Source organism: Promicromonospora sp. MEB111, from assembly GCF_030209445.1.
In the GTDB taxonomy this organism is placed as follows: Bacteria; Actinomycetota; Actinomycetes; order Actinomycetales; family Cellulomonadaceae; genus Promicromonospora.
In genome coordinates, this window is sequence record NZ_JARVSD010000016.1 from 226,536 (window position 1) to 282,745 (window position 56,210).

At 74.5% G+C, this 56,210-nt stretch carries 48 protein-coding genes and 1 pseudogene (2 of these 49 cut by a window edge); 25 read left to right on the plus strand and 24 right to left on the minus strand.

Going from position 1 to position 56,210, the window contains the following annotated elements; translation table 11 throughout:
* The 6 genes from QRN56_RS20240 to QRN56_RS20265 all read right to left on the minus strand — a co-directional run.
* On the minus strand, positions 1-1,108 hold the 5' portion of the coding sequence (locus QRN56_RS20240) for a lyase family protein (RefSeq protein ID WP_285106249.1). Its footprint begins 170 nt before the window's first position; the window shows 1,108 of its 1,278 coding nt (coding positions 1-1,108); it begins with the start codon at positions 1,106-1,108; its stop codon lies beyond the left edge, outside the window.
* Positions 1,101-1,847 carry a protocatechuate 3,4-dioxygenase subunit alpha gene (gene pcaG / locus QRN56_RS20245; RefSeq protein ID WP_285106251.1) on the minus strand — a complete coding sequence of 249 codons (747 nt, stop codon included), beginning with the start codon at positions 1,845-1,847 and terminating at the stop codon, positions 1,101-1,103. Before pcaG ends, QRN56_RS20240 begins: the two co-directional genes overlap by 8 nt.
* Positions 1,840-2,718, minus strand: coding sequence for a protocatechuate 3,4-dioxygenase subunit beta (gene pcaH / locus QRN56_RS20250; protein WP_285106252.1), 879 nt, complete (start codon positions 2,716-2,718; stop codon positions 1,840-1,842). The genes pcaG and pcaH overlap by 8 nt, the downstream gene beginning before the upstream one ends.
* A 119-nt stretch (positions 2,719-2,837) precedes the next feature.
* Positions 2,838-4,124 (minus strand): 4-hydroxybenzoate 3-monooxygenase, encoded by a 1,287-nt coding sequence (locus QRN56_RS20255; protein ID WP_285106254.1) that lies wholly within the window; start codon positions 4,122-4,124, stop codon positions 2,838-2,840.
* A gap of 59 nt (positions 4,125-4,183) precedes the next feature.
* Entirely contained in the window at positions 4,184-4,942 is a 759-nt protein-coding gene (locus tag QRN56_RS20260; protein WP_285106475.1) for an IclR family transcriptional regulator domain-containing protein, read from the minus strand.
* Positions 4,943-5,048: 106 nt separating this feature from the next.
* Positions 5,049-5,171 carry a hypothetical protein gene (locus tag QRN56_RS20265; protein ID WP_285106255.1) on the minus strand — a complete coding sequence of 41 codons (123 nt, stop codon included), beginning with the start codon at positions 5,169-5,171 and terminating at the stop codon, positions 5,049-5,051.
* 256 nt (positions 5,172-5,427) lie between these two features.
* On the opposite strand from QRN56_RS20265, the gene QRN56_RS20270 reads away from it, so the two are divergent.
* Positions 5,428-6,279, plus strand: a complete 852-nt coding sequence (locus tag QRN56_RS20270) for an NPP1 family protein (protein ID WP_285106257.1) — start codon at positions 5,428-5,430, stop codon at positions 6,277-6,279.
* 29 nt (positions 6,280-6,308) lie between these two features.
* Here the strand turns inward: QRN56_RS20270 and QRN56_RS20275 are convergent, their stop codons facing one another.
* Positions 6,309-7,232 (minus strand): sigma-70 family RNA polymerase sigma factor, encoded by a 924-nt coding sequence (locus QRN56_RS20275; protein WP_350224591.1) that lies wholly within the window; start codon positions 7,230-7,232, stop codon positions 6,309-6,311.
* On the opposite strand from QRN56_RS20275, the gene QRN56_RS20280 reads away from it, so the two are divergent.
* Together QRN56_RS20280 and QRN56_RS20285 are read left to right on the plus strand one after the other, a co-directional pair.
* Positions 7,231-8,271, plus strand: coding sequence for an alpha/beta hydrolase (locus QRN56_RS20280; RefSeq protein ID WP_285106260.1), 1,041 nt, complete (start codon positions 7,231-7,233; stop codon positions 8,269-8,271). The two genes, QRN56_RS20275 and QRN56_RS20280, sit on opposite strands and share 2 nt — an antisense overlap.
* On the plus strand, positions 8,268-8,984 hold the full coding sequence (locus QRN56_RS20285) for an alpha/beta fold hydrolase (RefSeq protein ID WP_285106261.1): 717 nt from the start codon (positions 8,268-8,270) through the stop codon (positions 8,982-8,984). Before QRN56_RS20280 ends, QRN56_RS20285 begins: the two co-directional genes overlap by 4 nt.
* Positions 8,985-9,145: 161 nt before the next feature.
* Here QRN56_RS20285 and QRN56_RS20290 read toward each other — a convergent pair whose 3' ends face one another.
* The gene (locus QRN56_RS20290) at positions 9,146-9,973 is read right to left on the minus strand and encodes a helix-turn-helix transcriptional regulator (protein WP_285106262.1); all 828 of its coding nucleotides are present in this window, start codon (positions 9,971-9,973) and stop codon (positions 9,146-9,148) included.
* A gap of 29 nt (positions 9,974-10,002) precedes the next feature.
* The gene (locus tag QRN56_RS20295; RefSeq protein WP_285106477.1) at positions 10,003-10,995 is read right to left on the minus strand and encodes an SDR family oxidoreductase; all 993 of its coding nucleotides are present in this window, start codon (positions 10,993-10,995) and stop codon (positions 10,003-10,005) included.
* Between the two features lie 237 nt (positions 10,996-11,232).
* On the opposite strand from QRN56_RS20295, the gene QRN56_RS20300 reads away from it, so the two are divergent.
* Positions 11,233-12,699 carry an NAD(P)/FAD-dependent oxidoreductase gene (locus QRN56_RS20300; protein ID WP_285106264.1) on the plus strand — a complete coding sequence of 489 codons (1,467 nt, stop codon included), beginning with the start codon at positions 11,233-11,235 and terminating at the stop codon, positions 12,697-12,699.
* Entirely contained in the window at positions 12,689-14,335 is a 1,647-nt protein-coding gene (locus QRN56_RS20305; protein ID WP_285106265.1) for a cytochrome b, read from the plus strand. The genes QRN56_RS20300 and QRN56_RS20305 overlap by 11 nt, the downstream gene beginning before the upstream one ends.
* On the opposite strand, the gene QRN56_RS20310 is transcribed toward QRN56_RS20305, so the two are convergent.
* A complete protein-coding gene (locus QRN56_RS20310; protein ID WP_285106267.1) occupies positions 14,298-14,480 on the minus strand; it encodes a hypothetical protein in 183 nt (60 codons plus the stop codon). The two genes, QRN56_RS20305 and QRN56_RS20310, sit on opposite strands and share 38 nt — an antisense overlap.
* Before the next feature lie 58 nt (positions 14,481-14,538).
* A complete protein-coding gene (locus tag QRN56_RS20315) occupies positions 14,539-15,396 on the minus strand; it encodes a phosphotransferase family protein (RefSeq protein ID WP_285106268.1) in 858 nt (285 codons plus the stop codon).
* A 335-nt stretch (positions 15,397-15,731) separates the two neighbouring features.
* Here QRN56_RS20315 and QRN56_RS20320 point away from each other — a divergent pair, with 335 nt between their 5' ends.
* The 9 genes from QRN56_RS20320 (at position 15,732) to QRN56_RS20360 (ending at position 25,234) form a co-directional block, all read left to right on the plus strand.
* Positions 15,732-16,922 carry a heme/hemin ABC transporter substrate-binding protein gene (locus QRN56_RS20320; protein ID WP_285106269.1) on the plus strand — a complete coding sequence of 397 codons (1,191 nt, stop codon included), beginning with the start codon at positions 15,732-15,734 and terminating at the stop codon, positions 16,920-16,922.
* Between the two features lie 197 nt (positions 16,923-17,119).
* A complete protein-coding gene (locus QRN56_RS20325) occupies positions 17,120-18,118 on the plus strand; it encodes a FecCD family ABC transporter permease (protein WP_285106479.1) in 999 nt (332 codons plus the stop codon).
* Positions 18,115-19,005, plus strand: a complete 891-nt coding sequence (locus tag QRN56_RS20330; RefSeq protein ID WP_285106271.1) for a heme ABC transporter ATP-binding protein — start codon at positions 18,115-18,117, stop codon at positions 19,003-19,005. Before QRN56_RS20325 ends, QRN56_RS20330 begins: the two co-directional genes overlap by 4 nt.
* A complete protein-coding gene (locus QRN56_RS20335) occupies positions 19,002-20,216 on the plus strand; it encodes a hypothetical protein (protein ID WP_285106272.1) in 1,215 nt (404 codons plus the stop codon). The genes QRN56_RS20330 and QRN56_RS20335 overlap by 4 nt, the downstream gene beginning before the upstream one ends.
* Positions 20,213-21,592, plus strand: a complete 1,380-nt coding sequence (locus tag QRN56_RS20340; protein ID WP_285106274.1) for a hypothetical protein — start codon at positions 20,213-20,215, stop codon at positions 21,590-21,592. The genes QRN56_RS20335 and QRN56_RS20340 overlap by 4 nt, the downstream gene beginning before the upstream one ends.
* A 43-nt stretch (positions 21,593-21,635) precedes the next feature.
* Positions 21,636-23,348, plus strand: a complete 1,713-nt coding sequence (locus tag QRN56_RS20345) for an HtaA domain-containing protein (protein WP_285106275.1) — start codon at positions 21,636-21,638, stop codon at positions 23,346-23,348.
* Positions 23,349-23,421: 73 nt separating this feature from the next.
* Complete coding sequence (locus QRN56_RS20350) at positions 23,422-24,480, plus strand: WxL protein peptidoglycan domain-containing protein (protein ID WP_285106278.1); 1,059 nt, start codon at positions 23,422-23,424, stop codon at positions 24,478-24,480.
* The gene (locus QRN56_RS20355) at positions 24,480-24,851 is read left to right on the plus strand and encodes a YidH family protein (protein ID WP_285106280.1); all 372 of its coding nucleotides are present in this window, start codon (positions 24,480-24,482) and stop codon (positions 24,849-24,851) included. Before QRN56_RS20350 ends, QRN56_RS20355 begins: the two co-directional genes overlap by 1 nt.
* Positions 24,848-25,234 (plus strand): DUF202 domain-containing protein, encoded by a 387-nt coding sequence (locus QRN56_RS20360; RefSeq protein WP_285106281.1) that lies wholly within the window; start codon positions 24,848-24,850, stop codon positions 25,232-25,234. The genes QRN56_RS20355 and QRN56_RS20360 overlap by 4 nt, the downstream gene beginning before the upstream one ends.
* 143 nt (positions 25,235-25,377) lie before the next feature.
* On the opposite strand, the gene QRN56_RS20365 is transcribed toward QRN56_RS20360, so the two are convergent.
* A complete protein-coding gene (locus QRN56_RS20365) occupies positions 25,378-26,601 on the minus strand; it encodes a family 16 glycosylhydrolase (protein ID WP_285106283.1) in 1,224 nt (407 codons plus the stop codon).
* A gap of 383 nt (positions 26,602-26,984) precedes the next feature.
* Here QRN56_RS20365 and QRN56_RS20370 point away from each other — a divergent pair, with 383 nt between their 5' ends.
* On the plus strand, positions 26,985-28,157 hold the full coding sequence (locus QRN56_RS20370) for a MarP family serine protease (protein ID WP_285106285.1): 1,173 nt from the start codon (positions 26,985-26,987) through the stop codon (positions 28,155-28,157).
* 28 nt (positions 28,158-28,185) lie between these two features.
* Here the strand turns inward: QRN56_RS20370 and QRN56_RS20375 are convergent, their stop codons facing one another.
* Positions 28,186-29,142: a DNA-3-methyladenine glycosylase family protein gene (locus tag QRN56_RS20375; protein ID WP_285106286.1), complete on the minus strand. Its 957-nt coding sequence runs from the start codon at positions 29,140-29,142 to the stop codon at positions 28,186-28,188.
* Between the two features lie 11 nt (positions 29,143-29,153).
* The gene (locus tag QRN56_RS20380) at positions 29,154-29,858 is read right to left on the minus strand and encodes an esterase/lipase family protein (RefSeq protein ID WP_285106287.1); all 705 of its coding nucleotides are present in this window, start codon (positions 29,856-29,858) and stop codon (positions 29,154-29,156) included.
* A gap of 55 nt (positions 29,859-29,913) precedes the next feature.
* On the opposite strand from QRN56_RS20380, the gene QRN56_RS20385 reads away from it, so the two are divergent.
* Positions 29,914-31,485 (plus strand): NAD-dependent epimerase/dehydratase family protein, encoded by a 1,572-nt coding sequence (locus QRN56_RS20385; protein WP_285106289.1) that lies wholly within the window; start codon positions 29,914-29,916, stop codon positions 31,483-31,485.
* Here the strand turns inward: QRN56_RS20385 and QRN56_RS20390 are convergent.
* The gene (locus QRN56_RS20390; RefSeq protein WP_285106291.1) at positions 31,482-32,576 is read right to left on the minus strand and encodes a YihY/virulence factor BrkB family protein; all 1,095 of its coding nucleotides are present in this window, start codon (positions 32,574-32,576) and stop codon (positions 31,482-31,484) included. The genes QRN56_RS20385 and QRN56_RS20390 overlap by 4 nt on opposite strands.
* Positions 32,577-32,747: 171 nt before the next feature.
* On the opposite strand from QRN56_RS20390, the gene QRN56_RS20395 reads away from it, so the two are divergent.
* Positions 32,748-33,539 carry a PAS and ANTAR domain-containing protein gene (locus QRN56_RS20395; protein ID WP_285106293.1) on the plus strand — a complete coding sequence of 264 codons (792 nt, stop codon included), beginning with the start codon at positions 32,748-32,750 and terminating at the stop codon, positions 33,537-33,539.
* 19 nt (positions 33,540-33,558) lie between these two features.
* Here QRN56_RS20395 and QRN56_RS20400 read toward each other — a convergent pair whose 3' ends face one another.
* Complete coding sequence (locus tag QRN56_RS20400; protein WP_285106295.1) at positions 33,559-35,313, minus strand: CocE/NonD family hydrolase; 1,755 nt, start codon at positions 35,311-35,313, stop codon at positions 33,559-33,561.
* A 289-nt stretch (positions 35,314-35,602) separates the two neighbouring features.
* On the opposite strand from QRN56_RS20400, the gene QRN56_RS20405 reads away from it, so the two are divergent.
* The 4 genes from QRN56_RS20405 (at position 35,603) to QRN56_RS20420 (ending at position 42,797) form a co-directional block, all read left to right on the plus strand.
* Complete coding sequence (locus tag QRN56_RS20405; RefSeq protein WP_285106297.1) at positions 35,603-36,760, plus strand: sensor histidine kinase; 1,158 nt, start codon at positions 35,603-35,605, stop codon at positions 36,758-36,760.
* Positions 36,757-37,359 carry a response regulator transcription factor gene (locus tag QRN56_RS20410; RefSeq protein WP_285106298.1) on the plus strand — a complete coding sequence of 201 codons (603 nt, stop codon included), beginning with the start codon at positions 36,757-36,759 and terminating at the stop codon, positions 37,357-37,359. The genes QRN56_RS20405 and QRN56_RS20410 overlap by 4 nt, the downstream gene beginning before the upstream one ends.
* A 1,051-nt stretch (positions 37,360-38,410) precedes the next feature.
* A complete protein-coding gene (locus QRN56_RS20415) occupies positions 38,411-40,015 on the plus strand; it encodes an HNH endonuclease (RefSeq protein WP_285106482.1) in 1,605 nt (534 codons plus the stop codon).
* 70 nt (positions 40,016-40,085) lie between these two features.
* Positions 40,086-42,797: an AfsR/SARP family transcriptional regulator gene (locus QRN56_RS20420; RefSeq protein ID WP_285106300.1), complete on the plus strand. Its 2,712-nt coding sequence runs from the start codon at positions 40,086-40,088 to the stop codon at positions 42,795-42,797.
* A 59-nt stretch (positions 42,798-42,856) separates the two neighbouring features.
* On the opposite strand, the pseudogene QRN56_RS20425 reads toward QRN56_RS20420, so the two are convergent.
* Positions 42,857-43,738: pseudogene (locus tag QRN56_RS20425) on the minus strand (hypothetical protein); the annotation flags it as partial.
* A gap of 103 nt (positions 43,739-43,841) precedes the next feature.
* Here QRN56_RS20425 and QRN56_RS20430 point away from each other — a divergent pair.
* Complete coding sequence (locus tag QRN56_RS20430; protein ID WP_285106302.1) at positions 43,842-46,649, plus strand: AfsR/SARP family transcriptional regulator; 2,808 nt, start codon at positions 43,842-43,844, stop codon at positions 46,647-46,649.
* Here QRN56_RS20430 and QRN56_RS20435 read toward each other — a convergent pair.
* Genes QRN56_RS20435 through QRN56_RS20450 form a run of 4 tightly spaced genes read right to left on the minus strand, consistent with a single transcriptional unit; the run spans position 46,630 to position 50,511 of the window.
* On the minus strand, positions 46,630-47,382 hold the full coding sequence (locus tag QRN56_RS20435) for a succinate dehydrogenase/fumarate reductase iron-sulfur subunit (RefSeq protein WP_285106304.1): 753 nt from the start codon (positions 47,380-47,382) through the stop codon (positions 46,630-46,632). The genes QRN56_RS20430 and QRN56_RS20435 overlap by 20 nt on opposite strands.
* Entirely contained in the window at positions 47,379-49,370 is a 1,992-nt protein-coding gene (locus QRN56_RS20440) for a fumarate reductase/succinate dehydrogenase flavoprotein subunit (protein ID WP_285106305.1), read from the minus strand. The genes QRN56_RS20435 and QRN56_RS20440 overlap by 4 nt, the downstream gene beginning before the upstream one ends.
* A gap of 53 nt (positions 49,371-49,423) precedes the next feature.
* Positions 49,424-50,227, minus strand: a complete 804-nt coding sequence (gene sdhC, locus QRN56_RS20445; protein ID WP_285106307.1) for a succinate dehydrogenase subunit SdhC — start codon at positions 50,225-50,227, stop codon at positions 49,424-49,426.
* Positions 50,224-50,511, minus strand: a complete 288-nt coding sequence (locus QRN56_RS20450; RefSeq protein WP_285106309.1) for an Rv0250c family protein — start codon at positions 50,509-50,511, stop codon at positions 50,224-50,226. The genes sdhC and QRN56_RS20450 overlap by 4 nt, the downstream gene beginning before the upstream one ends.
* 222 nt (positions 50,512-50,733) lie before the next feature.
* Here QRN56_RS20450 and QRN56_RS20455 point away from each other — a divergent pair, with 222 nt between their 5' ends.
* Positions 50,734-51,279: a ferritin gene (locus tag QRN56_RS20455; RefSeq protein WP_285106311.1), complete on the plus strand. Its 546-nt coding sequence runs from the start codon at positions 50,734-50,736 to the stop codon at positions 51,277-51,279.
* 2 nt (positions 51,280-51,281) lie between these two features.
* Here QRN56_RS20455 and QRN56_RS20460 read toward each other — a convergent pair whose 3' ends face one another.
* Both QRN56_RS20460 and QRN56_RS20465 read right to left on the minus strand, forming a co-directional pair.
* Positions 51,282-51,668 carry a hypothetical protein gene (locus QRN56_RS20460; RefSeq protein ID WP_285106313.1) on the minus strand — a complete coding sequence of 129 codons (387 nt, stop codon included), beginning with the start codon at positions 51,666-51,668 and terminating at the stop codon, positions 51,282-51,284.
* Between the two features lie 116 nt (positions 51,669-51,784).
* Positions 51,785-53,116 (minus strand): FAD-binding oxidoreductase, encoded by a 1,332-nt coding sequence (locus QRN56_RS20465; RefSeq protein WP_285106315.1) that lies wholly within the window; start codon positions 53,114-53,116, stop codon positions 51,785-51,787.
* Positions 53,117-53,277: 161 nt separating this feature from the next.
* On the opposite strand from QRN56_RS20465, the gene QRN56_RS20470 reads away from it, so the two are divergent.
* Both QRN56_RS20470 and QRN56_RS20475 read left to right on the plus strand, forming a co-directional pair.
* A complete protein-coding gene (locus QRN56_RS20470) occupies positions 53,278-53,799 on the plus strand; it encodes a PH domain-containing protein (RefSeq protein ID WP_285106317.1) in 522 nt (173 codons plus the stop codon).
* Positions 53,800-53,891: 92 nt separating this feature from the next.
* On the plus strand, positions 53,892-55,385 hold the full coding sequence (locus QRN56_RS20475; protein WP_285106319.1) for a PH domain-containing protein: 1,494 nt from the start codon (positions 53,892-53,894) through the stop codon (positions 55,383-55,385).
* Here QRN56_RS20475 and QRN56_RS20480 read toward each other — a convergent pair.
* On the minus strand, positions 55,351-56,210 hold the 3' portion of the coding sequence (locus tag QRN56_RS20480; RefSeq protein ID WP_285106321.1) for a diacylglycerol/lipid kinase family protein. 100 nt of this gene lie beyond the right edge of the window; only the last 860 of its 960 coding nucleotides appear in the window; the start codon falls outside the window, past its right edge — the gene reads right to left on this strand; its stop codon occupies positions 55,351-55,353. The two genes, QRN56_RS20475 and QRN56_RS20480, sit on opposite strands and share 35 nt — an antisense overlap.

The window sequence follows — 56,210 nt, forward strand, 5'->3', positions numbered from 1 at the left end:
GCGCCGACGCGATCGCGTGGCGGGCGAGCAGCTGCAGGGCGGGCCACTCGGCGTGCCAGGCGCCGTCGGACCGCTCGTCCACGGCGAGCCCCGCGGCCCCGAGCACCTGCGCGGCCAGGTGCGGCGCGGCGATCGCCGAGCGACGCACGAGCACCGACAGCACGGGGTTGCGCTTGTGCGCCATGGCGGACGATGTCCCGCGTCCCGGCGCAGCCGGCTCACGCAGCTCACCCACACCGGGCCGGACCGCCTGCAGCACGTCGTTCGCAACCTTGCCGAGCGCCGTGCAGGTCTCGGCGAGCGCCGAGGCGATCCGGACGACCGGCGTGCGCGTGGCGTGCCACGGCGCCGGACCGACCGGCAGGCCGAGCTCCGTGCCCCAGGCCTCGACGAGGTCGAACTCGGGGCGCGCGGCCCCAACGCCGCCGGCCGGCGTCGGCGCAGTCACCCCCGACCGCCTAGTCCCGGAAGCCCCGGACGGTCCCACCAGCTCGGTCAGCCCGGACAGCTCGCCCGCCGCGCCACCGTAGGCCAGCGGCAGCGCGTCGGACACGGCGGCCAGGAAGGCCCGCGCGGCAAGGACGCCCTGCAACCACCCGGCGAACCGCGCTCCGAGCGTGGTCGGCACCGCCGCCTGGGCGAGTGTGCGCGCGAGGGCGGGCCGCGCGCGGTGCTCGGCCGCGAGGCGGGCAGCCGCCGCGGCCGCTCGGTCGAGGTCGGCCACGGCAGCACGCGCGGCGTCGCGCAGCACGAGGACCAGCGCCGTGTCGAGCACGTCCTGCGACGTGAGGCCCGCGTGGACCGCGGGCGCCAGCCGTGGCCCCGCCGCCTCCCGCAACGTGGCGACCAGCGGGATCACCGGGTTTCCCCCGGCGGCCCCGGCGCGGGCCAGCCGCGTGGCGAGGGCCAGCGCGTCGTCGTCCGCCCCGGCGAGGCGTTCGACGACGCCGTCGATGTCGCCCTCCGTCGCCCGACCCCCGAGGACGACCCGGACCCAGGCCGCCTCGACGCGGAGCATCGCCCGCAGCACCGCCACGTCGTCGGTGACCGCGGCGGGGGACCCCGGGCCGAGGTCGGCGCCGGGGGTCAGCAGGCCGACGTCAGGCATCAGCGCCGCCCTGCAGATCACCGTGCACCCTGCTTCCGTGCGCAGCCGTGTCGTACGTGAGGAACACGGTCTCCTCCTCCCCGTCCGGGCCGCCCTGGAGACGGATGTCGAACCGCAGCGACCCGTCGGGCTCGCGCGATGTGACCAGCGTGGCGCGCGGACCGGGTTCGAGCGAGGCGAGCAGGGGCTCCGCGCCCAACGGGCCGGGGGCGTGCGGTTCGCCGTCGTCCGGTTCGCCGTCGTCCGGTTCGCCGTCGTCCGGTTCGCCGTCGTCCGGGGCACCGGCGTCCGGCAGGTAGGCGCGGGTGTGCAGGCGGTCCTGCAGGCCGCGCGCGAAGACTGTCACCGCGAAGAACGGGGCGCGGCCCGGCTCCGTGGCGCCCGGCGTCACGGTCCGGAACCAGTAACCGCCCTCGCGGTCCGTCTCGGCGCGGCCCCAGCCGGTGAACGTCCCGTCGCGCAGGAGGGAGCCGGACCGGCCGACGACGGCGCCCGCCGGGTCGGCCTGCCAGATCTCGATCAGGGCGTCGGGGACGGGGGCTCCCGCGCCGTCGTACACGGTCCCGTGCAGGCGCACGGCACCCGGCGTGCCCGCCTCGACCAGCTCGTTGCCGCGCGCGTAGGGCAAGGCGTAGCCGAAGAACGGCCCGACGGTCTGCCCCGGCGTCGGCGGGAGCAAGGCGCCCGGCACGGCCCCGGGCGCCCCCGCGGACGCCGACGCAGCTGTCCGCTCACTCATCGCCGTCCTCCGGCTCGGTCCACGTGCGGTGCGAACCGGACAGCACGATGTCCCACCGGTACCCGGTCGCCCACTCGTGCTGCGACAGGTCGTGGTCGTACGCCGCGACGAGCCGGTCGCGCGCCCGGGGATCCTGGATGGACTGGTAGATCGGGTCGAGGGCGAACAGCGGGTCCCCCGGGAAGTACATCTGCGTGACGACCCGCTGGGTGAGCTCGGTCCCGAACAGGGAGAAGTGGATGTGCGCCGGACGCCATGCGTTGAAGTGGTTCTTCCACGGGTACGGGCCGGGCTTGATGGTCTGGAACCGGTACCAGCCGTCGTCGTCGGTCAGCGCGCGCCCGACACCGGTGAAGTTCGGGTCGATCGGCGCCGGATGCTGGTCGCGCTTGTGCACGTACCGCCCGGCGGCGTTGGCCTGCCACACCTCCACGAGCTGACGTCGGACGGGCCGGCCCTGGCCGTCGACCACCCGGCCGCGCACCACGATCCGCTCCCCGATCGGCTCGCCGCCCCGCTGCACCGTCAGGTCGGACTCCAGGGCGCCGATGTCCCGCTCGCCGAAGACGGGGGCGAACAGCTCGATCGTCTCCGGGTCGGCGTGGTGCAGGTCCTTGGTCGGATGCCGCAGGAGCGAGCTGCGGTACGGCGGCCAGTCGCGCCGCGGACCGAGCTCCTGCGGCGCGCCCTGCGCCAGACCCTCCTCGTACGCCCGGTGGGCGGCCTCGATCTCGGCGCTGAGCTGCGCCTGCGTGTCTGCCGCCGAGTCAGGCGCCGGGTCAGGCGCCCCCTCTGGTGCCGCTCCAGGTGCCGAGTCAGGTGCCGCGTCGGTTGCTGGGTCGACTGCTGGGTCGGGCGCTGGTTCCGTCATCTCGTCTCCCTCTCGACGTCGTCGTCGGTCGCCGTGCTCCATGTCGTGACGCGCGCCTCGCTCCATGCCGTGACGTGCGCCTCGCTCCGTGCCGTCGCGCACCCGCTGGTCTGCCGCGCTCACAGCGCCCCCTCGCCGAGCACCGGGCCCCATCCGGTGTACCCCTCCGCCAGGAAGCGCCGGCCGGACTCCGAGGCGGTGAGCGTGCGCAGCTCGGCCAGGCGTCGTCGGGCGGCGAAGCCCGTCTCGCCCGGGTGGGAGTGCAGCATGCCGCTCATCCACGCGGAGAAGTGCTGCGCGCGCCACACCCGTTCGGCGACGCGGCGGCCGTACTCGTCGAGCACCGCGTCGTCCCGGCGTCCGCCGCGACCTCCCGGAGCTCCAGGTCCGCCCGAGCCCGCCCCTCCCGTACCCGCGAGCCAGGTCTCCAGGACGTCGTGCAGCACGACGACGTCCGCGAGCGCCAGGTTGAGGCCCTTGGCTCCCGTGGGCGGGACGGTGTGGGCGGCGTCGCCGGCCAGGAGCATGCGGCCGTGCCGCACGGGTTCGACGACGGACGAGCGGAAGCGCAGCACCGACCGCTCCTCGACGGGGCCCTCGACGAGGCGGAAGCCGTCGGGCCCGGCGACGCGGCGCTGCAGCTCGGCCCAGATCTGGTCGTCGCTCCAGCCGGCGGGGTCCTCGTCGGGGTCGCACTGGAAGTAGAGGCGCTGGTGGGTGTCGGTGCGCTGGCTGATCAGGGCGAACCCGTGCTCGGACGCCGTGTAGACGAGCTCGGGCGCGCTGCGCGGCGTCTCGACGATCACGCCGAACCACGCGTAGGGGTACTCGTGGACGTACGTGCGCCGCTGTGCCTCGGGCAGGGTGTGCCGCAGGGTCGAGTGGGAGCCGTCGGCGCCGACCAGCACGTCGCAGCGCAGCTCGTGGGTCGCGCCGTCCGGGTCGGTCCAGAGCACGCCGGGCCGGTCGGTGTCGCCGTCGAGCACGTGCGTGACGGTCGCGCCCCACCGGACCTGGGCGCCGTCGCGGCCGACGCCGTCCGCGCCGTCGGCCGCCCGCCGGGTCGCGAGGTCGACGAAAACGTCGGTCTGCGGGTAGAGCCACACGCTGCGTCCCGTGAGGCCCGTCAGGTCGATGCGGTGGTCGGCGCCGTCGAACCGCAGCACGATGCCGTCGTGCCGGGACCCGTCGCGCAGCACCCGGTCCAGGCCGGCGTCCACCAGGACCTGCACCGCGCCCGCCTCCAGGATCCCGGCACGGTGCGTGTGCTCGATCTCCTCGCGGGAGCGCGCCTCCAGCACCATGTGGTCGATGCCGGACCGGTGCAGCAGGTGCGAGAGCAGCAGCCCGGCGGGTCCGCCGCCCACGATGCCGACGACGGTGCGCTCCGGTGCTGGTGCGGGCAAGAGGTCCTCCCGAGGTTCGACAGTCAGATGCGGAAGTTCAGAGGCTCAGCAGGCCCGCCCTAGCGGATCCGGGCCAGGTCGGCCTCGATCGCGGCAGCCGCTTTGAGCAGCGGGGGCAGCGCGTGCCGCAGGATCTCCGCGATCTCGCCGCGGCGGACCGGCGCCGAGACGTTGACGGCCGCGACCACCCGGCCCGTCCCGTCGCGCAGCGGCGCCGCGACCGACCGCAGGCCGTCCTCCAGCTCCTGGTCCACGAGCGCCCAGCCCTGCTCGCGCACGTCGGCGAGCGCGGCCCGCAGGTCCTGGGGGTCGGTGATCGTGCGCGGGGTCAGCGCCGCGAGCGTGCCCGACGGCGTGGCCTGGGCCAGGTAGGCGTCGAGCGCGGCGGGCTCCGCGTGGGCCAGGATCGCCCGGCCCATCGACGTCGCGTAGGCCGGGAACCGCGTGCCCACCCGGATCGTCGCGCTCATGATGCGCCGCGTGGCGACGCGGGCGACGTAGACGATGTCCGCGCCGTCGAGCACCGCCACGGAGGAGGACTCGCTCACCCGCTCGGACAGCTTCTCGAGGTGCGGCGTCGCGATGTCCGGCAGGGTGAGACTCGACAGGTACGCGTAGCCGAGCTCGAGCAGGGCGGGCCGCAGCGTGAACTCGCGGCCGTCGGTCGCCACGTACCCGAGCTCGACGAGCGTGTGCAGGAACCTCCGCGCCGACGCGCGGCTGAGCCTCGTCTCGCGCGCGACGTCGCTCAGGGTGAGGGACCGCCGGTCGCCGTCGAACGCCCGGATCACCGCGAGGCCGCGTCCGAGGGACTGCACGAACTCGGGCGAGCGGCCGGGTTCGGTCTCGGCTTCGATCCCGGCGTCGATCCCGGCGTCGTCCACGGCATCGCCCGCGCCGCCGTCCGGACCAGGCTCGGGCAGGTCAGGCATCCGCTCCCCCGCCCGCATGGGTGAGCCGCGCCGCCGCGAGGCTGCGCGCGCCCCTCTCGGCCTGCTGCACCAGCTCGGACACGTGCGTGCGCAGGCGGGCGACCGGCTCGTCCATGAGGTTCTCCCTTAAACGCGGTGCTGAACGCGGTACTGAACGTGGTGCTGAACGTGATGCTCGCGCAGGCGTTCGGTATCCGAACGATTGTGCCCACAAAGAACATAGCGACCCCGGCGGTGCGCGGTCAACGCCGTCCGCCCGCATAAGCAATCACCCTCATTGCCCGGTCCGGCCGGCGGCAATACCATCCGTCTGCCCGGCTTTTCACCCGCTCCGCACGACCCCGAAGCGCAGGACTCACGAGAGGCCCGTCATGGAACGCACGGACCGTCCGACCTCCCCCGCACCCCGGCCCCCGTCACAGCCCGAGTCACAGCCGACGCCCCGGCGCACGCTCCCGAAGGCTCGTCGCACCGTCGCGGCCGCCGCCGTCACGCTGCTCGCGCTCGTCGCCCCGGCCACGGCCGCGCAGGCCGACCCGCCGCCGAACCTCCCGCAGAACGCCGGCGGGTACGAGCAGTCCTTCTCCCCCGCCTACGACTACGACACCGACGGCTGCTATGCGACGTCCGCGATCGGCCCCGACGGGACGCTGGCGACCGGCCTCGCGATCGGCGGCGCCGTCAACGGGAGCTGTCGCGACCAGTGGGACCTGGACGCGTCGCAGACCTACTCGCGCGACAGGTGCAACAACGGCTGGTGCGCCGTCATGTACGCGAGCTACTTCGAGAAGGACCAGACCATGGACGGCCCGGTGGCCATCGGCAGCCACCGGCACGACTGGGAGCACGTCGTGGTGTGGGTCGATCAGTCGACCAACCAGGTGGAGCACGTCTCGATCACCGAGCACAGCGGTTCGGCGACCTACCCCCGCTCACAGGTCCGGTTCGAGGGTTCGCACCCCAAGATCGTCTACCACAAGGACGGGCCGAGCACGCACCTGTTCCGCCTGGCCAACGGCAACGACGACCCGCCGGAGAACCACTACGGCACCTGGCGGTACCCGCCGATCGTCGGCTGGAACGGCTGGCCGAGCACGTCGCTGCGCGACCGCCTGATGACCGCCGACTTCGGTGGTGCGAGCATCAAGATCGACGACGGCGACTTCACCTACTGGCTGGAGCGCATGAAGCCGGCCGGCATCCCGTTCGACCCCTCGGCCTAGACGCGGCCTAGGCGCGGACCGGTTCCGGCCTAGACACGGACCGGTCTAGGCGCCGGGCCGACCCAGAAGGTGTCGGCCCGGCAGCCGACGTCGGCGACGAACAGCCGCTCCAGCCCCGTGAGGTCGCCGAGCCGCGCCGCCGCGACGAACGCGTCCAGCAGCGCGCGCTGCTTGCTCGCGAGCACCGTGCTGCGCCGCCCGGACACGATGTGCTTGCGCGCTCGGCTCACGAGCTGGCGCGCCGCCGCCTGCGAGAGCTGGACGATCTCGGCGATGTCCGCGTACGCGTAGTCGAACGCCTCGCGGAGCACGTACGCGGCGCGCTCGGTCGGCGTGAGGCGTTCGAGCAGGACCAGCACCGCGACGTCCAGGGCCTCCGCCTGCTCCGCGCCGAGCGCCGGGTCGTCGCTCGTGTCCACCGGTTCGGGCAGCCACGGCCCGACGTACGTCTCGCGCCGTGACCGCGCGCTCTGCAGCACGTTGACGGCGAGCCGCGTGGTGGTCGTCGTCAGGAAGGCGTGCGGGTTCCGGACGACGGTCCGGTCGGTGGTGTGCCAGCGGATCCAGGTGTCCTGCAGCACGTCCTCCGCCTCGGCGGCCGACCCGAGCATGCGGTACACGATGCGGAAGAGCTGCGGCCGAACCTCCGTGAAGACGGCGGCCGCGACGTCGAGCCCCGGCGCTGAACTACCCGGCTCTGAACTACCCGGCTCTGAACTTCCCGGCTTTGAACTACCCGGCTCTGGGGCGCCTGATGCGGTCATGAACTCACCTCGGGGACGGACGGCCGTCACAGCCGGCGCCCCCGACCGGTCGTACGTGTGAGGCCGATAAAAGCACGGCCCGGATCCCCTGTCCTGCGCTGCCCGAGCCGCCACCCGGCTCAGCAGACCCATCGAGATGCATCCACAGGCTCGGTAGCAGGCACGATGAAGCGAGCAAGGAGAAAACATGAGCGAGCACGTGCTCGAACCGGCGGCCCAGGCGTTCGCCGACGCGACCGCAAAGCCCCCGTTGCTCTACGAGCTGGGCGTCGAGGGAGCCCGCAAGCTGCTCGACGACGTCCAGGCGGCGCCGATCGAGAAGCCGGACGTCGACGAGAAGTGGATCACCGTCCCGGCCGACGTCGGCGACGTGCAGGTGCGCATCGTCAAGCCCGTCGGCGCCGGCTCGACCAGCCCGTCCGGCCGGCCGGACCTGCTGCCCACCCCGCTGCCGACCATCCTCTACGTGCACGGCGGCGGGTGGATCCTCGGCAACGCGGGCACCCACGACCGGCTCGTGCGCGAGCTGGCCGTCGGTGTGGGCGCCGCCGTGGTCTTCGTGGAGTACACCCGGTCGCCGGAGGCGCAGTACCCCGTGGCGATCGAGCAGGCGTACGCCACCGCGCAGTGGATCACCCGGCACGGCGCCGCCGAAGGGCTGGACGCCGCGCGGCTGGCCGTCGTCGGCGACTCGGTGGGCGGGAACATGACCGCCGCCCTGGCGATCCTGGCCAAGCAGCGCGGGGACGTGACCTTCGTGCACCAGTCGATGTACTACCCGGTGACCGACGCCGGGCAGGACACCGGCAGCTACCGCGAGTTCGCCGACGGCCCGCACCTGACGGCCAAGGCGATGGCGTGGTTCTGGGACGCCTACCTGCCCGACCTGGAGCGGCGCGACGAGATCACCGCGTCCCCGCTGCGGGCCACCGCCGAAGACCTCGCCGGACTGCCCGAGGCGTTCCTGGTCGTGGACGAGAACGACGTGCTGCGGGACGAGGGCGAGGCGTACGCGCGCCACCTGATCGCCGCCGGCGTCCCGACGACGACCGTCCGCTACAACGGCACGATCCACGACTTCCTGATGCTGAACCCGCTGCGCGGCACGGCCGCGACGACCGCCGCCCTGGAGCAGGCCGTCCACGTGCTGCGCAAGGCACTGGGCACCAGCACGACGTACAGCACCACCACGAACACAGCAGTACCGAGCAAGGGAGAGCAGTCATGACCACCCCCACCGTCGTCCTCGTCCACGGGGCGTTCGCCGAGTCGTCGAGCTGGAACGCCGTCGTCGGACACCTGCAGCAGCAGCTGATCCCGGTGGTCGCCGTCGGCAACCCGCTGCGGTCCGTCGCGGGTGACGCCCAGTACGTGCGCGACGTCGTCGCGTCCATCCCCGGCCCGGTGGTGCTGGCCGGTCACTCCTACGGCGGCATGGTCATCACGGAGGCCGCCGCCGGCAACCCGAAGGTCGTGGGCCTCGTCTACGTCGCGGCCTTCACGCCGGACACCGGGGAGAACGCGTTCGACCTGTCCGCCAAGTTCCCCGGCAGCACCCTCGGTGCGGCGCTCAAGGCCTACCCGGTCTCCACGGGCGGCAACGAGCTCGCGATCCGCCCGGAGGTGTTCGGCGAGCAGTTCGCCGCCGACGTCGACGAAGACCTCACGGCCCTCATGGCCGCCACCCAGCGGCCGGTCACCGAGGCCGCGCTGACCGACCACCTGCCGGCGGCCGAGCCGGCCTGGCGCACCATCCCGTCGTGGGTCGTGTACGGCGAGGCCGACCGCAACATCCCGGCCGAGCTGGTCCGGTTCATGGCCGAGCGCGCCGGCGCCCGCGCGGTGACCGGGGTGCCTGGGGCGTCGCACGCGATCAGCGTGTCGCACCCGGTCACGGTGGCCGAGACGATCGCGGCCGCGGTCCAGGCCACCTCGGACTGAACGCGCCACACCGAGCGCGAACGCTGAGCTCGGACGCTGAGCTCAAGCACTGAGCTCAAGCACTGAGCTCACGCACTGAGCTCGAACATGACGCCGGCCGGGAGCCCGCCAGCATCCCGGCCGGCGTCGTTCGTGCGCCGACGGCTCTCGCCGCGAGCGCCTCAGAGGGAGCCCACGACCGAGAGGAGCTGGAGCCGGTCGTAGCTCTCGGTGCCGGGCACCGCGGTGAAGACCGTCAGGGCCTGGTTCTGGTCCGGGTCGAGCAGGGTCTGCCCGTGCAGCTCCACGAGGCCCACCTCGGGGTGGTTCAGGCGCTTGGGCTCGCAGTAGGGCCCGACGACGGGGTGCTCGTCCCACAGCCGCGCGAACTCCGGGCTGTCGCCGCGCAGCCGGGCGGCGAGCTCGCCCGCCGGGGACCGCGGACCGGTCTGCGCCTGCAGGGCCGCGAGCCGGGCCGTGAGCGTGCGCCCGTGGTGCTCGTGGTCCTCCTCGGGGACCCGGTCCCGCGCCTGCGGGTCGGTGAACCACCGGTAGGCGCGCACGCGCTCCGGCCCGGTGTACGACGTCTCGTCGCCCAGGAGCGCCACCGCGAGCCGGGTCTGCCGGAGGGTCTCGCCCAGCACGTTCTCGACCTGGGCGGGCGCGTCGGTCAGACCGTCGAGGATCCGCATCATGCCGACGTTGATGTGGTCCCCGCGCTGGACCCGGCGCGGCAGGGCGTGGCCCGCGAGCTCGATGAGGCGGTCCCGCTCCTCCAGGCTCAGGTGCATGCCGTGCGCGATCGCCGCGAGCACCTGCTCCGACGGCACGGGTCCGCGCTGCTGCTCGATGCGGCTGTAGTAGTCGGCGGAGACGCCGCTCAGCGCCGCCACCTCCTCCCGCCGGAGCCCGCTCGTGCGCCGGCGCGGACCGCGCGGCAGGCCCACGTCCTCCGGCTGGAGTGCCTCCCGGCGCGTCCTCAGGAAGTCGGCCAGCTGCTGGCGGTCCATCACCGTCGCCTCACTCTCGTCGTGCGGAATCAAGCAGGGAACCGGACGCCCGTCAGGTCCTCCGAGACGTCCCAGAGCCGGCTCGCGGCCGCCTCGTCGGTCGCGGCGTCGTAGACGCGCTGCGGTGCCGAGCTGCCCGTGAAGTGGCCAACGCCGTCGGGCCCGTAGAACGTCCCGCCGCCGGCCGTGACGTCCGTGACTGCCTGCAGCGCGGGCAGGATGCCCATCTCGACCGGCTGCACGAACACCCCGAGGGCGAGCAGGCGTCGCATGACGGCGTCCATCCGCGGCGGCTCGCCGGTACCCGAGCCGGTGCCCATCGCGGGGCCGGCCGCGTACAGGCCCGTGTAGGTGGTGCCGGGGTGGGCCGCGTTGCTCACGATGCCCCAGCCGTGCGCCCGGCTGCGCCGGTCGAGCTCCAGGGCGAACATGAGCTGGGCGAGCTTGGAGAAGTTGTAGGCCCGCACCGGCGAGTAGTCGCGCTCGCTGTTGAGGTCGGTCCAGTCGATCTTGCCGAACCGCGCCGCGGCGCTCGACATCGTGGTCACCCGCGCACCGGCCGGGCGGCCGTCGGCTGTGCGGGCGTCGCTCGCACGCAGCAGCGGCAGCAGCCGTCCGACCAGCGCCATGTGTCCCAGGTGGTTGGTGCCGAGCTGGAGCTCGAACCCGTCGGCGGTCGTGTGCCGGCCGGGCGGCGTCATCACCCCGGCGTTCGCCACCAGCAGGTCGATCGGGCGGCCCTCCGCCAGGAGGTCGTCGGCCAGTGCCGCCACGGACTCCAGCGAGGCGAGGTCGAGCGGGCGGGTTCCGACGACGGCGTCCGGCACCGCCGCGCGAAGCCGCTCGACGGCCGCCTGGCCCTTGGCCGGGTTCCGCACCGGCAGCACGAGCTCGGCCCCGGCCCGCGCGAAACGCTCGGCGAGCCCCAGCCCGATCCCGTCGCTCGCGCCGGTCACGACGGCGCGCCGGCCGGTGAGGTCCGGCACGACGACGTCGGTGTACTTCCGGGGACGGTGCTTCACGGGCTTGCTGGTCACCAGGCCGCCGGCCACGGGGCTGCTGGTCACGGAGTTCTTGCTCACGACGATCTTCCTCACGACGGGTTCTCCACCGGTCGGCCGACCGGTCCCGACCAGAGTGCGCGCGGCCCGGGGCCGGATCCAGGTTCGAGTTGTCCGTGGCTAGAGGCCTGTGACCAGCGCCACGTCACGTCCGGGCCCGCTGTGTTGTCGAACTGGTAAGACCACCAGGAGGGTGTCATGGAGAAGATTCTGATCGTCGGCGGCGGCTACGCGGGCTTCTACGCAGCGTGGGGCCTGGAGAAGAAGCTCCGCCGGGGTGAGGCCGAGGTCACGCTCGTCGATCCGCACGGCTACATGACCTACCAGCCGTTCCTGCCCGAGGTCACGGCCGGCTCCATCGAGGCGCGGCACGTCATGGTGTCGCTGCGGCGCCACCTGCACCACACCACGATCATCGCCGGCCACACCACCAGGATCGACCACGCGCACCGCACCGCGACCGTCCGCACCAACGACGGCGCCCTGCGGGAGATCGCGTACGACACGATCGTCGTCACCGCCGGCGCCGTGACCCGGACGTTCCCCGTGCCGGGCATCGAGCAGGAGGCGATCGGCCTCAAGCACGTGGAGGAGGCCGTCGCGATCCGCGACGCGCTCCTGACGGCGTTCGACCGCGCCGCCCTGCTCCCGCCGGGCATCGAGCGCCGCCGGCTCCTGACGGTCACCGTCGTGGGCGGCGGGTTCACCGGCGTCGAGGTCTTCGGCGAGCTGCTCTCCCTGGCCACCGCCCTGCTGCGCTCCTACCCGGAGCTCGGTCGCGACGACCTGGCCTTCCACCTCGTGGACGCGAACAAGCGCATCCTGCCCGAGGTCACGGACGAGCCCGGCCGCTGGGTCGTGCGGCACCTGCAGGAGCGCGGCGGGCGCATCCACCTCGGCACGCAGGTCGTCTCGGCGGCCGACGGCCGGATCATGCTGTCGACCGGCGAGTCGTACGGCAACGGCCTGCTGATCTGGGCCGCCGGCAACGGCAGCAACCCCGTCGTCGCGAGGAACACCGACCTGCCGGTCGACGAGCGCGGCCTGGTCCGCGTCCGCGCGGACCTCCGCGTCGGCACCGACGACGAGCTCGTCCCCGACGCCTGGGCCGCCGGCGACAACGCCGCCGTGCCCGACCTGGCCTCGACCGTCCCCGGCGCGCGGACCGTGCCGAACGCCCAGCACGCCGTCCGGCAGGGCAAGCTGCTGGCGAAGAACCTGGTCGCCGTCCTGCGCGGCAGGAAGCCGAGGCCGTACCTGCACCACAGCCTCGGCGTGGTCGCCACCCTCGGCATCGGGCGCGGCATCTTCCAGTACAAGCGCCTGGTCATCAAGGGCTTCCCGGCCTGGATCATGCACCGCGGCTACCACGTCCTGGCGGTCCCGACCTGGGAGCGCAAGGTGCGCGTGCTGCTCGTGTGGGCCTCCGCGGTGCTGTTCGGCCGCGACATCATCCCGCTCTCGACGGTGCAGTCGCCCCGGGCGGCGTTCCTCGCGGGCGGCGACCCGTTCGCGGGCTCGGGCGAGAAGGCCTCGGGCGAGAAGGCGGCGGCAGCCGCCGGCACCCCCGCACCGGCCACCCCGGCGCCGGCGGCACCGGCGGTACCGACCCCCGCCGACCCCGCCGTCCGCCCCGAGCTGAGCGTGGTGCGCGATGCGGGCTGACCTCCGCCGTCGGGCCGCCGGCCTCCGCGCCCGCGCCGCCGCGCTCGGCGAGCGGCGCGTGCAGCTGCACTGGTCCAACCTGTTCGGGGTCGTGACCTTCACGTGCCTGGTCGTCCTGACGATCACCGGCATCCTGCTGGCGTTCACCTACACGCCGTCGAACGAGCTGGTCACCTACACCGGGCCCTACGGGCCGCTGCAGGGCGCGACGGTCACCGAGGCGTTCGCCTCGACCATGCGCATCTCGTTCGAGCAGACGGGCGGCCTCCTGCTGCGCCAGACGCACCACTGGGCGGCGCTCGTCATGCCCGCCTCGGTCATCATGCAGCTGCTCATCACGTTCTTCACCGGCGGGTTCCGCCGGCCGCGGCGGCTGAGCTGGGTGCTGCTGGTGGCGGCGTTCGTGCTGGTGCTGGCCGCCGGCTGGAGCGGTTACGCCCTTCCCGACGACATGCTGTCGGGCACCGGCCTGCGGATCGTGGAGGGTGTGGTCCTCAGCATCCCGTTCCTGGGGACCTGGATCGCCGGGCTGATGTTCGGCGGGCCGTTCCCGGGCCAGATCATCGAGAACCTGTACCCGCTGCACGTGGCGATCGCGCCGGGGCTGCTCGTCGTCGTCCTGATCGCGCGGGCGGCGCTCACCCTGCGGGACGGGCAGGCCAAGCAGTTCCGGCCGGAGCCGGTCGCGTCGCTCGGGCTGCGCCTGTGGCCCGACGCCGCCTTCCGTGCCCTCGGCATGATGGGCATCACCGGCTCGGTGCTCGTGCTGCTCGGCGCGACCGCGACGATCAGCCCCGTCTGGACCTACGGGCCGGCGGCGGTGGGCGAGGTCGGCGCCGGGAGCCAGCCCGACTGGTACATGGGGTTCCTCGACGGGGCGTTGCGCCTGGTCCCGATGGGCTGGGAGACCGAGTGGTTCGGCTGGACGTGGACGTTCGCCACGCTGGTCCCGCTCGCCGTCGTCGCCGTGTACTTCGGCCTGCTGGTCGTCTACCCGTACGTCGAGGCCTGGGTCACCCAGGACCGCGAGCAGCACCACGTGCTGGACCGCCCCCGCCACTTCCCGGTCCGCACCGGCATCGGCGTGGCGGGCGCGCTGCTCTACGGCATCCTGTGGGGCGCCGCGAGCGCCGACATCGTCTCGACCCAGTTCAGCGTGAGCTTCGAGTCGGTCATCACCACGCTGCAGGTGCTGCTGGTCGTCGGGCCCGCGCTGGCGTTCGAGATCACGCGGCGGGTCTGCATCGGGCTGCAGCGCAAGGACCTGGAGATCGCGCTGCACGGTCACGAGACGGGCCGGGTGGTGCGGATGCCGAACGGCGGGTACGCCGAGATCCACCAGCCGGTCGACGACGCCGAGCGGGCGCGGCTGACCGTCGTCCCCGTCCCGGCGGCGCCGGGCCGCACGGACGGCAAGGGGCGGCTGCGCGGGAGCGAGCGGCTGCGCGGTGCGCTGGCGCGCGGGTTCGGCACGGGGCACGTGGTGCCGGCGGCGGAGCGCGATGCGGCCCGGGCCGGGGCGCCGGCCGCGGGCCGGCTGCTCGAGGGTGCGGGAGGCCGAGCCGGCGTCGCCGTCAGCAAGAGCCGGACCCGCGGGGCTATCCGCCCAGCGCCGCGAACGCCTCGTACACCATGAACGCCGGCCAGAACAGGCCCTGGACGACGGCCCAGACGAACTCCCAGAACCCGTCGGCCTGCTGCCAGAAGTAGACCCATGCACCGATGACGCCGAGCCCGTAGATCGCGCCACCGCCCGCGGCGCCCGTCCGTGAGTCGCTCATGACCCCACCTCCGGGACCCACGCTACGCCGGGCGCCGGGTGTCCGGCCTGGTGAGCGCTCAGGCCTCGAAGGCGTGCATCGCCCGCACGAGCCAGTCGACGAGCCGGGCGCGCTCGGCGACGACGCCCTCGGACAGCCGCGCCGCGGCATGCACCACGAGCCACGACTCGAGGTCGCGCAGGGGGCGCGGAGATCCGTCGGCGTAGGCCAGGGCGTACCCGCGGGTGAGCATCGACCGGCCGGCCGCCACCAGCCCACGAGCCGCCAGTCCGGGCAGACCGCGCGGGGCGGCGGGCGACGCGTCAGCCCACTGCAGCAGCAGGATCGCCCGGGTGTGGTCCGCCTCGGGCACGCCGCGCGCGGCGTTGGGCCAGTCGATGACGCTCACCCGCTCGCCGGACACCATGACGTTGCCGGGGTGGTAGTCGCCGTGGCACAGCCGGTCCCCCGACGGGAGCCCGTCGAGCAGGCGCAGCGCGAACCCGCGCAGCTCCCGGGACAGGGTCGCGCCCTCGATGCGGGCAGCCAGCACCTGGCGGACGTCGGGCAGGTCCGCCGGCGCGGGCACCGCGTGGACGGCGAGGTGGGTCTCCGCCAGGGCCCGGGCGAGCGCCCGCACCCGCCACGGCCTGTGCCGGAGCGTCTCCAGCATGTCCGCGCCGGCGACCCGTTCCAGCACCAGGCCCGGGCGCCCGTCCCACGTCATGACATCGACCAGGCCGGGAGCGACGTGGTGCCCGGCCAGGCCGGCCAGCGCCGCCGCCTCGGCCCGGTGCCCGGCGAACCCGGAGCGGTAGAGCTTCACGACGGCGTCGCCGCCCCAGGCGTACACCTCGGCCTCGCGACCCACGCCGATCCTGGGCCCGAGCCTGGCTCCGCCGGCAGGGACCGGTCCGGCGGCGGTCGAGTCAGTCATCCGGACAGTGTGCTGGGCGCGGGGCTACGTCACCACCTCCGTTTCGGGTGGTTCCGCCAGACACCCCGATCGAGTCACCCGAACAGCCCCAGCGCGTTGACCACAGCAGTTGCTGCCAGATTCGACCCCGGCCTGGCAGCAACTGCTGTGGTCAACGCCGCCGAGCCCTGACGGCGGCGTCGCGCTCCGGCGAGGGGGTTCCAACCTCCGGGCCGCTCGGGTGATTTATCCCCTCAAGTGCCGACCTGACTTGACTTTTTGAGGCTCGCCTCGCCTAAGTTAGGCACACCTAATTCCATACCGGGCACCGTCCCGGCGTACGAGGGAGCTGTCCGATGTTGCGCCTGCCCGGAGCCGGCCCCGATCGCGCCGCGACGCGAACCACGAGCAGGCCAGTCCTCAGCAGACCGGCACGTCCGGCCCGCCGACGCCCCGCGCTCGCCGCCGCCGGGCTGCTCGCGGTCGCCGCGCTCGTCGCCGGGTGCGGGCTGCAGCTCCCCCTGGCGGGGCACGCGGACGACGGCGGCGCCGTCGTCGGCACGGAGCCGCTCAGCGAGCTGGAGCCGATCGCCGACCCGCGCGCGTGGACCGGCGAGATCACGGTGGGCACGCCCGAGCGCCCCGTCGACCCGGTCGCCGAGAACCCGCAGCCGGCCCTGCCCGCGACCGTCACCGACGCGCAGGGCACCGAGGTGACCGTCGCCGACACGAGCCGGATCCTGGCGCTCGACCTGTACGGCTCGCTCTCGCGGATCGTGTTCGAGCTCGGGCTGGGCGACAGCGTCGTGGGCCGCGACGTCTCGTCGGGCTTCCCGGAGATCGCCGGCCGGCCGCTCGTCACGTCCAACGGCCACGAGCTCACGGGCGAGGCGATCCTCGACCTGGCGCCCACCGTCATCCTCACGGACACCACGCTCGGCCCCTGGGACGTGGTGCTGCAGATGCGCGACGCCGGCATCCCCGTCGTCGTGCTCGACAGCCACCGCAGCCTGGAGACCTCCGCCGACCTGGCCCGCGCCACGGGCGAGGCGCTGGGCCTGCCCGCCGAGGGCGCGGCCCTGGCCGAGCGCACCGAGACCGCCGTCGACGACACGCTGGCGCAGGTCGCGGAGCTGGCGCCCGCCGACCCGGCCGTCCGGCCGCGCGTGATCTTCCTCTACGTGCGCGGGCAGTCAGGCGTCTACTACCTGTTCGGCGACGAGTCCGGGGCGGACTCTCTCATCGAGGGCCTGGGCGCCGTCGACGCCGCCGCCGAGGTGGGCTGGAAGGGCATGCGCCCGCTGAACGACGAGGGTCTGATCTCCATGCAGCCCGACCTCGTGCTGCTGATGACCGGCGGGCTGGAGTCCGTGGGCGGCGTGGACGGGCTGCTGGAGCAGGTGCCGGCCCTCGCGCAGACGCCGGCGGGCGAGAACCGGCGGTTCGTCGCCATGGACGACACGGAGATCCTGTCGTTCGGGCCCAGGTCGGCGGACGTGCTCGACGCGCTGGCCCGCGCGTTCTACGCGCCGGAGAGCGTCTCGTGACCCCGACGACCCGCGCGTCCGGGAGCCCCGCCGTCAGCCCGACCGCGCGCCCACCCGTGCGGCCCGACGGCGACTCGGTCGCGAGCACCCTCACCCCCGGCCCCGACCCGGACGGCGCGAGCCGGCCAGGGCGCACCTCTGACACCCCGCTCCCGCCCGTCCGCCCCGCCCGCACCGCCGCCGTCACCGCCGGACTCGTGGTCGCGCTCAGCGTGCTGGCGGTCGTGTCCGCGGGGTCCGGGCAGCTCCACGTCCCGCCCGCCGAGGTGGTGGGGTCCCTGCTGCACCACGCGGGTCTCGACGTCGGCCCGACGCCCGCCCACCCGAACGGCGACGCCGCGCTCTGGACCATCCGGTTCCCGCGCGTCGCCATGGCGGCACTGGTGGGGGCCGCGCTCGCGACGGCCGGGGCCGTGATGCAGGGCGTCTTCGGCAACCCGCTGGCGGAGCCCGGCGTCGTCGGCGTCTCCTCCGGATCGGCCGTGGCGGCGTCCGTGACCATCGTGCTCGGGCTGACGGCGCTCGGCCCCTGGACCACTGCCGCCGCCGCGTTCGCGGGCGGGCTCGCCGCGACGTTCCTCGTCTACGGGCTGGCCCGGTCGGCGGGCCGCACCGAGGTGGTCACGCTGGTGCTCACCGGCGTGGCCGTGAACGCCGTGTGCGGCGCCGGCCTGGCGCTGACCACCTTCCTCGGCGACACGCAGGCCCGGGAGCAGATCGTGTTCTGGCAGCTCGGCTCGTTCAACGGGACCCGCTGGGCGTACGTCGCCGTGGTCGCGCCGCTCGTGGCGGTCGGCGTGATCGGCGCGCTGCTGCTGGCGCGCCGGCTGGACCTGCTGTCCCTGGGTGAGCGGTCGGCGCGGCACCTCGGCGTCGACGTCGAGCGCCTGCGCGTGCTCAGCATCGTCGTGGTCGCCGTGCTCACCGCCGCGGGCGTCGCGTTCTGCGGCATCATCGCGTTCGTCGGCCTCGTCGTGCCGCACCTGATCCGCATGGCCGTGGGCCCCGCGCACCGCGTGCTCGTGCCGCTCAGCGCGCTCGGCGGCGCCGTGCTGCTGCTGGCCGCCGACCTCGTCGCGCGCACCGCCGTCGGCTACGCCGACCTGCCGATCGGCATGCTCACCGCCCTGGTCGGCGGGCCGTTCTTCTTCTGGCTCATCCGCCGCACGCGCCGCACCGCGGGAGGCTGGGCATGAGCGCACGGCCGACTGCCCAGCCGACGACGACAACCCGGCCGGCGCTGCTCACCCTGACCGGCGTCCGGGTCACCGCCGGGGACGCCGTGCTGCTAGACGGCGTCGACCTGGAGGTCCGCCCGGGCGAGGTGCTCGTCGTCGTCGGGCCGAACGGGGCCGGCAAGTCCACGCTCGTCTCGGTCCTGGCGGGCGACCGCGCCCCCGACGGCGGCGAGGCCGCCTGGACCGGCACGCCCCTGGGCGCCGTCCGGCCCGCCGAGCTGGCCCGGCTGCGCGCCGTCCTGCTCCAGGAGAACCAGGTCAGCTTCCCGTTCCGGGTGATCGACGTGGTCCGCATGGGCCGGGCGCCCTGGCAAGCCTCCGGCACACCCGCCGACGACGACGCCGTGGTCGCCCGGGCCCTGGCGGCCGCGGACGTCGTCGGGCTGGCCGAGCGGCGCTTCCCCACGCTGTCGGGCGGCGAGAAGGCCCGCACCTCGTTCGCGCGGCTGCTCGCGCAGGACACCACGCTGCTGCTGCTCGACGAGCCGACCGCCGCGCTCGACGTGCGGCACACCGAGCACGTGCTGCGCCACGCCCGGCGGCGCGCGTCGGACGGCGGCGCCGTCGTCGTGGTGCTGCACGACCTGGCGCTCGCCGCCGCCTGGGCGGACCGCGTGCTGGTGCTCGACGGCGGCCGGGTCGCCGCCGTCGGCCCGCCCGCCGAGGTGCTGACCGCCGACCTGCTGTCCCGGGTCTACGAGCACCCCGTCGACGTGGTGCGGCACCCCGTCACGGGCGGGCTGCTGGTGCTCCCCCGCTACGCCGCCGACGCATGGATCGATGCATCGGCCGCCGCGACCCACGCCCACACCCGAACCGACGCCCTCAGCGAGGACCCCGCATGACATCCCGCCACCTACCCCGCCCGGCGATCTCGCTGGTCGCCCTCGTCGTCGTGGTCGCCCTCGCGCTGCTCGGCCCGGTGCTGACGGCGCACGCCGCCGCCCGCGTCGCGGTGTCGGGGCAGCCCGACCCGGGCACGGCCTCGACGGTGCGTGTCTCGGGCAGCGGCTTCCAGTCGGTGCCCAAGGCGTTCGGCGGGCTCTACGTGTTCTTCGGGTGGGTCTCTGACCCGTCGGGCGGGTCGTGGGCGCCGAGCCGCGGCGGCGTGTCCGGCGACACCTACCGCTACGTGCCCGACGCCGAGACCGCGCAGAACGCGGGCTACCAGCGGTTCGTCGCCTTCCCGGGGTCGAGCACGGAGGCGGAGGCGAACGGCGGCACCATCGCCGCGGACGGCACCTGGTCCACCGACCTCGTGATCCCCGGCGCCCGCTTCAAGGCGGCCGACGGCAGCACCGTGGACTGCACGGCCGTGCGGTGCGGCATCATCACGATCGGCGCGCACGGGGTGCGCAACGCGAACAACGAGACGTTCACGCCCGTGACGTTCGCCGGCTCGGGCGGCGGCGCAGGGTCGGGTACGGCGGACGGCGGCTCCGACGCGGACGACGGCGCGGCCGGGTCGGGCACGGGCGGCGCCGGCGGGACCGGGTCCGACGGCGTGAACGACACCGGTTCCGGCGACGACGACACGGAGCCGGACGCCACGAGCCGCCCGGCCAAGGCCAGCCTCGGCGTGGACCAGGCCACGGCCGTCGTGGGGCGCGTGCTGAGCTTCGGCGCACAGGGGCTGGAGCCCGGCGAGCAGGTGAGCGTCACGCTCGACGACGGCGTGGTCGCCGTCGGGCCGCTGGTCGCGGGCAACCACGGCGAGGTCGCGGGCCTCCTGGAGCTGCCCTCGGACCTGCGCACGGGCACGCACGTGCTGCGGCTGTCCGGCGCCTCCTCCGGCACGGCGATCGAGACCGAGGTGACGGTCACCCGCGACCCGGCCGAGGTGTCGGCCGCGGAGGCAGCCGCCGAGGCCGCGGGAACGGGAGCCGCAGGGGTCGGCGGCAACACGGGGGCGAACGCCGACGGCACCTGGCGCCCCGAGGAGATCGCGGTGGGGATCGCGGCCCTGATGCTGCTCGTCGTCGTGCTCTCGTCGCTGGTCACGGCGCTGAAGCGCCGCGCGGACCGTCGCCGGGCGGACCAGGAGGCCCGCGCATGAGCCGCACTCCTCGCCGTCGGCGCAGCGCCACGACGGCCGCCGCCCTCGTGCTCACGCTGCTCCTGTCCGCGGCGACCACGGCGTCGGCCACGGCGTCCGACGACCAGGGCCCCCTCCTGCTCACGGTCACCGTGCCCGGGGACGAGCAGGCCCCGCCCGGCGAGGCCGAGGACGGCAGGCTCACCGACGCCGAGCTGCGCTGGGCCGTGAGCGTGCAGGCCGGCTCGGAGAGCCACCTCGCGGGGCAGTGCAACTTTCTGGTCGCGGGCCGCCCCGGTGCCGACGGCGACACGCGCGGCGGGCGCATCTGGACCGACGCCGACCGCACCCTCTACCACGGCACCGCCGGCGACGTTCGCGTGGTGCGCACCGTCGGCCGGGGCGCGGACGCCACGCAGCGCACCGCCACGTTCGGCACACGCTGCACGGCGCCCGACGGCCGCCCGGTGTCGTACGCCGCGGGCCGCACCACGGGCGCCGAGGTCGTGCTGACGGGCGGCACCGGCACGCGCGAGGCCGACGGCTCGGTGCGCATCCGCTGGAAGGGCAGCTTCACCGTGGTGTTCTACGGCGGCCTGGTCTACTGGTGGGTCACCGACCCGGAGGTGCGCCTGGACGCCGCCGGGAACGGCGCGCTGACCGGCACGCTCGGCGGCTACGGCACCGACCAGCAGGACATGACCCGCTGGGAGCCGCTGCCGTCGACCCGGGCACAGCTCGTCACCTTCACCGGACGCCGCCTCGACCCGGCCTCCCGCGGCGGGCACCTGGTGCCCGACTACTGCGGCGTGCGCACGAGCACCGGCGACCGCGTACCGCAGCTCCGCGAGGACCCGGCCGGGAGCTGCTGGGGCTCGTTCCCGCAGGCGTTCGTGAACTTCCACCAGCTCGTGGGCGAGCCCGAGTTCTGGTACTCCACCGGCACCCGGGACGAGATCAAGACGCCCGCGAACGTGAGCGTCAGCTTCGACGCCGCCGAGTCCGTCGGCAGCGCCGGCCCCGGCGACGGCGGCACGGGCGGCGGAGGCGACGGGGGCAACGGCACAGCCGCACCGCCGGCCGCCGTCCCGCCCGCAACCACCGGCCCCGAGGGCAGCGGCGGCGGTTCTCGCGCCGGCACGGGCGGCGGTGCCACCCGCGGCGGCACGGGCACCACGCCCGACGCCGACGCGGGCGCCGCCTCGTTCCTCCCCGTCGCCGCCGCGACCCTCGACGCCGCCGGCGCCGCCCTGATCCCCGACGGCCTGATCCCGGGCGGCACCACCGGCCGCCGGCTCGCCGTCCTGACCGCCGTGCTGCTGGTCGCCGCGTCCGTGGCGATCCTCGGCCTCCGGCAGGGCTGGCTCGTGCTGCCCTTCCGGCGGCGCGACCCCTGAGACCCCCAGTCCGCAGTCCATCCCCAGAGAGAGGCACGAACTCATGACACGCAGCAGACCGGCGGGCCGTACGCGGCACCGCGGGCACGCTCTGATCGCCACCGGACTGGCCGCGACGCTCGGCACGGCGCTCGCCGCCGCACCGCTCGTCGCACTGACCGCGACCGCGGCGGAGCCGAGCGAGGTCACCGCCGACAGCGGTGACCTGGCCTGGGGCTTCCGTGAGAGCTTCCGCAACTACGTGGGGCGCCAGACGGCGGCCCTGCCGCCCATCGGGGCGGTCCCGGTCGGCGAGCGCATCACGCTCGTCGCACCCGGCGAGTTCGACGAGAACGGCACGCCCGCCGCCAACCTCGACACCACCCCGCCGAACGAGACCCTGCCCTACCTGCTGCCCGTCACGGGCGGGACGGTCACCGACGCGGACAACCTGACGATCGCCAGCGCCGGCGGCGCCGTCTTCCACTTCCCGTCGCACGCCTTCACGGTGACGGTCAAGGACGTAGCCGTGGTGGTCGACGGCGGCGTGGGCACCCTCGTGGGCGACCTCGCCGTCGAGATCCCGGAGAACAACCTGGGCTACGAGCCCGGCACCTACGGCGGCGACGACGTGGTGCTCGGCGAGGTGGCGACCACCACGGTGGACGTCGCGGCCGACGCCGTGACCGTCTCCGGGACCGGTGTGACCCTGACGGCTGAGGGCGCCGCGGCGCTCCAGGGCTTCCTCGCCGAGGGCGCCGCGCTCGACGGCTTCACCGTGAGCGCGCAGACCAGCGCGCCCACGGAGGAGCCCGAGGAGTGGAACCCGACCGTGACGCTGTCGAAGGCGTCGGGGCTGGACCCCGACGGCGAGACCGTCACGGCCACCGGTTCGGGCTTCGACCCGGCGGCCAACGTGAACACGTCGGGCCGCCCGCCGGTCGCCGCGGGCGCGCCCACGGGCGTGTACGTGGTGTTCGGATCCTTCGGCGACCCCTGGCGGCCGTCGGAGGGCGCCGGCTCGGGCGCCCGGACCGTGCTCGCCCAGAGGTGGGCGCTGCCGGAACCGTCGTACTCGCAGGTGAAGGCGGACTTCCCGAACGTGGCCGAGCAGCTCGTGCTGCTCAACCCGGACGGCACGTTCACGGCCGAGCTCGCGGCGGCGCCGTCGGACACCGCTACCGGCACCTACGGCGTCTACACCTACGCCGCGGGCGGGGCGGCGGCCAACGCCGCCCAGGAGCTGGGCATCCCGGTGACGTTCGCGACGCCGGGCGGCGAGGGCGAGGGCGACATCGACCTGGAGGTCACCGTGCCCGAGGGCGAGGACCCGGGCGAGCCCGGCGCGTTCACCTGGACCGTCGTGGGCGGCGCCGGGGCCGTGAGCCTCGGCACCGCCGAGGCCGGGGCGGGCGCCCTGACCGCCACGGGCGACCTCAAGCGGGTCACGGTCAGCGACACCCGCGCGGGCGGTCCCGCGTGGAGCATCAACGGCACGGCCACCGACTTCTTCGCCACCGGTGGTTCGGCGTCCTTCCCGGGCAGCAGCCTGGGCTGGTCGCCGTCGGTCTCGGAGAACACCGGAGGCGCCGTCGCCGGCGCACTGGTGCGGCCCGGCGCGGGTTCCGGCCTGACCGCGAGCGCCACCCTGGTGTCCGCACCGGCGGGGCACGCGGCCGGTTCGGTGACGGCGGACGCCGCGCTCGACCTGCGCATCCCGCTGGAGACCCCGGCCGGCGACTACGCGAGCGTGCTCACGCTCACCGCGGTGGGCTGACGGTCCCGTGTTCTCCCTGCCTCATCGTGCAAGCCCGCTGCCGCGACGTGCCTCCGGGCACGCCGCGGCTGCGGTGCAGGCCACCTACCGCCCCACGCTCGTGCTCACCGCACTGCTGACCGTCCTGCTCGGCGGGCTGCCGCTCGTGGGCCCGGCCGCGGCGCACGCCATGCCGGCCGTCGCCGACACCAGCACCGACACCAGCACCGACGGCATCTCCTGGTCCGTCACCCCTGCCGACAACCGGCAGGGCACCGGCCGCGCCAACTACGCCTACGCCGTCGAGCCCGGGGACCGCGTCCGCGACGCCCTGGTGGTGACCAACCGGTCGGCCGCTCCCCTGCAGCTCGCCGTGTACGGCACCGACGCCTTCACGACCCCGGGTGGCCACATCGACCTGCTGACCGCCGAGGAGCACGCGACCGGGCTCGGCACCTGGATCACCTTCCGCCAGGGCACGCTGGACCTCGACCCGGGCGAGTCTGCCGAGGTCCCGTTCACGCTCCGCGTGCCCGACGACGCCACACCCGGCGACCACTCGGGCGGCGTCGTCACCGCGCTGACGCAGCAGGTGGGCGACTCCGCCCTGACCGTGGACCGGCGTCTCGCGCTGCGCGTGCACGCGCGGGTGGCTGGCGACCTCGCGCCGGGGCTCGGGATCAGCGACCTGAGCGTCACCACGGACGTGTCCGCCAACCCGTTCGGGACCGTCACCTCGACGGTCCGCTACCGGCTCACCAACACGGGCACCGCCCGGCTGGTGCCCACGGAGTCGGTCACCGTGACGGGTCCCTCGGGCGCGTCCTGGCCCGGCGGCACAGCGACGGCGTCGGAGTCGGCGTCGGGCGAGCTGACCGAGATCCTGCCCGGCTCGACGGTGGAGCGCGTGGTCGAGGTCCGGGGCGTCCGTCCGCTCGTGCGGGCCGAGGCGACGGTCCGGGTGGACGGCCTCGTGGTCGGCATCGGCGGGGGCGGCGTCACCTCGGCGCACGACGCCGCGAGCGGCTGGGCCGTGCCGTGGGCCCTGCTGGGTCTCGTGCTGCTGGCCGTGGCGGCCGCCGTGGTGATCCCGCTGGTGCGGGCGAGACGTGGCAGGCTCTGGGGCAGACCCCACGAGACAGGGAGGGCCTGATGAACCGGCCGGACGCGCAGCGGTTCCCGGCGTCGGTGTTCGGCGTCGGCTCGGAGCCCGACGCGCGCTTCACCCTCGCCAACGAGCGGACCTTCCTCGCCTGGATCCGGACCGCCCTCGCCCTGGTGGCCGGCGGCGTCGCCCTCGAGACGCTCGGCCTCGACCTGCACCCCGGCCTGCGGCTCGCGGCGTCGCTCGTGCTCATCGTCGCCGGCACGACGCTGCCGCTGATCGCCTGGGCCGGGTGGATGCGCGTCGAGCGGGCGCTGCGCAACGGCGCGCCGCTGCCGTCGTCGATCGTGGGCGTGGTGCTCGCCGTCGTCGTCGCGGTGGTCGGCGTGCTCGTGCTGCTGGGCGTGCTGCTGCGATGACCGCCGCGGGGACTCCCCCGGGGGCGGGGTCTCCTCCGGGCTCCGGGCAGGCGCCCGTCCCCGGGCTGCAGCCGGAGCGCACGGAGCTGGCCTGGCGCCGCACGGCGCTGTCGGTCGCCGCCGTCTCGCTGGTGGGGGCGCGGCTGCTGCCCGCGCTCTTCGGCAGCGCGGTCTGGCTCCTGCCCGGCCTGGCCGGGCTGATGCTGGCCGGGTACCTCCTGATCGCGTCCCGACGGCGGCACGGCCGACGAGTGCCGGTGCCGGCCCGGGGCCCGGGGCACGACTCGCCGGGCGCCGGGCTGCTCGCAGTGGCGGGCGCCGTCGTGGTGACGATCGGCCTGGGCGGGCTGGTGGTCGTCCTGGCCATCCATCTCTGGGCCTGACCGCCTGACGCACCCAAGGTGCGCTTCTACCCAGTCATCGGGCCCGGAATCAGGCGTGGTGCGGGCCGAATGACTGGGTAGAAGCGCACCTTGCGGGTGGCGGGTCAGCGGGTGTGCGGGGTGGGCGGTTGGGCGGGTGCGCGTCAGGGCAGCGTCCAGCGCTGGACCGTGCTCCCGTCGCAGTCGGCGATCTGGGTCCGGGTCCCGTCGTTCTGCACCCGGCCGACCGGCTGCAGGCAGCGACCGGACTGCGGGTTGCGCAGCGCGAGGGTGCCGCTGGTCGAGGCCCACTGCTGGGCGCCGGTGCCGTTGCAGTCCCAGAGCTGGACGGCGGTACCCGGCGCCGTCGCTCCCCCGGCGACGTCGAGGCACTTGCCGAGCGCGCGGACCGTGCCGTCCGTGCCGACGGTCCACTGCTGGGCGGCGTTGCCGTTGCAGTTGGCGAGCTGGATGGGCGTGCCGTTGGCCGTGCTGGCCCCGGCGACGTCGAGGCAGATGCCGTTGCTCGCCCGGACCGTGCCCGTGCGCCCGCCTCCGCCGCCGGTGGAGTCGTAGACCCGGACGTAGTCGACGACCATCTGCTGCGGGAACTGCGTGGTCCCGTCGGGGTAGCCGGGCCAGTTGCCGCCCACGGCGACGTTCAGGATGAAGAAGAACGGCTGGTTGAACACCCACGGGTTGCCGCCGGTGTTGGCGGGCGTGAACGTCTGGTACGCGTTGCCGTCCACCAGCCAGGTGATCGAGTTGGGGCTCCAGTCGATCGCGAAGGTGTGGAAGTCGTCGGCGAACGACCAGCCCTGCGGGTGCTGGTACTGCCCCGTGATGGGGTTGCCGCCCGAGTAGCCGGGGCCGTGCAGCGTGCCGTGCACCAGGTGGGGCTCGCGGCCGATGTTCTCCATGATGTCGATCTCGCCCGAGCTGGGCCACGGCGTGCCCGGGAACTGCCCGCCGAGCATCCAGAACGCCGGCCAGATGCCCTGGCCGCGCGGGATCTTGATGCGCGCCTCCAGCCGGCCGTACTGCGGCTGCACCTTGCCCTTGGTCGTCAGCCGGGCCGAGGTGTAGCCGCTCCCTTCCTGCCGGGCCGTGATGACGAGGTTGCCGTTGCCGTCCAGGGCGGAGTTCTGGCGGGAGTTGACGTAGTTCTGCAGCTCGTTGTTGCCCCAGCCGCCCGCGCCGGTCTCGTGGTTCCAGTTCGCGGCGTTGGGGGCGCTGCCCGCCGCGCCGTCGAACTCGTCGGACCAGGTCAGGGCGGCGGCAGCCGGTGCGGTCGCCGCCTGCGCCTGCGCTTCCGGTGCGGCCCCGGCGTCGGGCACCTTCGGCGGCGCTGCCGAGGCGACGAGCGAGGCGGACAGGACGAGCGTCACGGCGGCGACTGCCGTGACCAGGGTCCTGGGTGCGGTGGTTCGGGGGGTGCTGGACCTGCTGGATCTGTGTGCACGACGCATCGGGGTGCTCCCTCGACGTGAGCCATCCCGCCGGGCGGGACTGCCCGGCGGTCATCGCAGTGACCTTCGCGCTCAGAGCTGTTGCTGACGGACCGTACATTCGGCCGTCGGAGCCGCACAACGAGTGGTCGCACAGTTACGGGTTTTCCCATACCTGCAGGGCAGGGCCCGAAGGCAGGGCCGAGCACGCGGCGCGCAGCACCGGGCACGCGCTGTGAATGTTCTGCCCGCACATCTGAGGATCGGGTGACGGAGGTGCGTGGCGACGCCCGGCGCGCGGACGCAGCGCTTACCGTCTACCCGTGACGCTCGTCGACCTCGTGCTCCTCGTGGTGCTGCTCATCGCCCTCGGCGCCGGGCTGAGCCGCGGCCTGCTGGCCACGCTCGGTGGCCTCGTCGGCCTGATCCTGGGCGGGCTGGCAGCCTTCTGGGCGGTCCCCGCGGTCAACGACGTGCTGCCGTCGTCGCAGTGGCGCGGGCCGGTGTCGATCGCCCTCGCGGTGCTGCTGCCCGTGTTCGGGGCCTCACTCGGCGCCGGGCTGGGCCGCGACCTGCGCCGCGGCGTGGACCGCACCGCGCTGCGCCCGCTGGAGCGGCTGCTGGGCGGCGCGGCGAACGTGATCGTGGTCGCCCTGGCGCTGTCGTTCGTGGGCAACGCGGTCTCGGCGACCGGAACGCCCGGCGTCTCGTCGGCCGTGTCCTCGTCGGCGGTCCTGCGCACCATCGACGACCTGACGCCCGCCGCGGTGGGCCGGCCCCTGGCCCAGATGCGCGCGATGGTGCTCGACGACGGCCTGCCGCGGCTCAACATCCTGATGGTCCCCCGGCAGGACCCGGTCACTCCCGTCGTCGACCTCGACAACCCGCAGCTCGAGGCCGCCGCCCAGTCGGTGGCCCGGATCTCCGGCATCGCCTACGCGTGCGGCAAGAGCTCGACCGGCTCGGGGTTCGTCGTGGCCCCGGACCGGCTGGTCACCAACGCGCACGTCGTGGCGGGCGTGGACCGGCCGGTCGTCGAGCTGCCCGACCGACCGGCCCGCGAGGGGCGCGTCGTGTACTACGACCCGGTCGACGACCTCGCCGTCGTCGCCGTCGAGGACCTGGCCGCCGAGCCGCTGGAGATCGCGCGGACCCTCTCGGTCGGCGACCGCGCCGCCGTCCAGGGCTACCCCTGGGGCGGACCGTTCACCTCCGTCGGCGCGGGCGTGCTGAGCGTCAGCACCGCCCCCGTGCCGGACGTCTACAACGAGGGGGCCAGCCCCCGCGAGGTCTACTCGGTGGCCGCCGAGGTGCGCCCCGGCAACTCGGGCGGGCCGCTGCTGACCACCGACGGGCGCGTGGCGGGCGTCGTCTTCGCGCGCGCCGAGGCCGACGTCGAGGTCGGCTTCGCCATGACGGACGCCGAGCTGCGCCCCGTCGCGGCCCAGGCCACCGCCCTGGACACCCCGGTGTCGTCGGGACGCTGCGCGGCCTGAGCCCGCCCGAACCGCCCGGCCGCGAACCCTAGAACGCCCGGTGGTCCGCGATCGGCAGCTTGGGCCCGCGTCGTGGCGCGCGCGGGTGCCCGGACAACGACAGCAGTCGGACCACCCGGTGCCGGTGCGGCGCGTAGGGCGCCAGCAGCCGCAGCATCCCGGCGTCGTCGGTGCGCTCGCCGGCCAGGGCCCAGCCGACCGCGGCCGGGAGGTGGAAGTCGCCCACGGACACCGCGTCGGCGTCGCCGAACGCGCGCTGCGCCACCTCCGCCGACGTCCACACGCCCACGCCCTGCACCTTCTCCAGCCGCGCCCGGGCCTCCGCCGGCGCCATCGTGGCCGCCTCCTCCAGCCGCGGGGCCACCAGGGCGCACCGCGCCACGGTCCGCGCGCGTCCGGGATCGACGCCGGCGCGGTGCCAGTCCCACACGGGGACGCGGGCCCAGACCTGCGCGTCGGGCACCACGCGCAGCCCGCCGCGCTGCACACCTCGCTGCCCACCGCCCAGCCCGTCGGGCGCCGGTCCGGGGGCCGGGGTGCCGTACCGCAGGAGCAGCCAGCGCCAGGCCCGGTGCGCCGTGACGGTCTGCACGCGCTGCTCCAGCACGGCGGGCACCAGGGACTCCAGCACCCGCCCGGAGCGGAGCATCCGCATGCCGGCGGCCCGACGGTGGGCGGCGCGGACCTGCGGCGGCGGCGCGAAGCCCGCCGCGTCGTCGTCCTCGCCGAGCAGGACCGGCAGCGCCTCGGCGGCCTCGCGGGCGCCGTCGCCCCACAGGTGCACCACCACCTCGTGCGGCCCGGCCGGGACGAACCGCTGCGTCACCGGCCCGGTCCGGAGCAGCGACGTGCGCCAGACGGAGCCGTCGGCGGCCCGGTGGAACGTGGGGTCGCCCGGGCCGTGCGCGAGCGGTCCGAGCGTCAGGCCGACGTCGAGGCGCCGCGGCGAGGTGTGGCGGACGGTGAGCACATCCCAGTGGACCATGCCGGGACCGGTCATCCCGAAACCCGGGCCACCTCGTGCGCCACGGTCTCCACGAGCAGGCGCTGGCCGAGCGGCCGGAAGTGGCCCGCCAGCGGCAGCTCGATGTTCCGCGCGCCGGGCAGCCGGCCGGTCTCGGGGATGTGCGGGTCGAACCGCGGGTAGACGGCGGTGATGCGCTCGTTGACCAGGAGCTCGCCCGCGAGCGCCAGCAGAACCGGGTCGCGCGGGTCGAACGACCGCAGGGGGCGCGCGAGCATGTACCGCGCCCAGCGGGAGCCGGAGAAGGGCGTGGCGACCGCGACCATGCCCAGTACGCGGTCGCTCGCGGGCGAGAGCATGACGCGCTTGCCGATGAGGCCGCCCTTGCTGTGCGCCACGAGCACGACGCCGGACAGGTCGGCGCGCTCCAGGTGCTCCACGACGACGTCGGCGGACTCGGGGACGGGACGGGCGTTGTGCCGCAGCGCGGGGACGGCGTGCACGGGGTGGCCCGCGCGGGCGAGCGCGGTCGCCACCGGGCGGAGGAACTCCCAGGTCTCGTAGATGCCGGGCAGCAGCACGACGGGGGCGGCGTCGCCGGTTCCGGTGGGCAGGGCGGCGCGGCCCAGCAGGGAGCGCAGCTGCCGGTCGACGGCCCAGGCGTAGTCGACGGCCCGGGTGCCGAGCCGGGCCCGCGCCCAGGAAGCGGACCTGCCGGGGCCGCGGGACCGGTTCATCAGCTGCAGGCTACCGCGGGATGCGGGTGCCCGGGCCGGGTGCGACGGTTGCCTCATGCGCGTCGTCGTCGTGGGTGCCACCGGGAACGTCGGGACGGCGCTGCTGCGCGCCCTGCACGCCGAGCCGCGGGTCACGTCGCTGCTGGGGATCGCCCGGCGGCTGCCGGACCGGGCCGCGGAGCCGTACCGGCACGCGGGGTGGGCCGCGGTCGACGTCGGCTCCGAGGACACCGACGAGACCGTGGTCGCGCGGCTCGCCGACCAGTTCGGCGGGGCGGACGCCGTGGTCCACCTGGCCTGGCTGACCCAGCCCAACCGCGAGCGCGAGCTGCTGCGCCGCACCAACGTGGAGGGCACCCGCCGGGTGGCCGAGGCCGTGGCGCGGGCGGGGGTGCCGCACCTGGTGGTCGCCTCGTCGGTGGGCGCGTACTCCCCCGTGGGCGACGACGCGCCGCGCCGCGAGGACTGGCCCGTCCGTGGCACCCCCACGTCGCACTACAGCGTCGACAAGGCCGCGCAGGAGCGGGTGCTCGACGAGCTCGAGGCCGCGCACCCCGACGTCGTGGTGGCCCGGCTGCGGACCGCACTGGTCTTCCAGGCGTGCGCCGCCCCGTCGATCGCGCGCGCCTTCCTCGGGCCGCTGGTGCCGGTGCGGCTGCTGCGCCGGGGGCGGCTGCCCGCGCTGCCGCTGCCCGCCGGGCTGCGGCTGCAGGCGGTGCACGCCGACGACGTCGCCGACGCCTACCGGCGCGTGGTGGTCGAGCGGGCCGCCGGAGCGTTCAACGTCGCTGCCCGGGACGTGCTGCACGGCACGGACCTCGCACGGATCGTGGACCACGGACGCCTGGTCGAGATGCCGCCCGGCGCCGTCCGCGGCGCCCTGGCCGCCGCGTACGCCGCGCACACGGTGCCCGCGGACCCGGGCTGGCTGGACATGGCGCTGTCCGCGCCGGTGCTGGACGCCGCGCGGATCCGGACCGAGCTGGGCTGGGAACCGCGCCGGACGGCGGCGGAAGCCGTCGAGGACCTGCTGGACGGCATGGCCGTGGGGCAGGGCATGGGCTCGGCGCCGCTGCGTCCGGCGAGCCCACGGCCCCCGGGCGAGTGGGCTGGGCCGCGGATCCCCGACTCGATGGACCACTACCTCTTCGGCCTCTACCTCTCGGACCACTTCACCGGCGCGACGGCGGGCCTGGAACGCCTGGAGCTGATGACCCGCACGTCCGAGGACACGCCGTTCTACGCGGAGCTGGCCGAGGCGACCGAGCAGCTCCGGGCCGAGCGGGAGCTCTACCGCGACCTGCTGGCCGCCCTGGGCGTGCCGCGCCGCCGGCACCGCCAGGCCGCGGCGTGGCTGGGCGAGAAGGCCGGGCGGCTCAAGCTCAACGGCCGGATCACGGACCGGTCGCCGATGACGGCGGTGCTGGAGGCGGAGCTCATGCGGTCGGCGGTGCTGGGCAAGATCGGCGGCTGGCAGACGCTGCGGGAGCACGCCGCCGACGTCGGCCTGGACCCGGCGCGGCTCGACGAGCTCATCGCGCAGGCACGCCGTCAGATCGACCTGTTCGACCGATACCACGCCTGGGCGCGTGAACGGGCGTTCCGGACGGCGGCCTGGGAGCGCTAGCCCTCGGTCTCGTCCGCGGCATCCTCCCGCGCCGCATCCTCCCGTGCCGCCGCGACCCGGATCTCGCGGCCCCGCTCGACCTCGCGCAGGTGCTTCGCCTGGCGCTTCTCGCTCGCCCGCGCGTCCTTGGGCGGGAGCTGCACGCTCTCCTCGGCGGCGATGCCGCCCTGGAGCTCGCGCCCGCGTTCGAGCTCCGCGTCCAGCTCGGCGCCGAACAGCAGCGCGAGGTTGGTGATCCAGAGCCACAGCAGGAACACGATGATCCCGGCCAGCGAGCCGTAGGTCGCGTCATAGCCGGCGAAGGTCGCGACGTAGAAGCCGAACGCGGCGGAGGCGAGCACCCACGACAGGATCGCGACGAACGCCCCGACGCTGATCCAGCGCATCTTCGGTTGCCGCACGTTCGGCGTGACGTGGTACAGGATCGCGACCAGCACGATGACCAGCGCCAGCACGACCGGCCACTTGGCGATGTTCCACACCGTGACGGACGTCGAGCCCAGGCCCACGGCGTCGCCCACCGCCCGGGCCAGGGGCCCGCTCAGCACGAGCGCCGCGACGATCAGGGCCGCCGTGACCACGGCGACCAGCGTGACCAGCAGCATCACCGGGCGCAGCTTCCAGACGGGGCGGCCCTCGTCGATCCCGTAGATCCGGTTCATCGCCCGTCCGAAGGCGCCGACGTACCCCGACGCCGACCACAGGGCCAGGGCGACACCGAGCACGAGGGTGAGCCCGGCCCGCCCGCCGCCCGCCGCGGCGTTCTGGACGAGCGGCTCGACGATCGCCAGCACGTCCGGCGGCACCACGCCGTCGACCGTGTCGAGCACGCGCTCGACCGCCTGGCCGCCGTCCCCCACGAGCCCGAGCACCGAGACCAGGGCGAGCAGGGCCGGCGCCGCGGCGAGCACCGCGTAGTACGTCAGTGCCGCGGCCAGGTCCAGGCACTCGTCGCGGGTGAACTGCCGCACGGTGTTGCGCGCGACGTACTTCCAGGTGCCGCGGTGCAGGTCCGGCGGGGCGTCCGGTTTGCGCCGGTCGTCCGGCGCCGGTGCCTCCACGCGCGCTGACGAGTCGTCGATGTCGGCCATGCCCGCTCCCCCTTCGACCTCGAACCAACCTAGGCCGACGGCCGCCACTCGCAACCCGGGGTTCACCAGCCCCTTCACCGCCCGGACTGTCCGAATCGCCCGAACCGGCGTAGGGTGAATCGCTCGGAGTCATGAAGCGGCTCCCGATCCGGACGGATCTGGGAGGTCCCTGTGTCCTTGATCGAACAGCCCCGCACGACCGCCCTGAGCAACAACCAGAACGACCGCTCGGCGATCTCCGCGGAATTCTCGCCGGCCGACCTCATGCGCACGATGGGTCTCGGCACCAATCTTCTGGTCGGCACCTACCGCGTCGAGCTCTCCTCCGGGATCTGGTGGTGGTCGGACGAGGTCTACACCATGCACGGCTGGAAGCGGGACGAGATCGAGCCGGGGCTCGACGCGCTGCGCTCCCGCAAGCACCCGGACGACCGGAGCCGGGTGGTCCGCGCCGCCAGCCAGGCGCTGCGGGTGGGCCGGCCCTTCGCGTGCGCGCACCGCATCGTGGACCGTAACGGTCGCACCAGGTCGGTGGTGGTGACCGGCCAGGGCAGCCAGAGCGGCAGCAGCAGCTCGCCCGAGCTGGTCGGCTACGTCGTGGACGTCACGCCCGTGCAGAAGGAGGCGCTGGACCGGGAGGCGGACGGCGCCGTGAACCGCGCCTTCGTCAGCCAGGCGGCGATCGAGCAGGCCAAGGGCGTCATCGCGGCGGTGCGGGGCGTCGACGAGAACGCGGCCATGGAGATCCTGGTCGACGTCGCGCGCAAGGCGGACGTCTCGCTGCGGCTGGCCGCCGACCAGGTCATGGCTGCCCTGCGGGCCGACAACGAGAAGACCGGCGTGACCCAGGCGGCGCTCAGGCGCGCGCTCGACGTCGTCCACCCGGTGGGCCGGCCGCGCGGCCACGACGCGCTGCTGACCCGGCGGCCGCGTCGCACGGACACGCGCCGCCGGGACAACTGACCGGGACGGCTGAGCGGCGTCAGCCGCGTCCGCCGGACGCCGGCCGCGAGAAGGTGGGCAGGGTGAAGGACGGCTCGCCCGGCGTCAGCTCCGTGGTGTACGCCGCGAGGTAGGAGTCCAGCCAGACGGCGCGCCCGCCCTCGGTGGGCACGTCGCCGGCCGGGTCGTCCACCGCGAGCTCCAGGCGGGCGTCCCGGACCCGGATGGTCTGGCCCGACGGCGTGTCCACCCACGAGCCGGACTGGATCGAGCCGATCTCCACGGCCAGCCGGTGGCCGGCGGCCAGGGTCCAGTCGGTCGACTCGAGGTCGAGGGCCACCCGGCCCGGGTCGATGACGGCGGCCTGCTCGACGAACGGCACGGCCGTCCCGTCCGGGGCGACGTCGTGCAGCTCGACCAGCACGTTGCCGGTGCCCCGCACGTCCAGCGACACCTTCGGGGTGCCGACGACGCGGGTGTCCCGCTCGACGGGCTCGGACCACGTCAGGAAGCTCGACCGGGCGCCGTCCTGCTCCTCGTCCGGGCCGCCGTCGTCCACGTACGCGCCGCCGCCGAGCGCGACCCGTGCGGTCCGGTCGGCGGCCGGCCACGTGTCCTCGGCGCGCCAGGCGCCGGTGCTGTCCTGGACCGAGAACGCCGGGTATTCCGTCGTCGGCCCGGTGCCCTTGAGGTGCTCGTCGTAGAAGGCGCCGATCTCGTCGAACCAGCCCTCGCGCCCCATCTTCCACGTGCCGTCCTCGGTGCGGTCGTTGCCCCGGACGTGATCCCACGGGCCGAGCCAGCCGCGCTGCGGGCCGTCGTGGTTGGCGAGGTACTCGGCCATGCCCTCGGGCCGGGTGTTCCACTCTAGGAAGCCCTGGGTGACGAACAGCGGGGTGTCGCTCCCCTTCGCGTGCTTCGCCAGGTCCCGGTCCTGCCAGTAGCTCGTGGCCGGGTCAGCCTTCAGGTTGTTCAGCGTGTTGGCCGCGAGGCACTCGGGGTGCGCCAGCTCGTACCGGGAGTTCTTCACGTAGCGCTCGTCGTCGTCCGCCATCTGCGGCAGCTGGGCGATCGTGTTGTACGTGCTCGGGGCGATGATCCCCTCCTGACGCGGTACGCCGTTGGACCGGATGCGGTCGTACATGTCCCAGATGGGCTCCTGCGCGACGACGGCCTTGAGCGCGTCCTGGTCCAGGTTGTTGCCGATCAGGCCGGTGACGGCGTCGTACGACTTGCCGTACATGCCCACCGCCCCGGTGGACCACGACTGGTCGGCGGCCCAGTCGATCGCGGCGGCGACGTCGGCCTGCTCGCCGGGGCCCGCGAAGTCGATGCAGCCGGTCGAGCCGCCGTAGCCCCGGGTGTCCACCAGGACCAGGGCGTAGCCGCGGTCGAACAGGTCGATGCCCTCGACCAGGTCGCCGAACCGGTCGGACGGGCCGGTGTGCGCGTGGCCCTCCTCGGAGATCTCGCCCGAGTGCCCGAAGTACGAGCCGGCCGACAGGATCACCGGCACCCGCTCACCCTTCTCCAGCCCCTCCGGCAGCAGGACGTCGGCGTGCAGCTCGACGTCGGAACCGTCCGAGGACGGGAAGTAGTGCTGCGTCCAGGCGGCGCCCTCGGGGACGCGGTCGTTCTCCTCGTGCGTCACCGGGCGGTCGGCGGTGGCGACGGCGGCGGGCTCGTCCGACGCCTTCTGCGACGTCGCCGTGGCGACCGGGACGGTGACCGCGCCCGTCAGGGCGACGGCGGCGAGGGCTGAGACGGTCGTGACTGCGGCGCGTGAGCTGTGCACGTGCTCCTCCAGTGTTGGGGTGGCTGCGTCGTGGGTGAGATGCCTGTGGCTCGATCACACCCGAACGTTCACCCGCCCGGCAGTGGGACGACGTCACGGGCCGGTCGTGACATTCGTCGGGGGCGGCCGTGACGCAGCGTCACTGGTGAGGTCGGCGTCGGGCACGAATACTGGGTCCCGCGCGACTCTTCCTGCCTGACCCGTTCCCGCCCGACCCGTTCCCCGCGCGACCCGGAGTTCCCATGGAGACCAAGCCCGCGAGCGAGCGCCACCTGCCGGGTACCGACCGTTGAGGCCCGGACGAACCGCCCTGTCCGAGCACAACGAGGCCTCCCAGGGGAGGCTCCGCCGGCTCAACCTGGTGCTGCAGGTGCCGCCCGTCGCGCTGGCGGGGGCGGTGCTCGTCGCGTTCGACCACGACAACCTGTGGGGCACGGTCGCCCTGGTCGTGGGGGTGGCGGTCGCGGTCGTGGCCATGGAGCGGTGGACGGCGGACGACCTCGCGCGGGTCGCCGTGCCCTGCCTGGCCGCCGGCGCCGTGGTGTGGCTGTTCGGCGCGCTCGTGACGGGCAGCAGCACGGCGTTCTACGGCATCGGCGTCGTGGGCTCCCTCGTGGTGCCGCAGCTCCCGCGGCGCCGGGTCGCCGCGCTGCTCGGGCTGGTCGTCCTCATCGCGGCTGCGAGCGCGAGCCGGCTGCTGGTGACCCAGGACGACGACGTCGGGGACCTGATCGCCTACGTGCTGGTCCCGACCGGCGTCTTCGTGCTGGCCACCGCCCTGCTGTACGGCAACCAGCGGTACCTCGACCTCATGAAGGAGACGCGCGACCGCGAGGCGGAGCTCGCCGTGGCGCAGGAACGGATCCGGTTCGCGAGCGACCTGCACGACATCCAGGGCCACACCCTGCACGTGGTGAAGCTGAAGACCGTGCTGGCCCAGAAGCTGGTGCACGGCGACGCCGACCGGGCACAGGAGGAGCTGCGCGAGATCCACGCCCTGGTCGCCGACACGATCGCGCAGACCAAGGACCTGGCGCACGCGCAGCGCCGGCTCAACCTGTCGGCCGAGCTGGAGAACGCGAAGAACCTGTTCGAGGCCGCGGGCATCGACGTCCGCGTCGACCGCGTGGCCGAGGCCGACCCACGGACCGCCGAGCTGCTCGGCCAGGTGCTGCGCGAGACGACCACCAACATCCTGCGGCACGCGCAGGCCTCGCTGGTGCGGATCACGCTGTCCGGCTCGGGCATCGACATCGTCAACGACGGCGTCCGGGACGGGCCGCTGCCCGCGCTCAGCGGGCTGTCCGCCCTGCGGCAGCGCGTCGCCGAGGACGGCGGCGAGCTGACGGTGGAGCAGGGCGCCGGACGGTTCCGGACCGCGGCCGGGTTCCCGCGGGCCGGCGCGACCCCCGCGCCGGAAGTGAAAGCACTGGAGGGCAGCCGATGACCACGGTGGTACTGGCCGACGACGAGGCCCTGCTGCGTAAGGCCCTGGCCGCGCTGCTCCCCCTCGAGGGCGACATCACGGTTCTGGCCGAGGCCGAGAACGGTGCCACCGCCGTCGAGGCCACGCTCCTGCACCGGCCCGACGTCCTCGTGATCGACCTGGAGATGCCAGGGGTGGACGGGCTCGGCGCCGTCGCGCAGATCCGCGCCGCGCGGCCGGACCAGGTGATCCTCATGCTCACCCGCCACGCCCGGCCGGGGGTGCTGCGCAAGGCGCTGCGGCTCGGCGTCCAGGGCTTCGTCAGCAAGTCCGCGGAGCCGGCGCACATCACGCAGGTCATCGCGGCGCTGCACGAGGGCAAGCGCTGGATCGACCCGGACGTCTCGGCGCTCGCCGTCATCGACGACTGCCCGCTCACGGAGCGGGAGGTCGACGTCCTGCGGGTGACGAGCAAGGGCTACTCGGTCGCCGAGATCGCCGCCCAGCTCCACCTCGCGGAGGGCACGGTGCGCAACTACCTCTCGAACGCGATGCAGAAGACCCAGACCCGGACCCGGCACGAGGCGGCGCGGTACGCACGGGAGCACGACTGGTTGTAGGGGTGGCCGGCTGGTCGGGATGGCTGGCTGGTCCGGGTGGCTGGTCGTGGGGCGCGTCGATCCGGGTCGAGGACGGGCGGTTCACAGAGGTGGGGGTCCGGCGTGGTCGGGCGTGGTCGAGGTGAGGCGGGGGCGAACTGGCGGGCGGCGATGCCGTGACGCCGTGACGCGCACTGGCACGCGTCCGTGGGGCCGGCAGCGCAGAAGTGCGCCTCTACCCAGTCATCAGGCCCGGACCTACAGTGTTTCCGGGCCCGATGACTGGGTAGAACCGCACCTCCCGGGCCGGCGCCAACCCCCGCAACAGAGACCGGCCACCGAGCATCGAGCATCGAGCACCGGCCACCGGCCACCGGCCACCGAGCAGGGTGCCAACGGCCGATGCACATCGCATCCCGGAACCGGACGGAGTTTCGTGGAGTCAGCGGCCGGGAAGTGCGTTTCTACCCAGTCGTAAGGCCCGGATCTACGGTGACTTCTGGGCCTGATGACTGGGTACAACCGCACTTTGCCCGGGGCGACACCGACCTCGCACGAGGCACGAGGCACTGGACAGGCGCGCACCGTACGGGCTGGCACACGGGCGTTGAGCAGGCTGTCATGGCCCGCTCCCGAATGGCCATGACAGGAGCTCGTCCCGGGCTCGCTGGCAGACAGGCCGCACGAGCAGATGACGCGCCAGAGCAGTCGCTCGCCGACGGCCCAGCCGGTTGCGGACCCGACCGACTCGGCCCGGCCCGAGCGCCCGGAGGTTACCCGAGTCGGACTCAATGAGGCGTGCATCCACAGGGCCGCGAACGAGGCGGACGTCGATTTCCGCTGATGGCAGATGGGGTCGGTTCGGCGAGCGATGCGAACGCGTGTGTCATAGGTTGATGGCATGACGCGAACGGGTGAGGTGCCGACACCGGCAGGCGATGAGCCGCCTGTCGGGTCGGTGCTGCCCGGGGGCGAGGCAACGTTGGCCGGTGGTATCGGACGCGCCGGGGTAGTGGATGGCGCAGTGGTTGATGCGGCGGGTGTCCGGGTCATGAGGCAGACGCTTGCGGGCATGATCCTGCCGGGTGCCACCGACATGGTCAGGACCGCGGACTTCGGTGCTGGTGTAGACGATGGCACAGATGGCGGGCCGCGGGCCCAGGCGGAGTGGGTGGATCTGCTCGGTGAGTTGGAGGCGTTGAAGAATGCGGTCACGGCGACGCAGGCGAGGTTGGCCGTGGTGTTGGACGAGGCGACCAAGGTGGAGGAGGCCCGGCAGGGCATCCGTGCGGAACGGTGCGGGCGTGGGGTCCCGAACCAGGTCGGTGCCGCCCTGCGGGTGAGCCCCCACGCCGGTGCCGGGTTCGTGAGCACGTCCCGGGTCTGGGTCACGCAGATGCCCCACACCTTCGCCGCCCTGCAGGCGGGGGTGCTGTCCCCGTGGCGGGCCACGCTCCTGGTCCGGGAGACGTCCCACCTGTCCGTGGAGCACCGCGCGCTGATCGACGAGGAGATCTGCGGCCCAGCCGGTCTGGCGGACCTGGCCCGGATGGGCACGCGCCGCCTGGTCGCCCGGATCAAGGAACGGGCCGCCCGGCTGGATGTGCACGCGTGCGTCAAGCGCAACGCGAGGGCGGTCACTGAGCGGCGGGTGTCGGTGCGTCCGGCACCGGACCTGATGGTCTATCTGACGGCCCTGGTGCCCATGGCTGAGGGTGTGCAGGCGTACGCGCAGCTGAAGGTCCACGCGGACGCGGTCAGGGCGGGTGGTGATGGGCGGGGTGCGGGGCAGATCATGGCCGACACCCTGATCGAACGCGTCACCGCCCGTCAGCCTGGCCACGCCGGTGATGTGCCGGTCACGATCAACCTCCTGGTCTCCGACCAGACCCTCCTGGCCGGTGGTAACGAGCCCGGTGTGGTGTTGGAGGGCGCTCCGGCGGGTGTGGGCACGGTCCCGGCGCCGGTCGCCCGGCATCTGGCGGCGCATGCGATCGAGACCGACACCGCGTGGCTGCGATCGATCTATGTGAACCCGCACGGTCGCCTGGTGGCGACGACGTCGACGTCCCGGTTCCATCCTGCGGGTCTGGCCGCGCTCCTGCGTGCCCGGGAGCAGGGGATTTGTGCCACGACGTGGTGCGACGCCCCGATCCGGCACCTGGACCACGTCACCCCGTTTGTGGAGGGTGGACCAACCAGCCTGGACAACGGCCAAGGGCTGTGTGCGCGGTGCAACCATGCGAAGCAGGCACCGGGCTGGCGGCAGAAGACCACCCAGGTGGACAGCCGCGATGCCGTGGAGACAGTGACGCCCACGGGGCACACGTATGTCTCTCTCGCGCCCGCACCTCCGATGCCTGTCAGGACCGGCAACGCAACGCCGGCTCGTGGTGCGCTGGTTCGCACCACAGTCCGCGACGCGATCCCGGTCCCTGACACGACACCTGCTCAGGGCGGGGCACCAGCCCCCGAGCGCACCACCGCCCCGGCCTGGACCCCGGCCGTCGGCATGACGGGACCGAGCAAGGGCCGCACACCCCGCAGCCGCTACCAGATCGGCTGTCACAGCGCCCCGGACCGTGGCACCATCCCCTACAGACCCACGCGGCGCGGAACACCCCGCCCACCACGTCGGCCGTTCCGGGCCGACCTTGCCTGGACGCATCGGTCCTGACCGCGGGTCGAGACGCGACACTGACCAGGTACCACAGCAGGCACAACGACGGCCGACCCAGGGAGCGGGCATGGCACATGTCACGGGCCGGCTGTCGGTGCGCCTGCTCGGCCCGTTCGCCGTGACGCTCGACGACACGCCCGTGGCCCTCAGCTCCCGCCTGCGTACGCTCCTCGCGGTGCTCGCGCTCGACGTGGGCCGGCCCGTACCGACCGAGCGCATCGCCGCCGCGGTGTGGGGCGAGGACCGGCCCGCCGACACCCGCAAGGCCATCCAGGTGCTGGTCACCCGGCTGCGCGCGGCACTCGGGGCCGACGCCGTCCGCACCACCCCGAGCGGCTACCAGCTCGACGCCCCGCCCCAGGCCGTCGACCTGTCCCGGTTCGAGTCGGCGCTGACCGAGAGCCGCGCGGCGGCCGACCCCGCCGAGGAGTACCGGCTCCTGCGCGAGGCCCTGACGCACTGGCGCGGCTCCCCCTTCGAGACCGTCGACTCCGACCTGCTGGTCACGGTCGACCGCCCGCGGCTGGTCCAGCCCGCTCTGGCCGCCGTGGAGCGGTGCACCGATTTCGCGCTGGCCGGCACCCCAGACCCGGGAACCCCGGACCCCAGCGACGCAGACCTCGGCGAGCTCGCCGCCGCCCTGCGCGAGCTCGTGGCCGTCCACCCGCTGCGCGAGAGCCTGTGGGTCCGGCTCATGAAGGTGCTCGACCGCACCGGCCGGCGCGCCGACGCCCTGGCCGCCTACCAGGACCTGTACCGGGTCCTGCGCGACGAGCTCGGCACCCCTCCGGGCGAGGACGCCCGGGCGGCGCACCGCCGGCTCCTCACGCCGGAACAACCAGAACAGCCGGCGCAACCCGCCATGCTCCCGCCCCCGGAGAGCACCTTCCGCGGCCGGTCCGGTCCCCTCACGGCCCTCGACGCGCTCCTGGACGGCGCGCCCCGCATCGCCGTCGTCGACGGACCGGGCGGGATCGGCAAGACGGCGACGGTGCTGCACTGGGCCCACCGCGCGTCCGGCCGCTTCCCCGGCGGGACCCTGTACGTGAACCTGCGCGGCTACTTCCCCACGAACACGCCCGTGGCCCCCGCGGTCGCCGTCCGCCAGTTCCTCGACGCGCTCGGCGTGCCGCCGGCCCGGATCCCGGACGATGCCGACGCCCAGGCCGCCCTGTACCGCTCGGTACTCGCGGACCGCCGGGTCCTGGTGGTGCTGGACAACGCCCGTGACGTCGAGCAGGTGCGGCCCCTCCTGCCGGGCGGACGGCGCTGCGTGGTGGTCGTCACGAGCAGGAACCGGCTCGGCGGCCTGGTCGCGGTCGAGGGGGCCGCGCGCCTCGCCCTCGGAACGCTCACCCCCGCCGAGGCCGAGGACGTGCTGGCCGCCCGGCTGGGCACGGCCCGGCTCGCCGCCGAGCCCGAGGCCGCCCGCGAGCTGCTGGCGCTGTGCGGCGGCCTTCCCCTCGCGCACGTGATCGTCGCCGAGCGCGCGGCCGCGCGGCCCGGGGCGCCGCTCGCCGGCCTGGTCCGCGAGCTGCACCAGTCCCGCATCGCCGCCCTGTCCGCCGGCCGCGACCAGGCGGCCCGCTCCGTCTTCTCGTGGTCCTACCGCGCGCTGGGCGCCGACGCCGCCACGGTGTTCCGCCTGCTCGGCCTGCACCCGGGGCCGCACCTCACGATCCCGGGCGTCGCGAGCCTCGGCGCGCTCCCCCGGGACCGCGCCCGCGCCGCCGTCGTCGAGCTGGAGCGGGCGAGCCTCCTGATCGAGCTCGCGCCTGGCCTGTTCACCATGCACGAGCTGCTCATGGACTACGCGACCGAGCTGGTCGCGCAGGACCCGCCCGAGCAGTCCGGCGCCGCGACCGTCCGCATGCTCGAGCACTACCTCGGCGTGGCCCACCAGGCCGAGGAGGCGCTCGCCCCCACCGAGGACCGGCACACGGTCGGCCCGCCGTCGCACGGCGTCCTCGGGTCGCCCCCGCCGTCCGGGCACGACGCCGGGGTCGCGCTCCTCGACCGCGAGGCACCCGTCCTCGTCGCGATGGTCCGGCGCGCCGCCACCACCGGCAACCACGAGCACACCTGGCGCATCGCGCGCTGCCTGCGCCCGTACCTGTGGGGGCGGGGTCAGGTCCCGACGCTCCTGGAGTCCGAGCGCCTGGCGCTCGCCGCGCTGGAACACCTTGGCCGCGTGCCGGAGCAGGTGGGCTCCCGCCGCTGGATCGCCCACGCCCTCATGCGGCTCGGGCGGGCCGACGACGCCTGGCGCACCATCGAGCCGACGCTCCCCCTGACCGAGGGCCGGGTCGAGCACCACGTCGACGACGACGCCGCACGGGCCTGGCTGCTGAGCACGGCGGCCGCCGTGCTGGCCGAGCTGGGCCGCCCGGACGAGGCGCTCGACCACGCGGAGCGGGCCCTCGACCTCTTCCGCGGATCGGGCGACCGCGTCGGGGAGGGCCGCACCGAGTCGGCGGTGGGCCTCTACCTGCGCCGGCTGGGCAAGCTGGACGACGCCCTGGCGGCATCGCAGCACGCCTACACCACCCTGACGGAGGCCGGCGACGTCTGGATCCGCGGTTACACCCGCGAGCTCGTCGGCGACATCCAGCTCGACCTCGGCGACCCGGGCGCCGCGGCCGCCACCTACCGGGCGTGCGCCGAGGACCTGCGCGCCCTGGGCCGCACGGACGAGCTCGCCGGGATCCTCGCCAAGCTCGGCGCGGCCCGAGACGCCGCGGATGCCGGCAGCACCCGGTCGCCGTCGAGCACCGCCTGACCCAGCGGCGTCAGGGTGTGCCACACGCTGTTGCGCTCCCGCCGCGACGCGATCAGCCCCGCGTCGCGCAGCACGGACGCGTGCTCCGAGGCCGACGGCGCGGAGACGCCGATGTGCCGGGCCAGCTCGCTCGTGCTCGCGCCGTACGTCAGGGCCGACAGCGCGGCCGCCCGCGTCCGGCCGAGGAGCGCGGCCAGCGCGCGGTCGTGCCGCCCGCCGCCGGTCGGGTGGAGCCAGGACAGCCGGTGCGGCACCGGGTACACGAGCACCGGAGCGAGCCCCGGGTCGGCCAGCGAGATCGGCGCGCGCCAGCAGAAGAACGCCGGCTGCAGGGTGATCCCCCGGCCCTCCAGGTAGACGTCCCGGTCGGCCGCGGTCTCGACGCGGAGCACCGGGTCCCGCCAGGTGACCGACGGGTGCACCGAGCTCAGCAGGGCCGCCGTGCCTCCGCCGGTCAGGGTGCGCACGTGCGCGGCGACGTCGGCCTCCACGGCGCTGCGGACCGCGGACCAGTGGGGCGCGAGCGCCTGGTCGTGGTAGGCCTGGGTGGCCTGCCCCAGCCGCCGTCGGGCGGGCGCCGAGCGCGCGAGGTCGACGGCCCAGCGCGGCACGTCGCGCTGCCGGCCCAGGAGCTCCAGCTCGTCCCGGAACCGGGCGGACGGCGTGCTCAGCACCGTCTCCAGGCCCGCGCCGAGCTCGGTGGTCCCGCCGGCGGGCGTGAGGAAGTCGGGCGTGTACCCCCGCGGCGGCGTGAGCCGCAGGTAGGAACGCGCCTCCCCCGTCAGCGCGGACACCACCCGCGAGCGCCACTCGGCGAAGACGAGGGGGCCGCCCGGCTGGTTGACCTGGTGCGCGCTGAGCACGGCCTCCCACAGGGGGTCGGGCCCGGGGGCGAGCCGGACCCGCAGCAGGTCCTCGGCGGTGAAGTGGATCCGGAGCATCGGCGCCCTCCTGCGTGACGCCGGATCTCGGCGTCACCGCCCATTCCACGCGGTGGCGGTTTCAAACCGCTTTCACTGTCGCCCGGCGCACCGACCCGGCAGGATGGCCGGGACGGGGGGCGCGACGGTGCGGGACGGGGTGCGGATGGACGACGGGCACGAGCCCGCGGTCACGGTCTCCGTGCTGGGCCCGTTCGCCGTCGTGGTGGACGGCGAGGAGGTGCGCCTGACGGGCCGGCTGCGGGCCCTCCTGGCCGGGCTGGCGGTCGGCGCGGGCGAGCCGGTGCCCGTGGAGCGCCTGGTCGACGTGGTGTGGGGCGAGGAGCTGCCCGAGTCCCCGCAGCGGTCGCTGCAGGTGCTGGTCCGCAGGCTGCGGACGGTCCTGGGCGATGCCGCCGTCGAGACCGTCCCGGGCGGGTACCGGCTCGCCGTCCCTGCCTGGCGCGTGGACGTCAGGTCGTTCGTGGGGCTCGTCCAGGTCCGGCACGCCGAGGATCCGGCCGCGGAGCGACGGCGCCTGGCCGACGCCCTGAGCCTGTGGCGCGGCGCGCCGTTCGACGGCGTCGGGTCCGCCGCGCTGCACGCGGTCGAGGCGCCGCTCCTGGAGGAGCAGCGCCTGACGGCGCTGGCCCGCCGGATCGAGATCGACCTGGCGGGACCGGGCGACGGCCCGGGAGTCGACGACGCCCTCGTCGCCGAGCTGCGCGACCTCACGGACCGCCACCCGCTCCAGGAGCGGTTCTGGGCGCACCTCATGACGGCGCTGGTCCGGGGCGGGCGGCCCGCAGAGGCCCTCGACGCCTACACCCGGCTGGAGCGGACGCTCGCCGACGAGCTGGGCATCGGCCCCGGGGAGGCGGTCCGGCGGCTGCACCGGGAGATCGCCGGCGAGGGCGCCGTCGACCCACCGGGCTGGGTCCCGCGCCAGCTCCCCCTGGGTCCCCTGGCGTTCAGCGGGCGCGCGGGCGCGCTGGCGACGCTCGACGAGCTCCTCGCGGACGACGGCGCGCCCCGGGTCGCGGTGCTCGACGGCGCGGGCGGCGTCGGCAAGACGGCGACGGCGCTGCACTGGGCGCACCGCGTGGCCGGCCGGTTCCCCGACGGGCAGCTCTACGCGAACCTGCGGGGGTTCGACCCGACGTCGGCACCGGTGTCACCGGGGTCGGTGGTGCGCGGATTCCTCGATGCGCTGGGTGTGGCCAAGGGCCGCGTCCCGGCGTCGGAGGACGCGCGGCTCGCGCTGTACCGGAGCGTCGTGGCCGGACGGCGGCTGCTCGTGGTGCTGGACAACGCCCGCGACGCCGACCAGGTGGCGCCGCTCCTGCCCGGGTCCGGCCCGGGCGTCACCTTGGTCACGAGCCGCGCCACCCTGTCCGGCCCGGGCGCCGCGCGGGTCGCGCTGGGCACCCTGACCCCCGCCGAGGGGTTCGACCTGCTCGCGCTGCGGGTCGGGGCGGAGCGGTGCGCGGCCGAGCCGGAGGCCGCGCGCCGGATCGTGGGGCGGTGCGCGGGCCTGCCGCTGGCCGTGGTGATCGCCGCGGCCCGGGTGCTGGCCCGGCCCGCGTTCCCGCTGTCGGCGGTCGCGGACGAGCTGGCGGACGGCGGCGCCCGGCTGGACGCGCTGGGCGACGACGACGCGATGGCCGACGTCCGCAGCGTGTTCGCCACGTCGTACCGGGCGCTGTCCCCGGACGGCGCGCGCATGTTCCGGCTGCTCGGGGTCCATCCCGGGCCGGACGTCCCGGGGACCGCGCTCGCGTCCCTCTTCGGTGGCCCGGGCGCTGCGGGCGCGATGGCCGAGCTGGTCCGCGTGCACCTCGTGACGGAGCACGCCCCCGGCCGGTTCGCGATGCACGACCTCGTGGCCGAGTACGCCCGCGAGCGGGCGCGGGAGGACGAGACGGCGCAGTGGCGGGACGCCGCCGTCGGGCGCGTGACGGCCTGGTACCTGGGCGTGGCCCTGGAGATGGACCGCCGCAGGTGGCCGGGGCGCGTGCGCCAGGAGTTCGTCCGGGACCCGGGCCCGGTCCGGGTGCCGGACGAGGAGCCGGCCGCCTGGTTCCGCGCGGAGCGGACGGTCCTGTTCGCCGTCGTGACGGCCGCGCGCGAGCACGGGTTCCCCGGTGAGGCCCTGTCCCTGGTCTGGGCCCTCTACAGCACGCTGTCCCACCACACGGAGCAGCGCGACGCGCTGTGGACGGTGCTGGTCGCGGCGCGTGACGTGGCGGTCGAGGTCCAGGACCGCCCGGCGGAGCTGTGGTGCACCCGGTACCTCGCGGCGGTGGCGGCGGCCGCGGGTCGCCGGACGGAGGGCGAGGCGCTGCGGCGACGCACGGTCGAGCTCGCCGCGGAGGTGGGCGACGTGCGGGGGCTCCAGCTCGCGCACCACGGCTACGCCGGCGACCTGGTGCGCTGGGGGCGGCACGACGAGGCGGTGCACCAGGCCGAGCAGGCGCTCGTGCACGGCCGCCGGTCCGGCGACCCCTTCCACGAGGCCCACGCGCTGAACATCCTCGCGTGGGCCCTGGCGCACGCCGGCGACCTCGACCGCGCGCTGCCGCTGGCCGAGCGCGCCCTGGCGATGCTGAACGACACGGACAACCCGACCACCCGGGCGGTCGTCTGGGACACGCTCGGCCTTGTGCACACCGGCCTGGGCGACCCGGAGCGAGCCATCGTCTGCTACCAGGAGGCGGCGGTCCGGTTCCGCGAGTTCGACATGCGGCAGGACCTGGTGGCGGCCGAGCGCCGCCTCGCCGTCCTGCTCGGCGAGGCGGGCCGCTGGGCCCAGGCGCGCGACGCCTGGCAGGACTGCCTGGACCAGTACGTCGAGCTCGGGCTCGTGGGCGTCGCCGGGATCCGCGCGGAGCTGGCGCGGGCCACGGCGGAGCTCAGTCGCGCCGGCGAGTGATCGTCCGGCCCAGCCAGACCAGGGGGTCGTAGCGCCGGTCCGCCACCCGCTCCTTCATCGGGATGAGGGCGTTGTCGGTGATCTTGATCCCCTCGGGGCACACCTCGGTGCAGCACTTGGTGATGTTGCAGCGGCCCAGGCCGTGCTCGTCCTGCGCGGCGGGCACCCGGTCCGCGACGTCGAGCGGGTGCATCTCGAGCTCGGCGACCCGCATCAGGAACCGCGGCCCGGCGAACGCCCCCTTGTTCTCGTCGTGGTCGCGCACCACGTGGCACGTGTCCTGGCACAGGAAGCACTCGATGCACTTGCGGAACTCCTGCGAGCGTTCGACGTCGACCTGCGCCATCCGGTACTCCCCCGGCGCGAGGCCGGCCGGCGGCGTGAACGACGGGACCTCGCGCGCCTTCGCGTAGTTGAACGACACGTCCGTCACGAGGTCGCGCAGCACCGGGAACGTCCGCATCGGCGTCACGGTCACGACGTCGCCGGGGTCGAACACGGACATCCGCGTCATGCACAGCAGCCGCGGGCGCCCGTCGATCTCGGCCGAGCACGACCCGCACTTGCCCGCCTTGCAGTTCCACCGCACCGCGAGGTCGGGCGCCTGCGTGGCCTGGATCCGGTGCAGCACGTCGAGCACCACCTCGCCCTCGTTGACCTCCACCTCGAAGTCCGCGAGCGCCCCGCCGGAGGCGTCCCCGCGCCAGACCCGGAAGCGACCCTTGTAGCTCATGCCGTTCCTCCCTCGGGATGCAGCGCCGCGGACCGCCCGGCGTCGGGGTGCCCGGCCAGCTCGGCCGGCGTGTAGTACTTCTCCAGCTCGGACAGGTCGAACAGCGCGAGCAGGTCGGGGCGCATGGGTTCCCGCTCGGCGGGTTCGACGGCGGTCCGGAGCACCACCGCCGCCCCGGAGCCGAGCCCCGAACCGTCCCGCACGCAGTGGGTGACCAGCACCCGGTGCCGCCACTCCGCGTCGAGCCCGGGGTGGTCCTCGCGGGTGTGCCCGCCGCGGCTCTCCGTGCGCAGCAGGGCCGAGGACGCGACGGCCTCGCTGACCATCAGCATGTTGCGCAGGTCCAGTGTCAGGTGCCAGCCCGGGTTGTACTGGCGGTGGCCCTCGACGACGACGTCGTGCACCCGGGCCCGCAGCTCGGCGAGCCGGTCGAGCGCGGCGACCACCTCGGACTCCGTGCGGATGATCCCGACCAGGTCGTTCATCACGCGCTGCAGCTCGGCGTGCAGCGTGTAGGGGTTCTCGCCGCCGGCGCCGGCCGGGTGCGCGTCGAACGGCGCGAGCGTCATCGCGGCGGCCGCGGCGACGTCCGCCTCCCGGACGGCGGGACGGCGGTCCAGCCCGGCGACGTAGTCGGCCGCGCCGAGCCCCGCGCGCCGGCCGAACACCAGCAGGTCGGACAGCGAGTTGCCGCCGAGCCGGTTGGAGCCGTGCATCCCGCCGGCGCACTCCCCCGCGGCGAACAGCCCCGGCACCCGGGACTGCCCGGTGTCGGGGTCCACGGCGATGCCGCCCATCACGTAGTGGCAGGTGGGGCCCACCTCCATCTGCTCGGCCGTGATGTCGACGTCGGCCAGCTCCTTGAACTGGTGGTACATCGAGGGCAGACGCCGCCGGATCTCGTCGGCCGGCATGCGGCTGGCGATGTCGAGGTAGACGCCGCCGTGCGGCGAGCCGCGGCCCTCCTTGACCTCGGTGTTGATGGCACGGGCCACCTCGTCGCGGGGCAGCAGGTCGGGCGTGCGGCGGTTGTTCTCCTGGTCGTCGTACCAGCGGTCCGCCTCGTCCTCGGACTGGGCGTACTGGCCCTTGAAGACGTCGGGCACGTACCCGAACATGAACCGCTCGCCGTCCGAGTTGCGCAGCACGCCGCCGTCGCCGCGCACGCCCTCGGTCACGAGGATGCCCTTGACGCTGGGCGGCCAGACCATCCCGGTGGGGTGGAACTGGACGAACTCCATGTCGATCAGGCTCGCCCCGGCGCGCAGCGCCAGGGCGTGGCCGTCGCCCGTGTACTCCCACGAGTTGGACGTGACCTGGAAGGACTTGCCGATGCCGCCCGTGGCCAGCACCACGGCGGGCGCCGAGAACTGCACGTGCCGGCCCGACTCCCGCCAGTACCCGAACGCCCCGGCGACGGCGCCGTGGTGCTCGGTCCCCGCGTCGGGGTCGGTCAGCAGCTCGGTGATCGTGCACTCCGCGAACACCCGCAGCCGAGCCTCGAAGTCGCCGGTCTCGGCGTGGTCGGCCTGCTGCAGCGCGACGATCCGCTGCTGCAGGGTGCGCAGCAGCTCCAGCCCGGTCCGGTCGCCGACGTGCGCGAGGCGCGGGTAGGTGTGCCCGCCGAAGTGGCGCTGGCTGATCCGGCCGTCGGGCGTCCGGTCGAACAGGGCGCCGTACGTCTCCAGCTCCCAGACCCGGTCGGGCGCCTCCTTCGCGTGCAGCTCCGCCATCCGCCAGCTGTTGAGGAACTTGCCGCCGCGCATCGTGTCGCGGAAGTGCACCTGCCAGGAGTCGTGCTCGTTGACGTTGCCCATGGCCGCCGCGCAGCCGCCCTCGGCCATCACGGTGTGCGCCTTGCCGAACAGCGACTTGCAGACGATCGCCGTGCGCAGCCCGCGCTCGCGAGCCTCGATCGCGGCGCGCAGCCCCGCACCGCCCGCGCCGATCACGAGGACGTCGTAGTCGTGTCGTTCGATCTCGGTCAAGGCCGGGCTTCCTCTCCGACGGGCCGTGCGGTGGGTGCTGTCCGATGAGACGGCTATCCGATGAGCCGAAGGTCCGTGATCGTCCCGCGCGCGACGAGCATCACGTACAGGTCCGTGAGGATCAGCGAGGCGAGCGTGATCCAGGCGAAGAACATGTGCCGCGTGTTGAGCGCGGAGATCCGGGTCCAGAACCAGTAGCGGACCGGGTGCTTCGAGAAGTGCGTGAGACGGCCGCCCATCACGTGCCGGCACGAGTGGCAGGACACCGTGTAGCACCACAGCAGGGCGACGTTGGCCAGCAGCACCAGGTTGCCGACGCCCACGACGAACCCGTCGTCGGGATGCCGGAACGCGACCAGCGCGTCGTACGTGTTCACCAGCGAGACCAGCACTGCGACGTAGAAGAAGTAGCGGTGCACGTTCTGCAGGACCAGCGGGAAGCGGGTCTCGCCCGTCTGCCGCGCGTGCGGCTCGGGCACCGCGCACGCCGCCGGCGCCAGCCAGAACGACCGGTAGTACGCCTTGCGGTAGTAGTAGCAGGTCAGCCGGAAGCCCAGCAGGAACGGCAGGCTGAGGGCCGCGTACGGGATCAGCGGGTGGTCCGGCAGGAACATGCCGAAGTGCGAGGACCCCGGTTCCGACGCGCACCCGAGCGAGACGCACGGCGAGTAGAACGGCGTCAGGTAGCGCTCGTCCGCGAAGAAGTACTGCTGCTGGAAGGCCCGCACGCCGCCGTAGACGACGAAGACCAGGAGGCCGGCCGCCGTCGCCGCCGGGGCGAGCCACCACCGGTCCGTGCGCAGCGTGCGGGCCCCGACGGCGGCGCGCCCGGGGGCGTCGACCCCGCGCGCCGTCACGACCGGTCGCCGTGGTAGCCGCCGAGCCCCTCGTCGTCGGCATCGCTGAACATCGACTCGTCCAGCGGGGTGTCGGGCACGACGACGTGCTCGGGAACCAGGTCCGGGACGCCTCGCGCGGGGTGCACCGCGGCGAGCTCGCCCGCGTCGATCTCCAGCCGCTCCAGGTCGTTCACCAGCCGGCGCACCTCGGGTGCGTCGCCGAAGGCGCCGCGCACGTCGGCGACGCTACGACGCAGCTGCTCGATCGAACGGCGCAGCGTCGCGAACTCGGTGGTCGTCATGGGACACCTCCTTGGCGACGCGCCTCACCCCGTCGTGAGGTGCGTCACACCAGACTCTGCCGTGTCTGTCCCGGTGAGGCAAGGGCGAACCCGGCGCGGGACCGGAGCGTGACAGGAACGAGACGTGTGAGCATGACCGTGCTGTGCCAGGCCCTGACCCAGAGGCTCGACGTCGCCCCGGCACACCTGCACCAGCCCGCCCCCTGACCTAGCGTTGTCCCCATGACGACGACCGATCCGAACTCCGAGTACCTGCGACTGCTGGGCGAGCAGGTGGGCCACGAGTTCGCGGCGCACCTGCAGTACGTGGCGATCGCGGTGTGGTTCGACAGCCACGACCTGCCGCAGCTCGCCGCGCACTTCTACCGGCAGGCGCTCGAGGAGCGCAACCACGGCATGATGATCGTGCAGTACCACCTCGACCGTTCGCTGCCCGTGCGCATCCCGGGCACCCCCGAGGTGCGCAACGACTTCGCGAACGTGCTGGAGCCGCTGCAGCTCGCGCTCGACCAGGAGCAGCAGGTCACCAACCAGATCGAGGCGATCTTCCGCGCGGCACGCGCCGAGGGCGACGCGCTCGGCGAGCAGTTCCTGCTGTGGTTCCTGGAGGAGCAGGTCGAGGAGGTCGCGGCAGCGAACACCCTCGTGACCGTCGCGAAGCGCGCCGGCGACAACCTGTTCGACCTGGAGAACTACGTGGCCCGCGAGACCATCGGCGACTCGGGCGAGTCGGCGGCGGCACCCCGCGCGGCGGGCGGGGGGCTCTGACCTCAGGCCGGCTCCGAGTACACGTCTGGTCCGCCCTCGTCGAGCTCGTCGAGCAGGTCCTCGAGGGCGACCAGACCGTCCAGCCGGAACTCGTAGGGCACCGCCAGGAGGGCGCCGCTCGTCCGCTCCACGACCGGCAGGGGCTCGCCGGTCCGGTCCTCGCCGACCTTGCCCTCGGGGATCGCGTCCTCGACCAGGTGCGCCGTGGGGACCCGGTCCGGGTCGAGATTCTCGTACGCGTCTACCAGCAGGGCGTCGAGCACCTTCCGCAGCCGCGCCCGCTCCTCCGGCTCCGCCGAGGTCAGGGCCGCGAGCAGCCCGGGCTCGAACGCCCACCCGGGGTCGGGCAGGGGGACGGTGTGCGCCACGCCTTCGACGTCGAACCACATGATGCCCCTCGATCCCGCCCGGTGGGTACGGACCTGGGGTTCAGGTCCGCACTGACGGAAGCAACCTAGAGAACACCTGACCGTCCGCACAAGGCGGTCGCGGGTGAACCTTTCGGTCAGGCCGGCGCCGGCGGGATGTTCTGGTTCAGGTGGAACACGTTCTCCGGGTCGTACGCGCGCTTGACCTCCGCGAGCCGCGCCAGCTTCGCCGGCGGGTAGGCCCGGCGGACGCCGGCCGCGCCGTCGTCGGCCAGGACGTTGACGTAGACGCCGCTGGCGTACGGCTCCAGCAGGGCCGCGTTCGTGCGGGCGGCGGCGATCCGCCGCTCGTCCTCGGCCGGGTCGGTCCAGCCGGTCGCCACGACGTACTCGAACCGCGCGTCGCGCTGGCTGAACGCGGTCTCGTCGTCGGGCACCTCCGCGATGGCGCCGCCGTAGGCCTGGAGGCCGGCCCGCACCTCGGGGTCGTGGGCGAGCAGCGCCTCCAGCGCGGCGTCGGGCAGCTCGCGGAAGTAGTGGCCCTTCCAGTAGCGGCGCACGGCGTGCCCCCTGACGCTGTCCTCCCGGGTCTGCAGGTCCAGGTAGGACAGCTCCTCGGCCCGGCGGGCCGCCGGCGTGCCCAGCGCGTCGAGCTCCCGCGCGTGCGTACGGCCCTCCTCCGGGTCGCCCACCCAGACGAAGCCGAACGTCGCGACGCCGTCGTGCACGGCCGCGGTGTAGGTGGCCTGCCGCGGGGCGTAGGCGCTAAGGTCGCGCCACCGGAAGGCGGCGGACGACGCGTCCCCTGACCCGACCGCGCCGATTGGGAAGTCGAGCTCCACGCCGAGTGCGCGCGTGCCCGTCGGGTGCAGCCGGAACTCGAACTCGGTCACCACGCCGAAGTTGCCGCCCCCGCCGCGCAGCGCCCAGAACAGCTCGGACCGCTCGTCCGCCGAGGCCCGCACCACCTCGCCGGCCGCCGTCACCACCTCGAAGGCCACGACGTTGTCGCAGGCCAGGCCGTACTGGCGGGCCAGCCACCCCATGCCCCCGCCCAGGGTGAGCCCGCCGACGCCGGTGTGCGAGACGTTCCCGGCCGTCGTCGCCAGGCCGTGCGGCTGGGTCGCCGCGTCGAGCGCGCCGAGCAGGGCCCCGCCCTGCACCCACGCCCGCCGGCGCTCCGGGTCGACGCGGACCTCGCCCATGGGCGTGAGGTCGATCATCAGCCCGCCGTCCGGCACCGCGTGCCCGACGACGCTGTGCCCGCCGCAACGGACCCCCACCTCCAGGCCCTCGCGCCGGGCCAGCGCCAGCGCCGCGACCACGTCGTCCGCCGTGCGGCACCGGACCACCAGGGCCGGGCGGTGGTCCACCATCGCGTTCCACACCGTGCGGGCCTCGTCGAACCCGGCGTCGCCCGGACGCCGCAGGTCGAGCTCCGTCGCCGCCGGGTCTTCCGTGATGTCCATGCTGCCGTCTCCTCGCGCCTCGTGGGACCGTGCTGCAGGAGAGACCGTCCGTCGCCGCCGGACTCATCGGGGTGCGCAGGACCAGCCCGCGACGAGCCGGAGACCGCGCCGCAGCCAGGTAATTTGTTGCCGCCGCTCCCGGGCCTTGGGACCATGACCGGGTGACGTCGCCGCTGACCGACGAGAGTCCGAACGCGCCCCTGCGGCTGCGTCCCCCACGACATGCCGTCGACCCGCGCGCCGTGGGCTGGTGGGCCCTCCAGTGGGTCCTGCTGACGGCGGTGCCCGTCGTCGTCCTGGTGGTGCTGGGCCTGCTGATCCCGCCCGCCCGCTTCTGGCTGTTCCTGCCGGCCGGCATCCTCGCCGTCCTCGGGGCGGCCGCCGCGCTCGCCCTGCCCCGGCTGTGGTTCCGCCACCACCGCTGGGAGGTCACCGACGAGGCCGTCTACACCCGGACCGGCTGGTTCTTCCAGGAGTGGCGGGTCGCCCCGCTCTCCCGGATCCAGACCGTCGACACCGCCCGCGGCCCGCTGGAGCAGCGCTTCGGCCTCGCCACGCTCACGGTGACGACGGCGTCCGCCCGGGGAGCCGTGAAGATCGAGGGACTCGACGCCGAGACGGCCGCCGACCTCGCCGCCGGCCTGACCGTCGCCACCCAGGCCACACCCGAGGACGCGACCTGAGCGCCGCCGACGACGGCCCGACGCCCGAGAGCCCCGCGCCCGACGACCTCACCTGGGAGCGCCTGGACCGCCGGGCCTACCTGGCCGGCGCCGTGTACACGCTCGGCCCCGCCGGGGGCGCGGCCCTCGTCACGGGGTACTGGCTGGCCGTGGGCAGCGGGATCGGGTTCGCGCTCTCCTGGGTGCTGCCCCCGCTGGTGCTCGCGGTGGTCGCGGGCGGCGTGGCCGGCGAGTGGATGCGGCGCGTCACCCGGTACCGCGTGGACCCGGAACGGTTCCACGTGCGCACCGGCGTCGTCGTGCGCAAGCGCCTGGCCCTGCGGCGGGAGCGGATCCGCTCGGTGGACCTGACCGCCGACCCCGTGCTGCGCGTGCTCGGCACGGCCACCGTCCGGGTGGGTACGGGCGAGCAGGCCGGGACCGAGGGGACGGTCACCCTCTGGCCGCTGCGCCGCACGGACGCGGAGGCGCTGCGCGCCACCCTGCTCGCGCACGCCGCACGCCCCGCCGACGGGGCAGAAGGCGCCGACGACGGTGCCCTGGCCCGCTTCGACCGCCGCTGGATCCGGTTCGCCCCGCTGTCGTTCCTCACCCCGGCGCTGGGCGCGGCGGCCGCCGGCGGTCTGATCCAGGTGTCCGAGTGGTTCGGCCTGCAGGAGGAGCTGTTCGAGACGATCGGGTCGTGGTTCGGCCTCGCCCCGGCCGTGCTCGTCGCCGTGCTGATGGGCGTGGGCCTGTTCGTCGTGGGCGGCGTGGCCACCGTCGCGCTGTGGGTCGAGTACTGGTGGAACCACACGCTGGACCGGCAGGCCGACGGCACCCTGCACGTGCGGCGCGGGCTGCTCACCACCCGGTCGATCACGCTCGAGGAGTCCCGGCTGCGCGGCGTCGAGCTCGTGGAGCCGCTCACCGCGCGGCTCGCGGGCGGGGCGCGCGTGGACGCCGTCGCGACCGGGCTGGCCACGGGCGAGGAGGACAAGACCGACAGCAAGACCCTGCTGCCCGTCGCGCCCAAGGAGCTCGCCGACCGGGTCGCCGCGGACGTGCTGCGCGAGCCGGACACCTCGCCGACGGCGGCGCCGCTCACCGGGCACCCGGTCGCCGCGCGCGGCCGGCGGCTGCGCCGGGCGCTGGCCACCGTGCTCGTGACCGAGGCCGTGCTCGTGGTGCTCGGTCTGCTGCTCACGCCCGTGCTGCTGCACATCGCCTGGATCAGCGCGCTGGTGCTCGTGCCGCTGGCGATCGTGCTGGCGCTGGACGCCTACCGCGCGCTCGGCCACACGCTGACCGAGCGCTACCTGGTCGCGCGCAGCGGCACCGTGCGCCGCGCCACCGTGGCGCTCCAGCGGCGCGGCATCGTGGGCTGGACCGTGCGGCAGTCGGTGTTCCAGCGCCGGGCCGGGCTCGTCACCGTGCTCGCGACCACCGCGGCCGGTTCCGGCGCGTACGCGGTGCGCGACGCCGCCGAGCCGGACGGCCTGGCGCTCGCCGACGCCGCGGTGCCGGGCCTGCTGCGGCCGTTCCTCGTGGCCGGGCCGGCGAGCGAGCCCGTCAGCGCACCCGGACCGCACCCGGCTGGACGGTGACGGCGGCGCGGGTCGACTCCCCCAGGTCCTCGCCGTCGATCTCGAACACGCGCGGCTCACTGAGCTCGATCTCCAGGTTCTCCAGCCGGCGGTGGGTCGCGCTCTCGCTGCTCTCGGCCGAGGCCCCGCCCGAGAGGACACGCTTAATGCCGTTGTCCCAGACCATGTTCCGCAGCGTGTCGACCCACCCGGCGGCGCCGTCGGCGCTCAGGACCAGCAGGTCCAGCTCGCCGTCCCCGGGGTCGGCGTCGGGCAGGAGGGTGATGCCGGCCTGGAGCATGCCGCAGTTGCCCACCAGCAGCGTGTGGGCGCTGCCGCGCTCCAGCACCCGGCCGTCGGCCGTGATCCGGACGTCCAGGGTGCCGCTGGCGGACAGCGCGCGTCCCAGGGACTCGACGTAGGCGAGCCAGCCCACCTTGTCCTTGAGGTCGTCGTCGGTCTCGGTGATCATGTGCGCGTCGAGCCCGAACCCGGCCATGACCGCGAACGCGTGACGTCGCGTGCCGCCGTCGAGATCGATCTCGAGCCAGCCCACGTCGATGGTGCGCGGGCGGCCGCTCAGCACCCGGCGGAAGGCCGCGGACGCGCCGGTGAGGGGCACCCCGAGGTTGCGGGCGAGCAGGTTGCCGGTGCCGAGCGGCACGATGCCCAGCTCGACGTCGGCGCCCGACTGCGCGAGGTGCTCCGCGACGGCCCGGACCGTCCCGTCCCCGCCCGCGGCCACGACCACCTCGGCCCCCGCCTCGATCGCCCGCTCGGCCGCGCCCTGGCCGGGATCGTCCTCGGTCGTCCCGAACCACAGCACCGTCTCGCGCCACCGCGGGT

What these genes read in the sequence shown, in the direction of transcription:
- QRN56_RS20375 (WP_285106286.1), bottom strand. Translation starts at nt 29,142, where the DNA reads ATGGTCCACTGGGATGTGCTCACCGTCCGCCACACCTCGCCGCGGCGC.
- QRN56_RS20420 (WP_285106300.1), top strand. Translation starts at nt 40,086, where the DNA reads ATGGCACATGTCACGGGCCGGCTGTCGGTGCGCCTGCTCGGCCCGTTC.
- QRN56_RS20340 (WP_285106274.1), top strand. Translation starts at nt 20,213, where the DNA reads ATGAGCCGCACTCCTCGCCGTCGGCGCAGCGCCACGACGGCCGCCGCC.
- QRN56_RS20290 (WP_285106262.1), bottom strand. Translation starts at nt 9,973, where the DNA reads ATGGACCGCCAGCAGCTGGCCGACTTCCTGAGGACGCGCCGGGAGGCA.
- QRN56_RS20355 (WP_285106280.1), top strand. Translation starts at nt 24,480, where the DNA reads ATGAACCGGCCGGACGCGCAGCGGTTCCCGGCGTCGGTGTTCGGCGTC.
- QRN56_RS20285 (WP_285106261.1), top strand. Translation starts at nt 8,268, where the DNA reads ATGACCACCCCCACCGTCGTCCTCGTCCACGGGGCGTTCGCCGAGTCG.
- QRN56_RS20265 (WP_285106255.1), bottom strand. Translation starts at nt 5,171, where the DNA reads ATGGACGAGCCGGTCGCCCGCCTGCGCACGCACGTGTCCGAGCTGGTG.
- QRN56_RS20430 (WP_285106302.1), top strand. Translation starts at nt 43,842, where the DNA reads ATGGCCGGGACGGGGGGCGCGACGGTGCGGGACGGGGTGCGGATGGAC.
- pcaH (WP_285106252.1), bottom strand. Translation starts at nt 2,718, where the DNA reads ATGACGGAACCAGCGCCCGACCCAGCAGTCGACCCAGCAACCGACGCG.
- QRN56_RS20455 (WP_285106311.1), top strand. Translation starts at nt 50,734, where the DNA reads ATGACGACGACCGATCCGAACTCCGAGTACCTGCGACTGCTGGGCGAG.
- QRN56_RS20310 (WP_285106267.1), bottom strand. Translation starts at nt 14,480, where the DNA reads ATGAGCGACTCACGGACGGGCGCCGCGGGCGGTGGCGCGATCTACGGG.
- QRN56_RS20465 (WP_285106315.1), bottom strand. Translation starts at nt 53,116, where the DNA reads ATGGACATCACGGAAGACCCGGCGGCGACGGAGCTCGACCTGCGGCGT.
- QRN56_RS20450 (WP_285106309.1), bottom strand. Translation starts at nt 50,511, where the DNA reads ATGACGACCACCGAGTTCGCGACGCTGCGCCGTTCGATCGAGCAGCTG.
- QRN56_RS20270 (WP_285106257.1), top strand. Translation starts at nt 5,428, where the DNA reads ATGGAACGCACGGACCGTCCGACCTCCCCCGCACCCCGGCCCCCGTCA.
- QRN56_RS20335 (WP_285106272.1), top strand. Translation starts at nt 19,002, where the DNA reads ATGACATCCCGCCACCTACCCCGCCCGGCGATCTCGCTGGTCGCCCTC.
- QRN56_RS20345 (WP_285106275.1), top strand. Translation starts at nt 21,636, where the DNA reads ATGACACGCAGCAGACCGGCGGGCCGTACGCGGCACCGCGGGCACGCT.
- QRN56_RS20385 (WP_285106289.1), top strand. Translation starts at nt 29,914, where the DNA reads ATGCGCGTCGTCGTCGTGGGTGCCACCGGGAACGTCGGGACGGCGCTG.
- QRN56_RS20320 (WP_285106269.1), top strand. Translation starts at nt 15,732, where the DNA reads ATGTTGCGCCTGCCCGGAGCCGGCCCCGATCGCGCCGCGACGCGAACC.
- QRN56_RS20275 (WP_350224591.1), bottom strand. Translation starts at nt 7,232, where the DNA reads ATGTTTTCTCCTTGCTCGCTTCATCGTGCCTGCTACCGAGCCTGTGGA.
- QRN56_RS20410 (WP_285106298.1), top strand. Translation starts at nt 36,757, where the DNA reads ATGACCACGGTGGTACTGGCCGACGACGAGGCCCTGCTGCGTAAGGCC.
- QRN56_RS20460 (WP_285106313.1), bottom strand. Translation starts at nt 51,668, where the DNA reads ATGTGGTTCGACGTCGAAGGCGTGGCGCACACCGTCCCCCTGCCCGAC.
- QRN56_RS20360 (WP_285106281.1), top strand. Translation starts at nt 24,848, where the DNA reads ATGACCGCCGCGGGGACTCCCCCGGGGGCGGGGTCTCCTCCGGGCTCC.
- QRN56_RS20415 (WP_285106482.1), top strand. Translation starts at nt 38,411, where the DNA reads ATGATCCTGCCGGGTGCCACCGACATGGTCAGGACCGCGGACTTCGGT.
- QRN56_RS20315 (WP_285106268.1), bottom strand. Translation starts at nt 15,396, where the DNA reads ATGACTGACTCGACCGCCGCCGGACCGGTCCCTGCCGGCGGAGCCAGG.
- QRN56_RS20280 (WP_285106260.1), top strand. Translation starts at nt 7,231, where the DNA reads ATGAGCGAGCACGTGCTCGAACCGGCGGCCCAGGCGTTCGCCGACGCG.
- QRN56_RS20330 (WP_285106271.1), top strand. Translation starts at nt 18,115, where the DNA reads ATGAGCGCACGGCCGACTGCCCAGCCGACGACGACAACCCGGCCGGCG.
- QRN56_RS20305 (WP_285106265.1), top strand. Translation starts at nt 12,689, where the DNA reads ATGCGGGCTGACCTCCGCCGTCGGGCCGCCGGCCTCCGCGCCCGCGCC.
- QRN56_RS20390 (WP_285106291.1), bottom strand. Translation starts at nt 32,576, where the DNA reads ATGGCCGACATCGACGACTCGTCAGCGCGCGTGGAGGCACCGGCGCCG.
- QRN56_RS20435 (WP_285106304.1), bottom strand. Translation starts at nt 47,382, where the DNA reads ATGAGCTACAAGGGTCGCTTCCGGGTCTGGCGCGGGGACGCCTCCGGC.
- QRN56_RS20300 (WP_285106264.1), top strand. Translation starts at nt 11,233, where the DNA reads ATGGAGAAGATTCTGATCGTCGGCGGCGGCTACGCGGGCTTCTACGCA.
- pcaG (WP_285106251.1), bottom strand. Translation starts at nt 1,847, where the DNA reads ATGAGTGAGCGGACAGCTGCGTCGGCGTCCGCGGGGGCGCCCGGGGCC.
- QRN56_RS20380 (WP_285106287.1), bottom strand. Translation starts at nt 29,858, where the DNA reads ATGAACCGGTCCCGCGGCCCCGGCAGGTCCGCTTCCTGGGCGCGGGCC.